This is a genomic window from Streptomyces sp. NPDC037410 (genome assembly GCF_055602235.1).
This window is the reverse complement of record NZ_JBVJWR010000017.1, coordinates 143,823-192,433: the sequence shown is the minus strand read 5'-3', so window position 1 is coordinate 192,433 and position 48,611 is coordinate 143,823. Positions and strand designations below refer to the sequence as shown.

General features: G+C 70.9%; 53 protein-coding genes and 9 pseudogenes (1 of these 62 only partly in view). 37 read left to right on the top strand and 25 right to left on the bottom strand.

What is annotated here, in order from left to right:
• Nucleotides 1-277: 277 nt before the first annotated feature.
• A pseudogene (locus tag ACZ7HT_RS26810) lies at nucleotides 278-625 on the bottom strand (helix-turn-helix domain-containing protein); the annotation flags it as partial.
• Here ACZ7HT_RS26810 and ACZ7HT_RS26805 point away from each other — a divergent pair.
• On the top strand, nucleotides 572-1,495 hold the full coding sequence (locus tag ACZ7HT_RS26805) for a zinc-dependent alcohol dehydrogenase (RefSeq protein ID WP_471170653.1): 924 nt from the start codon (nucleotides 572-574) through the stop codon (nucleotides 1,493-1,495). The pseudogene ACZ7HT_RS26810 and the gene ACZ7HT_RS26805 sit on opposite strands and share 54 nt — an antisense overlap.
• 422 nt (nucleotides 1,496-1,917) lie before the next feature.
• On the opposite strand, the gene ACZ7HT_RS26800 is transcribed toward ACZ7HT_RS26805, so the two are convergent.
• Nucleotides 1,918-2,601 carry a class I SAM-dependent methyltransferase gene (locus tag ACZ7HT_RS26800; protein WP_471170641.1) on the bottom strand — a complete coding sequence of 228 codons (684 nt, stop codon included), beginning with the start codon at nucleotides 2,599-2,601 and terminating at the stop codon, nucleotides 1,918-1,920.
• Between the two features lie 187 nt (nucleotides 2,602-2,788).
• On the opposite strand from ACZ7HT_RS26800, the gene ACZ7HT_RS26795 reads away from it, so the two are divergent.
• The 3 genes from ACZ7HT_RS26795 to ACZ7HT_RS26785 all read left to right on the top strand — a co-directional run bounded on the left by ACZ7HT_RS26795 (nucleotide 2,789) and on the right by ACZ7HT_RS26785 (nucleotide 5,787).
• Nucleotides 2,789-4,183: an MBL fold metallo-hydrolase gene (locus ACZ7HT_RS26795; RefSeq protein WP_471170651.1), complete on the top strand. Its 1,395-nt coding sequence runs from the start codon at nucleotides 2,789-2,791 to the stop codon at nucleotides 4,181-4,183.
• Nucleotides 4,184-4,294: 111 nt separating this feature from the next.
• Nucleotides 4,295-4,879, top strand: coding sequence for a rhodanese-like domain-containing protein (locus ACZ7HT_RS26790; protein ID WP_471170640.1), 585 nt, complete (start codon nucleotides 4,295-4,297; stop codon nucleotides 4,877-4,879).
• Nucleotides 4,876-5,787 carry a sulfite exporter TauE/SafE family protein gene (locus ACZ7HT_RS26785; protein WP_471170639.1) on the top strand — a complete coding sequence of 304 codons (912 nt, stop codon included), beginning with the start codon at nucleotides 4,876-4,878 and terminating at the stop codon, nucleotides 5,785-5,787. The genes ACZ7HT_RS26790 and ACZ7HT_RS26785 overlap by 4 nt, the downstream gene beginning before the upstream one ends.
• Nucleotides 5,788-5,816: 29 nt before the next feature.
• On the opposite strand, the gene ACZ7HT_RS26780 is transcribed toward ACZ7HT_RS26785, so the two are convergent.
• Nucleotides 5,817-6,251: a hypothetical protein gene (locus ACZ7HT_RS26780; RefSeq protein ID WP_471170637.1), complete on the bottom strand. Its 435-nt coding sequence runs from the start codon at nucleotides 6,249-6,251 to the stop codon at nucleotides 5,817-5,819.
• Nucleotides 6,252-6,334: 83 nt separating this feature from the next.
• On the opposite strand from ACZ7HT_RS26780, the gene ACZ7HT_RS26775 reads away from it, so the two are divergent.
• On the top strand, nucleotides 6,335-7,069 hold the full coding sequence (locus ACZ7HT_RS26775) for a helix-turn-helix transcriptional regulator (RefSeq protein WP_471170650.1): 735 nt from the start codon (nucleotides 6,335-6,337) through the stop codon (nucleotides 7,067-7,069).
• 30 nt (nucleotides 7,070-7,099) lie between these two features.
• Here ACZ7HT_RS26775 and ACZ7HT_RS26770 read toward each other — a convergent pair whose 3' ends face one another.
• The gene (locus ACZ7HT_RS26770) at nucleotides 7,100-7,780 is read right to left on the bottom strand and encodes a DUF4232 domain-containing protein (protein WP_471170635.1); all 681 of its coding nucleotides are present in this window, start codon (nucleotides 7,778-7,780) and stop codon (nucleotides 7,100-7,102) included.
• A gap of 446 nt (nucleotides 7,781-8,226) precedes the next feature.
• Here ACZ7HT_RS26770 and ACZ7HT_RS26765 point away from each other — a divergent pair, with 446 nt between their 5' ends.
• The 3 genes from ACZ7HT_RS26765 (at nucleotide 8,227) to ACZ7HT_RS26755 (ending at nucleotide 10,036) form a co-directional block, all read left to right on the top strand.
• Nucleotides 8,227-8,349, top strand: a complete 123-nt coding sequence (locus ACZ7HT_RS26765; protein WP_471170634.1) for a hypothetical protein — start codon at nucleotides 8,227-8,229, stop codon at nucleotides 8,347-8,349.
• Nucleotides 8,350-8,474: 125 nt separating this feature from the next.
• A complete protein-coding gene (locus ACZ7HT_RS26760; RefSeq protein WP_471170632.1) occupies nucleotides 8,475-9,080 on the top strand; it encodes a hypothetical protein in 606 nt (201 codons plus the stop codon).
• A gap of 275 nt (nucleotides 9,081-9,355) precedes the next feature.
• Nucleotides 9,356-10,036 (top strand): ISL3 family transposase, encoded by a 681-nt coding sequence (locus tag ACZ7HT_RS26755; RefSeq protein WP_471170630.1) that lies wholly within the window; start codon nucleotides 9,356-9,358, stop codon nucleotides 10,034-10,036.
• On the opposite strand, the gene ACZ7HT_RS26750 is transcribed toward ACZ7HT_RS26755, so the two are convergent.
• Entirely contained in the window at nucleotides 9,955-10,371 is a 417-nt protein-coding gene (locus tag ACZ7HT_RS26750) for a hypothetical protein (RefSeq protein ID WP_471170628.1), read from the bottom strand. The two genes, ACZ7HT_RS26755 and ACZ7HT_RS26750, sit on opposite strands and share 82 nt — an antisense overlap.
• A 410-nt stretch (nucleotides 10,372-10,781) precedes the next feature.
• Nucleotides 10,782-11,099: pseudogene (locus ACZ7HT_RS26745) on the bottom strand (hypothetical protein); the annotation flags it as partial.
• A gap of 247 nt (nucleotides 11,100-11,346) precedes the next feature.
• Here ACZ7HT_RS26745 and ACZ7HT_RS26740 point away from each other — a divergent pair.
• Nucleotides 11,347-11,454, top strand: a pseudogene (locus ACZ7HT_RS26740) (hypothetical protein); the annotation flags it as partial.
• A 221-nt stretch (nucleotides 11,455-11,675) separates the two neighbouring features.
• On the opposite strand, the pseudogene ACZ7HT_RS26735 reads toward ACZ7HT_RS26740, so the two are convergent.
• Nucleotides 11,676-11,823: pseudogene (locus ACZ7HT_RS26735) on the bottom strand (short-chain fatty acyl-CoA regulator family protein); the annotation flags it as partial.
• A gap of 262 nt (nucleotides 11,824-12,085) precedes the next feature.
• Between ACZ7HT_RS26735 and ACZ7HT_RS26730 the strand changes: the two are divergent.
• From ACZ7HT_RS26730 to ACZ7HT_RS26710, 5 genes and pseudogenes are all read left to right on the top strand, one after another.
• Nucleotides 12,086-12,973, top strand: a complete 888-nt coding sequence (locus ACZ7HT_RS26730; RefSeq protein ID WP_471170649.1) for a permease — start codon at nucleotides 12,086-12,088, stop codon at nucleotides 12,971-12,973.
• A complete protein-coding gene (locus tag ACZ7HT_RS26725; protein ID WP_471170626.1) occupies nucleotides 12,970-13,740 on the top strand; it encodes a TIGR03943 family putative permease subunit in 771 nt (256 codons plus the stop codon). The genes ACZ7HT_RS26730 and ACZ7HT_RS26725 overlap by 4 nt, the downstream gene beginning before the upstream one ends.
• Before the next feature lie 326 nt (nucleotides 13,741-14,066).
• Nucleotides 14,067-14,459, top strand: coding sequence for a hypothetical protein (locus tag ACZ7HT_RS26720; RefSeq protein ID WP_471170624.1), 393 nt, complete (start codon nucleotides 14,067-14,069; stop codon nucleotides 14,457-14,459).
• Between the two features lie 41 nt (nucleotides 14,460-14,500).
• A pseudogene (locus ACZ7HT_RS26715) lies at nucleotides 14,501-14,710 on the top strand (hypothetical protein); the annotation flags it as partial.
• Between the two features lie 158 nt (nucleotides 14,711-14,868).
• Nucleotides 14,869-15,150, top strand: a complete 282-nt coding sequence (locus tag ACZ7HT_RS26710) for a hypothetical protein (RefSeq protein ID WP_471170622.1) — start codon at nucleotides 14,869-14,871, stop codon at nucleotides 15,148-15,150.
• 77 nt (nucleotides 15,151-15,227) lie between these two features.
• On the opposite strand, the gene ACZ7HT_RS26705 is transcribed toward ACZ7HT_RS26710, so the two are convergent.
• A complete protein-coding gene (locus tag ACZ7HT_RS26705; RefSeq protein WP_471170620.1) occupies nucleotides 15,228-17,225 on the bottom strand; it encodes a putative Ig domain-containing protein in 1,998 nt (665 codons plus the stop codon).
• A 256-nt stretch (nucleotides 17,226-17,481) separates the two neighbouring features.
• Between ACZ7HT_RS26705 and ACZ7HT_RS26700 the strand changes: the two genes are divergently transcribed.
• Nucleotides 17,482-18,300 carry a TrmB family transcriptional regulator gene (locus ACZ7HT_RS26700; RefSeq protein WP_471170618.1) on the top strand — a complete coding sequence of 273 codons (819 nt, stop codon included), beginning with the start codon at nucleotides 17,482-17,484 and terminating at the stop codon, nucleotides 18,298-18,300.
• A gap of 18 nt (nucleotides 18,301-18,318) precedes the next feature.
• Nucleotides 18,319-18,426, top strand: a pseudogene (locus tag ACZ7HT_RS26695) (IS481 family transposase); the annotation flags it as partial.
• Between the two features lie 27 nt (nucleotides 18,427-18,453).
• On the opposite strand, the gene ACZ7HT_RS26690 reads toward ACZ7HT_RS26695, so the two are convergent.
• Nucleotides 18,454-19,512 carry an IS630 family transposase gene (locus ACZ7HT_RS26690; RefSeq protein ID WP_471170616.1) on the bottom strand — a complete coding sequence of 353 codons (1,059 nt, stop codon included), beginning with the start codon at nucleotides 19,510-19,512 and terminating at the stop codon, nucleotides 18,454-18,456.
• A gap of 123 nt (nucleotides 19,513-19,635) precedes the next feature.
• On the opposite strand from ACZ7HT_RS26690, the gene ACZ7HT_RS26685 reads away from it, so the two are divergent.
• Nucleotides 19,636-20,238: a plasmid pRiA4b ORF-3 family protein gene (locus ACZ7HT_RS26685; protein ID WP_471170614.1), complete on the top strand. Its 603-nt coding sequence runs from the start codon at nucleotides 19,636-19,638 to the stop codon at nucleotides 20,236-20,238.
• A gap of 260 nt (nucleotides 20,239-20,498) precedes the next feature.
• On the opposite strand, the gene rpsR is transcribed toward ACZ7HT_RS26685, so the two are convergent.
• The 4 genes from rpsR to rpmG are packed head-to-tail and all read right to left on the bottom strand — an operon-like array spanning nucleotide 20,499 to nucleotide 22,370.
• Nucleotides 20,499-20,735, bottom strand: a complete 237-nt coding sequence (gene rpsR, locus ACZ7HT_RS26680) for a 30S ribosomal protein S18 (protein ID WP_471170612.1) — start codon at nucleotides 20,733-20,735, stop codon at nucleotides 20,499-20,501.
• A gap of 43 nt (nucleotides 20,736-20,778) precedes the next feature.
• A complete protein-coding gene (locus ACZ7HT_RS26675) occupies nucleotides 20,779-21,930 on the bottom strand; it encodes a CobW family GTP-binding protein (protein WP_471170610.1) in 1,152 nt (383 codons plus the stop codon).
• Nucleotides 21,930-22,175, bottom strand: coding sequence for a type B 50S ribosomal protein L31 (locus tag ACZ7HT_RS26670; protein ID WP_471170609.1), 246 nt, complete (start codon nucleotides 22,173-22,175; stop codon nucleotides 21,930-21,932). Before ACZ7HT_RS26670 ends, ACZ7HT_RS26675 begins: the two co-directional genes overlap by 1 nt.
• Nucleotides 22,176-22,205: 30 nt before the next feature.
• Nucleotides 22,206-22,370, bottom strand: coding sequence for a 50S ribosomal protein L33 (rpmG, locus tag ACZ7HT_RS26665; RefSeq protein ID WP_471170607.1), 165 nt, complete (start codon nucleotides 22,368-22,370; stop codon nucleotides 22,206-22,208).
• Between the two features lie 67 nt (nucleotides 22,371-22,437).
• On the opposite strand from rpmG, the gene rpmB reads away from it, so the two are divergent.
• From rpmB to ACZ7HT_RS26645, 4 genes are all read left to right on the top strand, one after another.
• A complete protein-coding gene (rpmB, locus tag ACZ7HT_RS26660; RefSeq protein ID WP_471170606.1) occupies nucleotides 22,438-22,674 on the top strand; it encodes a 50S ribosomal protein L28 in 237 nt (78 codons plus the stop codon).
• Complete coding sequence (rpsN, locus tag ACZ7HT_RS26655; RefSeq protein ID WP_471170604.1) at nucleotides 22,674-22,979, top strand: 30S ribosomal protein S14; 306 nt, start codon at nucleotides 22,674-22,676, stop codon at nucleotides 22,977-22,979. Before rpmB ends, rpsN begins: the two co-directional genes overlap by 1 nt.
• Nucleotides 22,980-23,564: 585 nt before the next feature.
• Nucleotides 23,565-23,735, top strand: a complete 171-nt coding sequence (rpmF, locus tag ACZ7HT_RS26650) for a 50S ribosomal protein L32 (RefSeq protein WP_471170602.1) — start codon at nucleotides 23,565-23,567, stop codon at nucleotides 23,733-23,735.
• Between the two features lie 2 nt (nucleotides 23,736-23,737).
• Entirely contained in the window at nucleotides 23,738-24,898 is a 1,161-nt protein-coding gene (locus ACZ7HT_RS26645) for a GTP-binding protein (RefSeq protein ID WP_471170600.1), read from the top strand.
• Between the two features lie 264 nt (nucleotides 24,899-25,162).
• Here ACZ7HT_RS26645 and ACZ7HT_RS26640 read toward each other — a convergent pair whose 3' ends face one another.
• On the bottom strand, nucleotides 25,163-26,539 hold the full coding sequence (locus ACZ7HT_RS26640; protein ID WP_471170598.1) for a M64 family metallopeptidase: 1,377 nt from the start codon (nucleotides 26,537-26,539) through the stop codon (nucleotides 25,163-25,165).
• Between the two features lie 130 nt (nucleotides 26,540-26,669).
• On the opposite strand from ACZ7HT_RS26640, the gene ACZ7HT_RS26635 reads away from it, so the two are divergent.
• Both ACZ7HT_RS26635 and ACZ7HT_RS26630 read left to right on the top strand, forming a co-directional pair.
• A complete protein-coding gene (locus tag ACZ7HT_RS26635) occupies nucleotides 26,670-28,031 on the top strand; it encodes a helix-turn-helix domain-containing protein (RefSeq protein WP_471170596.1) in 1,362 nt (453 codons plus the stop codon).
• 126 nt (nucleotides 28,032-28,157) lie between these two features.
• Nucleotides 28,158-28,502: pseudogene (locus ACZ7HT_RS26630) on the top strand (integrase core domain-containing protein); the annotation flags it as partial.
• Here the strand turns inward: ACZ7HT_RS26630 and ACZ7HT_RS26625 are convergent.
• A complete protein-coding gene (locus ACZ7HT_RS26625) occupies nucleotides 28,499-28,972 on the bottom strand; it encodes a cupin domain-containing protein (RefSeq protein ID WP_471170594.1) in 474 nt (157 codons plus the stop codon). The pseudogene ACZ7HT_RS26630 and the gene ACZ7HT_RS26625 sit on opposite strands and share 4 nt — an antisense overlap.
• A 72-nt stretch (nucleotides 28,973-29,044) precedes the next feature.
• Here ACZ7HT_RS26625 and ACZ7HT_RS26620 point away from each other — a divergent pair, with 72 nt between their 5' ends.
• The 3 genes and pseudogenes from ACZ7HT_RS26620 (at nucleotide 29,045) to ACZ7HT_RS26610 (ending at nucleotide 30,180) form a co-directional block, all read left to right on the top strand.
• On the top strand, nucleotides 29,045-29,620 hold the full coding sequence (locus ACZ7HT_RS26620) for a TetR/AcrR family transcriptional regulator (RefSeq protein ID WP_471170592.1): 576 nt from the start codon (nucleotides 29,045-29,047) through the stop codon (nucleotides 29,618-29,620).
• 3 nt (nucleotides 29,621-29,623) lie between these two features.
• A pseudogene (locus ACZ7HT_RS26615) lies at nucleotides 29,624-29,836 on the top strand (transposase); the annotation flags it as partial.
• A gap of 23 nt (nucleotides 29,837-29,859) precedes the next feature.
• Nucleotides 29,860-30,180, top strand: coding sequence for a hypothetical protein (locus tag ACZ7HT_RS26610; protein ID WP_471170654.1), 321 nt, complete (start codon nucleotides 29,860-29,862; stop codon nucleotides 30,178-30,180).
• A gap of 97 nt (nucleotides 30,181-30,277) precedes the next feature.
• Here the strand turns inward: ACZ7HT_RS26610 and ACZ7HT_RS26605 are convergent, their stop codons facing one another.
• Nucleotides 30,278-30,775 carry a hypothetical protein gene (locus tag ACZ7HT_RS26605; RefSeq protein ID WP_471170591.1) on the bottom strand — a complete coding sequence of 166 codons (498 nt, stop codon included), beginning with the start codon at nucleotides 30,773-30,775 and terminating at the stop codon, nucleotides 30,278-30,280.
• A 344-nt stretch (nucleotides 30,776-31,119) separates the two neighbouring features.
• On the opposite strand from ACZ7HT_RS26605, the gene ACZ7HT_RS26600 reads away from it, so the two are divergent.
• The gene (locus tag ACZ7HT_RS26600) at nucleotides 31,120-31,878 is read left to right on the top strand and encodes an SCO4225 family membrane protein (protein WP_471170590.1); all 759 of its coding nucleotides are present in this window, start codon (nucleotides 31,120-31,122) and stop codon (nucleotides 31,876-31,878) included.
• Nucleotides 31,879-31,947: 69 nt separating this feature from the next.
• On the opposite strand, the gene ACZ7HT_RS26595 is transcribed toward ACZ7HT_RS26600, so the two are convergent.
• The 3 genes from ACZ7HT_RS26595 to ACZ7HT_RS26585 form a co-directional block, all read right to left on the bottom strand.
• Nucleotides 31,948-32,610 (bottom strand): hypothetical protein, encoded by a 663-nt coding sequence (locus ACZ7HT_RS26595; RefSeq protein WP_471170588.1) that lies wholly within the window; start codon nucleotides 32,608-32,610, stop codon nucleotides 31,948-31,950.
• 572 nt (nucleotides 32,611-33,182) lie between these two features.
• Complete coding sequence (locus tag ACZ7HT_RS26590; RefSeq protein WP_471170587.1) at nucleotides 33,183-33,635, bottom strand: hypothetical protein; 453 nt, start codon at nucleotides 33,633-33,635, stop codon at nucleotides 33,183-33,185.
• Nucleotides 33,636-33,798: 163 nt separating this feature from the next.
• Nucleotides 33,799-34,221 carry a hypothetical protein gene (locus ACZ7HT_RS26585; protein ID WP_471170586.1) on the bottom strand — a complete coding sequence of 141 codons (423 nt, stop codon included), beginning with the start codon at nucleotides 34,219-34,221 and terminating at the stop codon, nucleotides 33,799-33,801.
• A gap of 494 nt (nucleotides 34,222-34,715) precedes the next feature.
• Between ACZ7HT_RS26585 and ACZ7HT_RS26580 the strand changes: the two genes are divergently transcribed.
• Nucleotides 34,716-35,021, top strand: coding sequence for an ankyrin repeat domain-containing protein (locus tag ACZ7HT_RS26580; protein ID WP_471170584.1), 306 nt, complete (start codon nucleotides 34,716-34,718; stop codon nucleotides 35,019-35,021).
• A 15-nt stretch (nucleotides 35,022-35,036) separates the two neighbouring features.
• Here ACZ7HT_RS26580 and ACZ7HT_RS26575 read toward each other — a convergent pair.
• Nucleotides 35,037-35,168: pseudogene (locus tag ACZ7HT_RS26575) on the bottom strand (IS110 family transposase); the annotation flags it as partial.
• A 317-nt stretch (nucleotides 35,169-35,485) separates the two neighbouring features.
• Entirely contained in the window at nucleotides 35,486-36,262 is a 777-nt protein-coding gene (locus ACZ7HT_RS26570; protein WP_471170582.1) for an SDR family oxidoreductase, read from the bottom strand.
• A 197-nt stretch (nucleotides 36,263-36,459) separates the two neighbouring features.
• Between ACZ7HT_RS26570 and ACZ7HT_RS26565 the strand changes: the two genes are divergently transcribed.
• The 8 genes from ACZ7HT_RS26565 (at nucleotide 36,460) to ACZ7HT_RS26530 (ending at nucleotide 45,393) form a co-directional block, all read left to right on the top strand.
• Nucleotides 36,460-37,332 (top strand): helix-turn-helix transcriptional regulator, encoded by an 873-nt coding sequence (locus tag ACZ7HT_RS26565; protein WP_471170581.1) that lies wholly within the window; start codon nucleotides 36,460-36,462, stop codon nucleotides 37,330-37,332.
• Between the two features lie 157 nt (nucleotides 37,333-37,489).
• Entirely contained in the window at nucleotides 37,490-40,165 is a 2,676-nt protein-coding gene (lanL, locus tag ACZ7HT_RS26560; protein ID WP_471170580.1) for a class IV lanthionine synthetase LanL, read from the top strand.
• 104 nt (nucleotides 40,166-40,269) lie between these two features.
• On the top strand, nucleotides 40,270-40,425 hold the full coding sequence (locus ACZ7HT_RS26555) for a VenA family class IV lanthipeptide (protein WP_181924742.1): 156 nt from the start codon (nucleotides 40,270-40,272) through the stop codon (nucleotides 40,423-40,425).
• Nucleotides 40,426-40,547: 122 nt separating this feature from the next.
• Nucleotides 40,548-41,642: an ABC transporter ATP-binding protein gene (locus tag ACZ7HT_RS26550; protein ID WP_471170578.1), complete on the top strand. Its 1,095-nt coding sequence runs from the start codon at nucleotides 40,548-40,550 to the stop codon at nucleotides 41,640-41,642.
• Nucleotides 41,639-42,493, top strand: a complete 855-nt coding sequence (locus ACZ7HT_RS26545) for an ABC transporter permease (RefSeq protein ID WP_471170576.1) — start codon at nucleotides 41,639-41,641, stop codon at nucleotides 42,491-42,493. Before ACZ7HT_RS26550 ends, ACZ7HT_RS26545 begins: the two co-directional genes overlap by 4 nt.
• 92 nt (nucleotides 42,494-42,585) lie before the next feature.
• Nucleotides 42,586-43,626: a vWA domain-containing protein gene (locus tag ACZ7HT_RS26540; RefSeq protein WP_471170574.1), complete on the top strand. Its 1,041-nt coding sequence runs from the start codon at nucleotides 42,586-42,588 to the stop codon at nucleotides 43,624-43,626.
• A gap of 138 nt (nucleotides 43,627-43,764) precedes the next feature.
• Entirely contained in the window at nucleotides 43,765-44,679 is a 915-nt protein-coding gene (locus ACZ7HT_RS26535; RefSeq protein WP_471170572.1) for an NAD-dependent protein deacetylase, read from the top strand.
• 165 nt (nucleotides 44,680-44,844) lie between these two features.
• Complete coding sequence (locus ACZ7HT_RS26530) at nucleotides 44,845-45,393, top strand: GNAT family N-acetyltransferase (RefSeq protein ID WP_471170570.1); 549 nt, start codon at nucleotides 44,845-44,847, stop codon at nucleotides 45,391-45,393.
• An 18-nt stretch (nucleotides 45,394-45,411) separates the two neighbouring features.
• Here ACZ7HT_RS26530 and ACZ7HT_RS26525 read toward each other — a convergent pair whose 3' ends face one another.
• Nucleotides 45,412-46,233 (bottom strand): SDR family oxidoreductase, encoded by an 822-nt coding sequence (locus ACZ7HT_RS26525; protein WP_471170569.1) that lies wholly within the window; start codon nucleotides 46,231-46,233, stop codon nucleotides 45,412-45,414.
• 161 nt (nucleotides 46,234-46,394) lie between these two features.
• Here ACZ7HT_RS26525 and ACZ7HT_RS26520 point away from each other — a divergent pair, with 161 nt between their 5' ends.
• Nucleotides 46,395-46,931: a hypothetical protein gene (locus ACZ7HT_RS26520; protein ID WP_471170567.1), complete on the top strand. Its 537-nt coding sequence runs from the start codon at nucleotides 46,395-46,397 to the stop codon at nucleotides 46,929-46,931.
• Nucleotides 46,932-46,982: 51 nt separating this feature from the next.
• Here the strand turns inward: ACZ7HT_RS26520 and ACZ7HT_RS26515 are convergent, their stop codons facing one another.
• The 3 genes from ACZ7HT_RS26515 to ACZ7HT_RS26505 form a co-directional block, all read right to left on the bottom strand.
• The gene (locus ACZ7HT_RS26515) at nucleotides 46,983-47,792 is read right to left on the bottom strand and encodes an alpha/beta fold hydrolase (protein WP_471170566.1); all 810 of its coding nucleotides are present in this window, start codon (nucleotides 47,790-47,792) and stop codon (nucleotides 46,983-46,985) included.
• Between the two features lie 87 nt (nucleotides 47,793-47,879).
• Nucleotides 47,880-48,575: an HAD family hydrolase gene (locus ACZ7HT_RS26510; RefSeq protein WP_471170565.1), complete on the bottom strand. Its 696-nt coding sequence runs from the start codon at nucleotides 48,573-48,575 to the stop codon at nucleotides 47,880-47,882.
• Nucleotides 48,572-48,611, bottom strand: partial view of an ABC transporter ATP-binding protein gene (locus ACZ7HT_RS26505; protein WP_471170564.1) — the 3' end only. 1,046 nt of this gene lie beyond the right edge of the window; the window shows 40 of its 1,086 coding nt (coding positions 1,047-1,086); its start codon lies off the right edge, out of view; it ends in the stop codon at nucleotides 48,572-48,574. The genes ACZ7HT_RS26510 and ACZ7HT_RS26505 overlap by 4 nt, the downstream gene beginning before the upstream one ends.

Sequence of the window (48,611 nt, the reverse complement as noted above, 5' to 3'; positions counted from 1 at the left end):
GCAAAACCGACACCGCCACGTCCCGGAACAAGAAGTCGACGACCCCACGGCCTCGCCGCACAGGTTAAAGATCAAGCTAGGGCCTGTCTGACAATGCGCGTCGGATCAGGCCGGGTCGTCCGGTGCGTGCGATCGGCGTGCGGCCGGGACACCCTCGATGGGGGTCCCCCGCTCGAGCGAAGCCGAGAGTGGGGGAGGAGCTACTTGGGTGTTTCGGCCGTGCGGCGAGCGTGCGTGCCGGGCGGGCCGGACCCGACGGGAATTGTCAGACAGGCCCTAGCCCTGAGGGCCCTGCGTCGAAGACCGCCCGCACCAGGTTCCGCTCCACGTGCTTCCGTGCGCTGGGGTCGCCCAGCAGCACTGCCCATGCGGGAGTCCAGGACAGCAAGGTCCAGTCGGCACTGAACACACCCACGGGGAAATCCCCGAGGCGAGCCAGCATCCGTTGGACCCCCGCCGGCACATGCGTGGAGATCATTCCCTCCTGGGGAGGGAGGAGGCCGGCCAGCCGGTAGGCGTGATCGCGCTCCATGGGCTGCAGTTGCAGGGCCCGGGCCAGGCTCGCGACGACCTGTGCCGAAGGGCTCGTCGCACGTCCCTGCTCCAGCCGCACCACATCATCGACCCGCCGTTCGCCCTCGGCCACGAATGCGTCGCCCGCACCGACGTCGGCGACGACGACGTGACCGCCGTCGCTCCTGGCGACCTCGTGGTCGTGCCCTGGTCCATCAGCTGCGGCGCCTGCGACCACTGCCGCACGGGACTGACCGCCCACTGCACCTCGGTCCCGCACATGGCGAGGTACGGGGCTCCGATCGGCGGCAGTTGGGGCGGCCTCTTCTCCGACCTGGTCCGCGTCCCGTACGCCGACGCCGTGCTCGTCCCGCTGTCCGCCGGCCTCGACCCGGTCGCGATGGCCTCGGCGAGCGACAACTGGTCGCTGTCCTGGCGCCTGGTCGCCCCCCACCTCAAGACCCGGCCCGGTGCCCGGGTGCTGGTGGTCGCCCACGGCAGCATCGGCCTGTACGTCTGCGGCATCGCCCGCGCGCTCGGCGCCTCCGACGTCCTGTACGTCGACCCCGACCCCGAACACCGCAAGGTCGCCGAAGGCTTCGGCGCGCGTACCGCCGAGGCGATCGAACCGATCCGGCACGGCTTCGACCTCGCCGTCGAGGCGACCGGCCGCGTCGACCAGCTCACCCTCGCCGTCAGATCCCTCGCACCGGAGGGAGTCCGCGAGTCGGCCGGCAACCACTTCCGCCCCGGCGAACTGCCGCTGCTCGACATGTACCTCACCGGTGTCACCCTGCGCATCGCCCGCGACAACGTCCGCGCCCACATCCCCGACGCCCTCGCCCTGGCCGCCTCCGGCACCGTCGACCCCGCCCGCGTCGTCTCCCACGTCCTCGACTGGGAGCAACTTCCCGACGCCCTGCCCGAGAAGCACCTCAAGCCCGTCTTCGTCCGCGACACCACCCCGCCGGCCGCACGCTGACGACGCCACCGTCCGCACCGCGGCCTCCCCCGGGGGCGGAACACGAGGATTCGGGTACCTGGACCTGGGCCGGGCCGGCCCCGCAAGAAGCCGGACGGCCTCTCGGCCGACAGGGCATACGGCAACGGCCCCATCCGCTGGCCCGGGCGGTCGCCACTCGCTGCGACAAGCACGGCTTTGTCTTCCTCGGCACGGCCACCTCGGCGGCCGTCGCCATCCGGCTCCGGACATGAGCTCCTACGCGACCCAGCAGTGGACGCTCTGGCTCTGGTGCCGGGCGCTACTGACGAGAGCAGCCAGATCACCCAAGATCGTCCGCGATCGTCACGATGCTGCTCATCCGGGCACCATGCCCGACCTGCCCACAGCCATGATCGACCGGACAAGTCCCAGGTCCCGAGCCGGCAGACAGGCCTCGGCCCTCAGCGCAGTCGGCGCGCGCGGAGCACCAGGTCGTGGGTGTGGTGCGCGCCGGCTCCGCCCTCGGGGACCACGCGGGGCCGTTCCTCCTCGACGTCCACCGTCCAGTCGTCGCCGAGCAGGGCCGCGACCATCGAGGGCCAGACGTAGTCGGCCGGGTCGAAGCCGCTCTCGTCCGCCTGCCGGTTCTCCATCCCCGCGTGGTGGACGAGCAGCAGTGTGCCGCCGGGCGCGACGGCCGAGATCAGCGCACGTTCGGCGGCGGCGTCGGGGGTGCGCAGCAGTGCCGGGTACTGGGCGGAGACCAGGTCGAAGGAGGCCGGCGGGAGCGCGGCCTCCGTCAGGGTGGCGTGGACCCAGCGGACGGTGACGCCCGCGTCCCGCGCGTGCCCGGCCGCCCGCTCGAGGGCCACTCCCGACACCTCAAGGGCGGTGACGTCCCAGCCGCCGCGGGCGAGCCAGACGGCGTCCGCACCCTCGCCGCAGCCGACGTCGAGCACCCGGCCGGGGGTGAGTCCGGTGGTCTCGGCCACGAGCGCGCCGTTGGGCCGGCCGCTCCACAGCTGCTCCCGGTCGGCGTACAGGTCGTCCCACTTGGCCCGCACCGCGGGGTCTCCGACGTATCCGTCGGGGGGCGAGGGCGTACGGGTGGAGGCGGGCGTTCCCGCCGCGATGTTGTCGGTCACGCAGGCACCGTCGCCCACCGCGTCCGGGTCGCGCCACCGTTGTTGCCGGTCCGGCAAAGATCCTCCACACCCGGGGGGGATCCTCACTGCCCCAGGATTTAATACCCAGGGGGGTATTTGACTTCGCTGCGGGAGCACCCTTACGGTCGAGTACGTAAATACCCGTGGGGGTATCGAAGGGATGGCCGTGTTCTTCGCCCAGTACTACCTGGACTGCCTCTCCCAGGCGTCCTACATGATCGCCGACGAGCGCACCGGCCAGGCCGTGGTCGTCGACCCCCGCCGAGACGTCTCGGAGTACCTGGCCGACGCCGCCGCGCACGGCTTCACGGTCGTCGGCGTGATCAACACCCACTTCCACGCCGACTTCGTCGCCGGCCACCTGGAGATGGCGGACGAGACGGGCGCCTGGATCGGCTACGGCCGGCGCGCCGAGACCGAGTTCCCGATCCGCAAGCTCGCCGAGGGCGAGCGGATCTCCCTCGGCGACGTCACGCTGGAGATCCTGGAGACGCCGGGCCACACCCCCGAGTCGATCAGTGTCCTCGTGTACGAGCGGGCCGAGGACGAGGTGCCGTACGGCGTCCTGACCGGCGACGCGCTGTTCATCGGCGACGTCGGCCGCCCGGACCTGCTCGCCTCGGTGGGCGTGACCGCCGAGGAGCTCGGCGCGATGCTCCACGACAGCGTGCAGAACAAGCTGATGGGGCTGCCGGACGAGGTGCGGGTCCTCCCCGCGCACGGCGCCGGGTCGGCCTGCGGCAAGAACCTGTCGACGGAGAAGCAGTCGACGATCGGCGAGCAGCGGGCGACCAACTACGCCTGTGCGCCGATGGGCCGCGAGGAGTTCGTCGCGCTCGTGACCGCCGGCCAGTCGGCCGCCCCCGGCTACTTCGCGTACGACGCCGAGCTGAACCGCAAGGACCGCGCCCGCTACGACGCGTCGGCCCCTCGCCCGCTGGCGCTCGCCGAGTTCGGCGAGCTGCGGGCCGGCGGCGCGATCGTGGTGGACGCGCGCGACCCGCAGGAGTTCGCGGGCGGACATCTGCGCGGCGCGGTGAACGTCCCCGCCGACGGCCGCTTCGCCGAGCAGGCCGGCACCGTGCTCCCCCCGACCGCCGAGCTGGTCGTCATGGCTCCGCAGAACCGGGAGGAGGAGGTCGTCACCCGCCTCGCCCGGATCGGCTTCGACCGGGTTGTCGGCTACCTGCGCAACCCCGAGGACGCCCTGGAGGCGCTGGCCGACGAGGTCACCCCCGCGAGCCGGATCACCGTCGCGCACCTCCGTACGGCCCTCGCGGGCGAGCGGCCGCCGGTCGTCGTGGACGTGCGCGCCTGCGGCGAGCGCGCGGCGAACGGCTTCATCGCCTCCGCGCTCCACATCCCGCTCAGCGAACTCCCCCACCGTGCGGCCGAGCTGCCCGCCGACCGGCCCCTGGTCCTGCACTGCGCCGGTGGCCACCGGTCCTCCATCGCCGCGAGCCTGCTGCGGCAGCGCGGCTTCCAGGACGTCTCCGACATCCTCGGCGGATACGCCGCCTGGGCCCTGACGGAGCAGGCGGCCGAGCCCGCCGGCGCCTGAGCCTCACGCCCCCTCTCCCTCCCCCCTCCCCCTCCCCCCTCCCTCCGGGGCCCCTCACACCCTCTTGCATACCCCCCTGGGTATACAAAGACCGACTCGAAGTGGAATCCCATGAGCACCACCCCCGCTCCCGCCTCCTCCCTCACCCCCGCCGCACTGCACCGGCTCGTCCAGGAGGGGCGCGCCCCGCGCCTGCTCGACGTGCGGACGCCGGGTGAGTTCCGTACGGCGCACATCTCCGGCTCGTACAACGTGCCCCTGGACACCCTGCGCGAGCACCGCGCCGAGCTCCTGACCCACCTCGACGAGGACGTCGTCCTCGTCTGTCGTTCCGGACAGCGCGCCGGCCAGGCCGAGAAGGCCCTGGCCGAGGCCGGACTGCCGAACCTCCGCGTCCTGGAGGGCGGCATCGTCGCCTGGGAGGCGGCCGGCGCGCCCGTCAACCGTGGTCCGGAGCGGTGGGACATGGAGCGCCAGGTCCGGCTTGTGGCCGGTTCGATCGTCCTGGCCACCGGCCTGGTCGGGGTGTTCGTTCCGGGCGCCCACCTGATCGGCACCGCGATCGGCGCGGGCCTGACCTACGCGGCCGTCAGCAACTCCTGCGCCATGGGCGTCCTGCTGTCCAAGCTGCCGTACAACCGCGGGCCGCGGGCCGACATCCGCACGGTGATCACGGAGCTCCGGAGCGCTTCGTGACCGCCCTGGTCGTCGCGGCATCCCTGCTCGTCGGCCTCAGCCTCGGCGCCCTCGGGGGCGGCGGCTCGATCCTGACCGTGCCGATCCTGATCTACCTGGCCGGGCAGGACACCAAGGAGGCGATCACGACCTCGCTGTTCGTGGTCGGCGTGACCAGCCTCGCCGCGCTGGTCCCGCACGCCCGGGCCCGACGGGTCCGCTGGCGCACCGGGCTGCTCTTCGGCGGGTTCAGCATGGCCGGCGCGTACGGCGGGGGGCGGCTCGCCGCGTACGTCCCGGGTACGGCCCTGCTCGTAGCCTTCGCCCTGATGATGCTGGCCACCGCGGTCGCGATGCTCCGCAAGCCCCGGCGCGACCGGGAGCGGGCGCCGGGCACCCAGGCCGAGCCGCCCGTGAGGCAGATCGCGGCGGAGGGTCTCGCCGTCGGCGCGGTGACGGGCCTGGTCGGTTCGGGCGGCGGTTTCCTCGTCGTCCCGGCGCTCGCCCTGCTCGGCGGGCTGCCGATGGGCATGGCCGTCGGCACCTCGCTCCTCGTGATCGGCATGAACTCCTTCGCCGGGCTCGCCGGGCACCTCTCGGGCGTCAGGATCGACTGGGGTCTGGCCCTGACCGTGGCCGCGGCGGCGGTGATCGGCAGTCTCGTGGGAGGCCGTCTCGCGGGCCGCATACCGCAGGACGCCCTGCGCACGGCGTTCGGCTGGTTCGTGGTGGTCATGGGCGTCTTCGTGCTCTCGCAGCAGATCGACACCGCCGTGTGGGCCCACCCGGCCACATGGGCGGTCCTGGCGGCCGTACTGACCGGTGCGATCGCGCTCCGGTGGTGGACCTGGAGAAGCACCCATTCGCACTCGCCCTCGCGCTCGCCCGACCCGGGCCGCCCGACCCTGGACGGCGGCACGAGCGGGTGATGCCGTGCGGCATCACCCGCTGTCCCGTGTCAGTGCCGCTCGGCGTGGTACTTCTGCGCGAGCCGGGCGAGCGCGACGGCGCCGAGGAGCAGCCCGAAGTCGCGCAGTGCGATGTCGTAGTACCCCGGGATGGTCAGCAGGTCGACGATGATCCCGGCCAGCCAGCCGGCCACGAGCCAGCCGCCGAAGCGGGGGGCGAGCGCCACGGCGATACCGGCCACGATCTCGATCACGCCGACCACGTACATGGCCGTCTGGGCGCTGCCGGGGACGATGTCGTTGATCCACGGCGCGAGGTAGGTGGGCCAGTCCACGAGCAGGTTCGCGAACTTGTCGAGACCGAAGAGGATCGGCGCGACCGTGAACCCCGTACGGAGGATCACGAACGCCTGGTAACCGGGGTCGGCGAGCGCGGCTCGCCGCCGGGCGGTGGAGCTGCTGCTGGTGGTGGTGACGGAGGACATGACCCTCTCCTTCTATAGGCAAGTTTCATTTCCTATAGAAGACCTCCTTCGCTCTTTAGTCAATGGGAGTGGGTTTTACACTGGTGTTCGTGGACACCCCGAAGGAAGTACGCGAGCCGCACGCACGCGAGCCCGAGGCACGCGACCCCGACGTCTCCGCCGTCGCGGCACTCGACGAGCCGACCCGCAGGAGGCTGTACGACCACGTCGTGCGCGAGCCGGCCCCGGTGAGCCGGGACGAGGCCGCCGCCGCGCTCGGGCTCGCCCGCAAGACCGCCGCGTTCCACCTGGACCGGCTGGCCGACGAATCCCTGCTCGACGTCGTCTACGAGCGTCGCAGCGGACGCTCGGGGCCCGGTGCGGGACGCCCGGCGAAGCTCTACCGGCGCTCGGCGAAACAGGTCACCGTCAATCTTCCGGACCGCCGCTACGAGCTGGCGGGGCGGCTCCTCGCCCAGGCGGTGGAGGAGTCCGACGCGACGGGTGAGCCCGTACGGCGGGTGCTGCACCGCAAGGCCGAGGAGCTCGGCACGCAGCTGGGCGAGCAGAACCGGACCGACGTCTTCGAACTCCTGGAGCGGTACGGCTTCGAGCCGCACCGCGAGGACGCGGCGATCACCCTCGCCAACTGTCCCTTCCACGCGCTCGCCCAGGACCACACCGAGACGGTCTGCGGCATGAACCTGCACCTGCTGCGCGGTGTGCTCACGGGCATCGCGGAGACCGGGTTCGAGGCGTGCCTGGCCCCCGGCCCCGGGCGATGCTGCGTGCGGCTGCGGCCGGCCGCGGAGGAAACGCCGCAGCCGACCGCGGAGTAACCTCGGCGGCCGGCTGCGGAAGAACGACGACTACAGGGTGAGCGCGTCCTCGGCGTTGTCCATCCACGCGGTGACGGAGTTGTCCGGGGAGACGTTGAAACCGGGCGTCGAGGCCTTGAGCGGCACCTGCTCGAGGTCGGACTCGGTGTTCATGGTCATCGCGATCGAGGAGACCGTCTTGCTCGTGGCCCCCTTCAGGCCGCCCATGAGCCCCGCGTAGGCGGACTCGCCCGGGGCGAGCCGGATGGCGTCCTCGATGCCGGGGGCGGCGCCGTGCTCGTTCGCGTGCCCGTCCAGGCCGCCGAAGGTCACGATCGGGTGGTCGAGCACTCGGCACGGCTTGCCGGACTTGTTGGTGATCTTCAGCAGGTAGCTGCTGGTCGTGGCGTCGGCCAGACTCGCCGTGAACGTCACGTCGTACGTGCTGCACGGGAAGACGTCGTAGTCGGGATCGGTCGACGGCTTGGCCGTCTTGCCGGGCGCCGACGGCTTGACCGGCTTCGACGGCGTGCCGGGCGCCGACGGCTCCGCCGACTCGGCGGGCTTCGTGGGCGTCGGCTTCACCGGCGCGGACGGGGCGGTGGAGGCGGGGGGCGTCGCGCTCGGCGCACCGGCGCCGCCCGCGGCTCCGTCCTCGGAAGGCCCACAGGCGGTCAGGGCCAGCGCGGACACGGCGACCAGGACGGCGGCGGCTCTGCGAACGGAACTCATGGTGGTACTCCCCCCGATGGCAGCGCACGTGCTGCGCTGTGGTGGACACCAGCTTCGCGCGCGTGGTTCACGGTTCTGTGACGGAGTCTTTCCGAATTCACCACGGTTCGCCCCGGGGCCCTGCCCCCGCGGGGAAAACAGTTCGATCATCGATGCCCCCTCCCCCTAGGGACGGAGGCGTGGCAACGAAACTCAACCGAATCATCTCCACCGGGCCGTGGGTGGTCTTGGCCTCGGCCGTGGCGCGGCCGGAGAGGACTGCATGAGCCGCTGCTGCCGCGTCGATCGCGCGGGTGTTGCCGCGTCGGCGCCGTACGTCTCTATCCGGTTGGTCGACCTCGGTGACCGCGAGATCCTCGCTGAGCAGGTAGCGGGGGCCAGTGAGCCCTTTTCATCCTGAATAGCTGCAGGTCAGCAGGGTAACGGTCGGGCGGTCGCCGGAGACGGTGGCGTTCCTGCGGTCGACGGTGGAGGAGTTGAAGGCGAACGGCTTCCTCGCGGAGTCGCTGCGCCGCGCGGGCCAGGACCCGAACCTGGTGGCGGCGCCCTCAACCCATGTGACCCCCTGAACCGGATGGTCAACTTCCCTTATTTCCACTCATATTGACGCCTCCCGCACCTGATGGGACGCTCGTCGGCGGTATCGGCGCATTCGGCCGCCGGTGCCGCCGATGATCCCGAAGGAGAGGTTCCCGTGGTTTCTCCGGTCTTACCCGAAGGAACAGCATCCGAAGGAACAGCACCCCCCGCCAGACGGACCTTCCTCACCCGCTCGCTCGGCGTGGCCGCCGGTCTCGCCGGCGCCGTCGTGGCCGGCGGGGCGCTCGCCACCCCGGCCTCCGCCACCGCGTCCGGCACGTCCGGCATCCAGTCGACGCAGGACAACTGGCGCTTCTGCCAGAAGTGCTTCTCGATGTACTTCTGGGGCTACCCGACGGACGGCGTCTGCCCGGCGGGCGGAGCCCACTACGCCCAGGGGTTCAACTTCTGCCTCCCGCACGACATCGCGCCTTCGCCGACCCAGCAGGACAAGTGGCGCTTCTGCAACAAGTGCTTCGCGATGTTCTTCTGGGGCTACCCGGCCAACGGCGTGTGCGCGGCGGGCGGCGCACACTACGCCCAGGGGTTCAACTTCTGCCTCCCGCACGACATCGCGCCTTCGCCGACCCAGCAGGACAAGTGGCGCTTCTGCCAGAAGTGCTACTCCATGTACTACTGGGGCTACCCGACCGACGGCGCCTGCCCGGCGGGCGGAGCCCACTACGCCCAGGGCTACAACTTCGTGCTCACGCACTACTGATCCGGCCGCTCCGGCGGCGGTCCGTCGCCCGCCTCACGCTCCTCACGCTCCTCGGCGACGAACCGCCGCAGCGAACAGTGCGCCCCCACCCGGGCATCCAATATGGAGCCAGGGCACGGTCTCGGGAGCGGTGGCTGCGGGCGGTCGCGGTCGAGCTCGGAGGTCGGGCCGGCGGACGCCTGTGCCGCGCGATCAACGTACGGGCCGGACGCACCCGTCTGCTCGGACTGCTGGAGGCTCCGACGGTGCCGGCGAGGGCGCCACGGGTTCTCGGGGTGGACGAGTTCGCCTTCCGCAGGGGCAGGACCTACGGCACAGTGCTGGTGGACATCGAGGCCGGCCGCGTGGTGGACGCGCTGCCGGACCGCACCTCGGCGACCTTCGCCGCCTGGCTGCGCGAGCACCCGGGAGTAGAGGTCATCTGTCGGGACCGAGCCAGCGCCTACACCAAGGCGGTCAAGGAGGCCGCGCCGAACGCCATCGAGGTCGCGGAACGTTGGCATCTGCTGCAGAACCTGGCCACCGCAATCGAGAAGACCTGCCATCAGTACCGCTCCTGCGTGCGCAGACACACCGATCAGGAGGAACCGGCCCCCGAGCCCCCGGCGATCGATCTGCCCGCTCCCGAGCCGCCCCGGACCCCGATCGTCGAGGGCACCCGGGACCGCCACAGCGACGTCCACCGGCTGCTGGAGCAGGGGTGGACGATCAGCGCCATCGCACGGCCCATCACCCGGTGCCGTAGACCCTGCCGGACTCGTCCGGCAGGGTCTACGGGACGGGCACGCCCCGGTGGAAGGAGAACGCACGGCAACAACGGGAAACGGCCGGCTCCCTGCTCAGTCCGCTGCGGCCAGCGGGTGAGGCAGTCTGCTCAGTACAGCAGCGTACAGCCGTTGCGGGTGCAGAACTTCTCGGTCAGTGGGTTGACGTTCCCGTCGTACATTGCGATGTAGACCCCCTGGACGCCGCCGGGCAGCGCGATCTGCAGCGATCCACTGAAGGACTGGTTCGGCCCGCCCGCATACGCCCACGGGCTGCAGATGGCGCTGGTCGTCACGTTGCCGTTCTCTCCCCAGGCGCAGACCATGCGAGAGCCGCTCGCCGCGTGGACGACGCCGGACACGCTGGCGGAGTACCCGTCGGTGAAGTGGATCGTTCCGGAAGCGGTGCTGTTGCCGTAGATCAGGCTGAAGGGCCTGTCCACGCTGTTCACGGTGGCTTGCGCAGGGGCGGCGAAACCGATGGCCGCCATCACGGCCACAACCATCACCATCAGGGACTTGCGCACGACTCTTCCTCTCCGTCTGACGAGCATGGAGCGAACAGGAGCTTCCGCCATGCTAGTTGCGATGGCCGTGAACGCGTCAATATCGCCTCCGGGTGCGATGTTCCGCCTTCATGACAGGTTCCCAAGCCGGCGGTGCTGCCCGCGTCGGTGGCCCCGTCCACCCCTCCGCGCCCTTCGCTCCGCCGTCGAGGTACAGCAAGCCGTGGCGGATCTGCCGCCCTGCTGACGGTCCGGCAGATCCGCCGCCTGGCGCTCGCGCATGTTCAGGCGGTCGGCGCGGGCTTGGCCAGCGGGCGGGCACGTTCGTGCAGCTCGCGCGCGTGAGCGTTGCGCCGGTGCGGACGGATGGCGGCGAGCATCGCCCGGTAGCGGTCGTCGGCCCGGCCGGACTGGACGTGCGGGTAGTCGTCCAGGCGCTCGTCGACGGCCATGTACCCGGTCAGGTACAGGTGGTCGGCGGCCGCGGAGAGCATCGCCCGGCGGACCTCGTCGGAGGCGTCGGCCTTCAGGTACGGGGCGATGTTGTTGACCACGAAGGCAGCAGCCATCGGCCGGGCAGTCCGACCGCCGAACTGGTCGTCGAGCTCGCTGATCTGCTCGGTCAGCTGGATGACCGCGTCGACCTCGGCCATGCCGATCCGGGTGTGCGGGTCGGTCCTGATCCGCTCGAACCGCCCGAGGACGTCCTTGCCAAAGTGGCGGACGGTGACGCGGGCCTGCAGCTCGATGGTGCAGTCCTGCTCGTCGGCGCGGCGCTGATGCCGATCTCGAATTGTGGCTCTGCCCGGAGCTTCGTGAAATCCCAGGTCAGCAGCATGCATGCAGGATCGTTTCCCTGCGGGATCACCTGCGAGTGGTTCGCCGCTCGATCGAAGATTTCTGTTCCCCGGAGTCGATGTTGAACTGGAACGGCTGACCGCCGGCCCGGAGGTCGTGCTGGTGGAGGTGGCCGCGTGAGGCCCGCCAGCCCGTTGCCCGAGCTGCGGAAGCCGGGGAAGACGGAGGCACTCCTCCTACGGGCGAACGCCGGCCGAACGGCCGCTTGCCGGAAGGAGGCTGGCGATACGCCTGCGTGTGCGCCGCTTCTTCTGTGACCGCGCTCGGTGCCGACGGACGACCTTCGTCGAGCAGGTTCCCGGGCTGAGCGAGCGCCACGTGCGTTCCAGCGTCGGGCTGAAGCAGCCAAGAAGTCCCCGTCCGATTCGAGGATCGCACGGCCGCCATAAACGATGCCCGCAAGGAGAGGCAACGCCTTCCCCTGTGTCCCTGGACGCCGTCACCACGGAGGCGACCCTTCCCCAGGTTCAGGCCGGTGGATCTGCGATCCGGTACGGCATGAAGCTGCTGGTGTTCTGGTCGATGCGGAAGGGGTGGCCGAGGGGCGGGGCGGCGCGCTGGCGGGCAGTCGGGGCGTTCTCAGACGCGGCAGCCCATGCCGATCGGGGTGGCGGCCCCGCGCACCACCCCCGGTCGGACAGATGTCCGAAAGGCGTGCTGCCAAGGAGCGAGTGACCACGTGGCTATCGTGATGCCCTCCCGCAAGACCTCCGGAGCGGCCGTGAACGATGCAGAAGGACTCATGCAACGCCTGGCAACCGCCCCTTCTCCACCGTCCGAGGCCGGTCGCTCCCCCAAGCATCGTGCGCCCGTGTCAACGCTGCTCATCGGCACGGTCTCACTGCTGCTCGTCGCCGGGCTGGCCTGGTCGACGGGGATGGGCTCGTGGCTGCACCACCCCGCCTTCCGGGCCTGGCAGACGGTCTGCGTGGCGATCACCGTACAGGCCCTGCCGTTCCTCATCCTGGGGACGCTGATCTCGGGGGCGGTCAACGCGTTCGTACCCGCGCGCGCGTTCAGCAGAGCTCTTCCCCGGAACCCCGTGCTCGCGGTACCGGTGGCCAGCGTCGCGGGCATCGTGCTGCCCGGCTGCGAGTGCGCGTCCGTCCCCGTGGCGAGCAGTCTCATCCGGCGAGGAGTGGCACCCGCCGCGGCCTTCGCCTTCCTGCTGTCCGCGCCCGCCGTCAATCCGATCGTGCTCGTCGCGACCGCCGTTGCCTTCCCCCAGAGCCCGAAGATGGTCGCGGCACGGCTTATCGCGTCGCTGGCCACCTCAGCGGCCATGGGATGGCTGTGGCTGAAGGTCGGGCGGCCGGACTGGCTGCGCATGCCCACCCGACACCGTGGCCATGAGGACGGGCAGAGCCGCTGGGAGGAGTTCCGGCAGGGTTTTCAGCACGACTTCCTGCACGCGGGCGGATTCCTCGTCTTCGGAGCGATGGCGGCGGCCACTTTCAACGTCACCGTGCCGCGCTCCGTACTGGACACCTTCTCCGGATCGACCTGGCTGTCGGTGGTGTTCCTCGCCGTCCTGGCCATCGCGCTCGCCGTCTGCTCGGAGGCCGACGCCTTCGTCGCCGCGTCGCTGACGGGCTTCTCCCCCACCGCTCGACTCGCCTTCATGGTCATCGGCCCCATGGTCGACCTCAAACTCATCGCCCTGCAGGCCGGCACGTTCGGCCGCGCCTTCGCCCTGCGCTTCTCCGCCGCCACGGCCGTGGTGGCCGTTGTGTGCAGCGCCGTCACCGGGTGGTGGCTTCTGTGAACCGCGGCCGCCAGTCGATGCTCCTTCTCGTCGCCGGAATCGCGGTGCTGCGCATCTCGCTGTTCAGCGGCCTCTATCTGCGCTACGTCAAGGAAGGGCTCCAGCCGCTCCTCATCGTCTCCGGAGCCATCCTGGTCATTACGGGCCTGGTCGGCGGCCTGCGCGACGTGCTTCCCTCCGCCAGGTGGTCACGCTCGCGTCGTACGGCCCCATGTGCCACCACCGAAGACGATCACGGGCATGACCACGGGCACAGCCACGCCCACGGTCCACGCGTCGCCTGGCTCCTCGCGCTGCCCGTGCTGGCTCTGCTGCTCTTCCCGCCACCGGCTCTCGGCTCCTACAGCGCCGCACGCGACAACCCGGTGACCGTCGAAGAGATCTCCCGCTTCGACCCGCTCCCAGCTTCGGATCCGGTCCCCCTGTCCCTGACCGAGTTCATCACCCGCGCCCAACAGGACCGAAAGGAAAGCCTCAAGGGACGAACCGTGGTCATGGAGGGCTTCGTCACCCCCGGCCCGCACGGCACCTGGTCGCTGACCCGCCTGCTCATGTCGTGCTGTGCGGCCGACTCACAGTCCCTGAAGATCGCCGTGTACGGCACCGAGGCACCACCCGCGGACACCTGGGTGAGAGTGACGGGCACCTGGCACCCGTCCGGCACCCTTGGAACCCCCGGCGCGGCACTGGCCGTGGACGCTGCCACCCGCGAACGGATCCCCGAGCCTCCGGTCCCGTATCGGGACCGGGCGCCGAAAGCACCCTGATGCCATGCCCGGCGCGTACGGGCGCGGCCTGCTGCGCCCCGAAGGCTGACGGAAGACCGAACCGCCGGCCGTCCGTCCGGCCGACGGTGCCGTGCGGGAGGGCGTCTACAGCCACGCCCGGAACGCGGACACGACCGCGTGTTCCCCGGCGGATACGACGCGCGGCCGCCGCCACGGCGGCCGCCTGCTGTCTGATCCCGCCGAGCGCCTGCAGTTCACCCGACGACTCCGACGGCGCTCCACCGCGATCCACCCCGCGCGGCGCACAAGACATCAACGCCCGGCCGACGTCCGAGCTACGGGACGGCGGCGAACTCCGGGTCCCCGTGGACGCGTTGCCGACCAACTACAACCCGATCCAGGTCAACGGCGCCCGGGTGGTCACCTGGCAGCTCGCGGGGCCGATCCTGCCGCGCGCCTGCGACGACGGCGCCGACGGTCAACCCGCCCCGAACCGTTCCTACTTCGCGTCGGCCGACCTGACCTCGACCTCGCTGCAGCTCATCACGGCGGGGCCGTTCGCCGCCGAGCGGATCGACAGACCGGGAAGACGATCACGCTCCGGCGCAACCCGTCCTGGTGGGCGCACACGCCGCCCCTGGACCGGATCCTGCTGCGGGTGCTCGACCCGGCCGCACGCGCCGACGCTCGCCACCCAGGTCGACCCCGACTTCCAGCACGGACCCGAGGCCCCCCTGAAACCCCCACCCAGCGCATGAACAGAACCACAGAGCAGGACAGCCTTTCATTACGCTCGACCAGCCGCCCGCACGAAACGGGCCTGTGGTCCCAGGCCGGCCCCGTGGCCCGCTTCGAGCCCTCCGCCGCCCGTGACACCGACAGCCCGGCCGGCCAGGAGCTGGTCTTCATCGGCACGACTCGTGGCGCGGGCCCAGGAGAGCAGCTACCTCACCGGGATCCAGAACGGCACCCGGTCGATGGAACCTGGACCGTGCCGGCCGCGTCCTAGCGTCGATCGGGCTGCTCCGTACGGGAGGACGTCGGATGCGCGGGCATGTAGGTGTGGTTCTCACTGTCCTGCTGGTCACGGCCGGTTGTGGTGCGAAGAACACGGTGGATCAGGTGCCAGGGGCGGCAGGGGCGGGATCCTCGTCATCGGCCGGTTGCGTGAACAGCAGCGAGGTGGTCGTCACGACGGCCGACAACGGTCATCGGGTCTGCCTGGACCTGCACGGCACGGTCCGGGTGTCGCTGCCGGGATCCGCCGACACGCCGGTGATCGTGACGGGGAAGGCGCTTGCCGCCGTTCCGGATCACGTCTTCCGAGGCGAGTCGGCCGGTCAGGCGGTCCTCACGTCCGCGGTCCGGAACTGTCCCGCGTCGGCCGCGCCGGGCGCGATGAGCTGTACGGCGATCTCGCGCTGGCAGGTCACCGTGGTCGTCGGCTGAACCGCCCTGGGAGGCGCCCCGCGGACGGACGGGCCCGGACCGATGCCTTCGGTCCGGGCCCGTCGTTCACGGAGCGGTCAGCTGATGTCGAGCGCCGTGTCGTCGATCACGAACGAGGTCTGGAGGCTGGAGTCCTCGGTTCCGGTGAACTTGAGGGTCACCGTCTGTCCCGCGTACGAGGACAGGTCGAAGGTCTTCTGCACGTAGCCGGTGTTCTTGTCGAGGTTGGAGTACGAGGCCAGGGTCGTGGAGTTGGCCTGCACCGTCAGCTTGTCGTAGGCGGTGGCGGTGGTCGACTCCGCGGTGTCGATGTGCAGGTAGTAGCTGAGCGTGGCGTGGCAGCCCGCCGGGATGGTCACCGACTGGGAGAGCGAGTCGGTGTGCGTGGAGCCGTAGCCGTTCAGCCAGGCCTTCCAGGAGCCGGAGTGCGCCGCCTCCCCGCTGCCGCTGTCGACCACGCCCGCGGAGGCGGTCCAGGGACTGGCGCTGCCGGTCTCGAAGCCGGGGTTGCCGAGCAACTGGTTGGCGGTGCAGCCGCCGCCGACCGGGGTGACGGTCCAGGTGAACGATGTGGCGCCGCTCGCGTTGGTGGTGTCCTTGGCGGTCACCGTCACGTTATAGGTGCCGGCGGTGGTCGGCGTGCCGCTGATCAGGCCGGTGGAGGTGTTGATCGACAGACCGGGCGGGAGTCCGGTGGCGCTGTACGTGAGGGTCTGCCCGCTCGCCGAGTCGGTGGCCTGGATCTGCAGGGAGGCGGCCGTGTTGACGGTGGTGGACCGGCTGCCGGGGTTGGTCACCGTGACGGTGTTGCCTCCGGTGGAGCCGCCCGCGAAGGCTGCCGTGCCGTTGGGGGTGCCGAGACCGGTCGGGCCGTCGTAGCCGGACTTGGCGGTGCAGAGATAGCTGCTGCCGCAGGAGCCGTTGGCGCCGCTGGTCACATCGTTGAGCGAAGTGGTGTGGGCGTACGGGTAGGACGACGGGTAGGTGCCGGCGGCCGGGGTGCCCGCCAGGGCGTAGACGGAGGCGATGATCGGCGCCGAGGCGCTGGTGCCGCCATAGACGTTCCAGCCGCTGGCCTGGTAGCTGTCGTAGACGGCGAGGCCGGTGGCCGGGTCGGCTACGGCCGAGACGTCGGAGACGGTGCGCTTGGCGCAGCCGCTGTCACTCTGCCAGGAGGGCTTGGTGGTGTAGGCGGAGCAGCCGGAGCCCGCGCCGTTGCCGCCCGCGCTGGTGCCCCAGACCGATTCGGACCAGCCGCGGGTGGTGCCGCTCGCACGGGTCAGTGAGGTGCCCCCGACCGAGGTGACGTACTGGGAGGCCGCCGGGTACTCGACCCCGTAGCCGCTGTCGCCGGAGCTGACGGTGATCGCGACGCCCGGGTGGTTGAAGTAGGAGGCGTCGGAGCTGGGGTCGGTGGAGTCCTCGCCGCCGCCGTAGCTGTTGGACACGAATTTGGCGCCCATGGTCACGGCGCGGTTGACGGCGGCGCCCAGGTCCGCCATGGACGGCTGGTTCGCCTCGACGAGCAGGATGTGGCACTGCGGGCAGACCGCGCTGACCATGTCGACGTCGAGGGAGATCTCGCCGGCCCAACCTGAGTCGGCCGTCGGGTAGTTGGTGCCGCCGTTCTGGTCGACCTTCTTGAAGCAGCCGTTGGCGGTGGTGCAGGCCGGCAGACCGTACTGGGAGCGGTACGTCGCCAGGTCGGACTCGGCGTTCGGGTCGTCGTACGCGTCGATGATGGCGACCGTCGCACCGGCACCGGCGGAAGCCGAGAGGGCGTACGCGCCTTGCAGGTCAGCGGGTCCGTAGCCGGAGGGAAGCAGGTTCGGCGCGAGGCTGATGTGCTGCTGGACGTCGGTGCGGGCGAGCGCATGGCAGGCCATGTAGCCGGGCTTCGTCGGCTCCGAGCAGAGCCGCTGGGTGTGCGCGGCCGTGACGCCTGAGGCGCCGGTGGGGGCGGACGAGGCGACGGACGGGGAGGCGGCTGCCAGCATGCCGCCCGATATCAGGGCCACCGCGGAGAGTATGGCGGTGGCGCCGCTACGGGTCAGCCGTCTGGCTCGTTGGGACATGGTCGATTGCAATGAACGGCCCTCCATGGGGGGTTGACTCCCCGCGACGCGGAACAGTTGCAGCTTGACGCGTCCATGACATGTCAGACGGCGACGTCGACGCGGGATGGTGGGTGGCACGGGTTCACTGGTGCAATTGCCACCACGTGCAGTGGTGGCCACTGCAGAACGTAGTGACGAACGAGCCCAAGGGAATACCCTCTGAGGGCAAAGGATTTCTTTCGGTAAGTGATCTCCGGGTATACCTTGTGCTGCCATGGAGTTGGATGACAGCGCGGTCAACGACCTTGTCGCACTGGGGTTGTCCCGTTACGAGGCACGGGTCTACCTCACCTTGGTCAGGCGCGAGTCCTTCACAGCCGCGGAGGTGGCTCGCGCCGCAGACGTCCCCCGCCAGCGCGTGTACGACGTACTGGACGCGCTCGTCCGTCGACGCCTCACCATTCTGCGTCCCGGACGGGTGGCCACCTTCTCCGCCGTGGCCCCCGAGTTGGCTCTCACCAGCCTGATGAACCTTCAAAGGGAGTCACTGGCACGGCTGAACGAGGTGTCGACGGTGCTCGCCGCCGCCTTGACGCCGATCTGGTCCGATGGACAGACACACACCGACCCCTTGGACTACATCGAGGTACTGCGCGACCCCAAAGCGATCGCCGAACGCTTCGCGAGCATCCAGCGGCAGGCCACGCACGAACTCCTCAGCTTCTGCAAGCCGCCCTTCGTGGCGCCCGCGGCCAACAACGAGGGCATCAAGGCCGTCCGCAGACTACGCCGGGCCGGCGGCACCGCCCGCGCCGTCTACACCCACGACGGGCTCGACGACACGGATGTCCTGGAGAACGTGCGCCGGTTCGGCGAGGCGGGCGAGGAAGCCCGATTCGCACCGGCGCTCCCACTGAAGCTGGTCATCGCCGACGCCTCACAGGTCCTGTGCGACATGCCCGACCCCGTGGCCGGCAGCCGTGCCACCACCGCGCTCTACATCGAACACCCGGCACTGGCCGCCTGCTTGAGGCTGGCTTTCGAGACGATGTGGAACCGGGCCGAGGCCGTCTCCGACCCACGCCAGCCCTGAAGCGTGTTGCAGAAGGTCGCCCTGGCAGACTTCCTGCACACCTCCGATCACCACCGCTGCCACACCGCGCTGGACGGACACCCGCCCATCAGCCGTGTCAACAACGCTGCGGGTCAATACACCTAGTGCAGCTCCGCATTGGTCCTGCGAGGGTCAGGTGGCCTTGAGCGGGGTGCCGTCGTATGTCCAGCGGAACGGTCTGGCTCCGTCGTTGTAGGTGATGGTGAAGTTGCGGATCTTGTCGGCGAGGTCGTCTCGAGAGGTGAACTCGCCTCGGCGGAGGAGACGGCGGGCGAGGATCGAGAAGAAGATCTCGATCTGGTTCAGCCATGAGGCGTGCTTGGGCGTGTAGTGGACGGTGAACCGGGGATGGGCCGCCAGCCATGCCCGGGTGGCCTTCGCGACATGGGACGAGCCGTTGTCGAGAACGAGGTGGAGGGCAAGGGCGGGGTCGATGCTCCGGTCCAGCAGCCGCAGGAAGTCGACGAAGGCGGCGGAGTTGTTGCGGTCGATGTCCTCGACGAGGACCTGGCCGGTGTGCACGTCGAGGGCGGCGACGACGGAGGCGGTGCCGTGGCGGCGGTATTCGAACTCTCGCTGTTCGGGATGGCCTGGTGTTGCCGGCCGGGTGGGATGGCGTCGGGAGCGGGCCTGCATGGCGGTCTTCTCGTCCACGCTGAGGACCATCGATCCTTCGGGCCGGCTCAGGCAGAGGGCACACACTTCGGCGGCCCTGGTGTGGAAGTCGGGGTCGGCGGGGCGGGTGAGCCAGCCGCGGACCAGGTGTGGTTCGAGGTCCAGGCAGGCCAGGATCCTGCCGACCCGCGAGGGGGAGATCCCTTGTCCGGCAAGGGAGTCGGCGATGGACCTGTGGGTCCAGTGGCTGTCGGTGTCGGGCCTGGCGGAGGTCACCGTGGCCACGATGGCCAGGTGGACCTCGGGCCCGTAGCGGCGTGGGCGGCCGGGCCGCAAGCGGTCGTCCAACGCGGTCAGGCCCTCGTGGTGGAACCGCTTGCGCCAGCGCCGGACGGTGGCGACGTGCAACCCGTGGTGGCGGGCGATGACGGTGTTCGGGACACCCTCGGCCGCCGCCAGCGCGACCCGGGCTCGTTGGATGCCCCGGAGCGGAGCGGTGCGCGAGTGGGCCAACCGCTCCAAGGTCGCTCGCTCGTCCTCGTCCCAGACCACCGTGAACGGGCTGTGCACCGGCATCTCCCCACCCCTGGACTCGACATCGCGCCGGTCATTGTCACGCGGGCGAGTGGGCCGCCGGCCAACGCCCATGCGCTGGCCGGTGCCGCTGGCAGGATGACGGCCATGTCGAACACCAGGCGTGTGAAGCCGCCCACCCGTTCCCGAACTACCTCGGGTACGTCCGTCCACACCATCAAGGTCACCCTGGCCGGCTCCCGGCCTCCGATCTGGCGCCGCCTGCAGGTGCCGTCGGCCACCGATCTGCGGCGGCTGCACGATCTGATCCAGGCTGCGTTCGGGTGGGAGGAGTACCACATGTGGGTCTTCGAGACCGGGCGGGAGCGGTACGGGGTCAGCGACCGGGACCTGGGGATTCGTAGCGCGGCAGCGATGCGGCTCGACCAAGTCGCCCCCGGCAATGGCGTGCGGTTCGGCTACACCTACGACTTCGGCGACAACTGGGAGCACGACATCCTCGTCGAGGCCGTCAATGATGCCGAACCCGGTATCGCCTACCCGCGCTGCCTTACCGGCCGGCGCGCAGGCCCGCCCGAAGACTGCGGCGGGATCTGGGGATACGAGGATCTCGTCGAGATCCTCGCCGACCCCGGCCACGAAGAACACGAAGAACGCCTCGAATGGCTCGGCCTCGACTCGGCCGACCAGTTCGACCCCGCCGCATTCGACTCGGCAGAGATCAACACCGCTCTGGCCGACTACACGACCGTACTGGTTCCAGACTGAAACCCGGCCTACCCCGAACGATCGCCCCGGCCACCTCCGGGGCGATCAAGACCCTCGCAGGACCAATGCGGCGCTGCACTAGAGGGTGCCGTCAGCCGGCCGACTGTCGGACCGCACGCACCCCGTCCTCGTACTCGCCGTCGAGTCGGCCGACGTCTGGCGGGTGGCGGGCATCGGGGCTGTACTCGTCGCTGTCGACCTGGCTCTGCGCTCCGATCGCCCCCCCGGGCAGCGGGGCTCTCCAGTGGATCTGGCTGCCGTCAGCGGCTGGAGTACGGCAGCAGGGCCATCTCGCGGGCGTTCTTGACGGCGGTGGCGAGGGCCCGCTGCTGCTGGGCGGTCACGCGGGTGACGCGCCTGCTGCGGATCTTGCCGCGGTCGGAGATGAACTTCCGCAGCAGGTCGGTGTCCTTGTAGTCGATGTACGTGATCCCGGCGGCGTCGAGCGGGTTGGGGCGGGGCTTGGCAGGCTTGCAGGGGTCGGGGCGTCGGGCCATGAGGCGTCTCCTTGCGTGAACGGTTCGGTTTACGGGGCGGTGGTCAGGCGGCGTCGAGGAGGGAGTCGAAGGCGGCGGGCAGGTCCTTCCATGCCTCGCGCCCGGACGCGTACTCGGCGTCCGTCAGGAGGCAGGAGTCGAGGAGTCGTTCGAGGCCGTCCCGGTCGAGGCCGGGTGAGGTGAAGACGAGGTACTGGCAGCAGTCGCCGTGGTCCGGGTCCCAGTCGAGGGCAGCGGCCGCGCGACGCACGGGCGGGACCATCTCCCAGGCGGCGTCGGGCAGTGACGCCAGCCAGGGGCCGGCACTCTCCACGCACAGCGCTCCGCCGGCGGCGTCCCAGGCGAGCAGGGTGTCGGGGCGGTCGGCCAGCCAGAACCGGCCCCGGCTGCGGGCGGCCGCACAACACAGGTCCTCAAGGGCCTCGTAGAGCCGCTCCGGATGGAACGGCCGCCGGCGGTGCCAGACGAACGTGCTGACACCGGATTCCTCGGCGTCTTGGGGCAGCAGCGCGCACGCGGGGTGCTGGGCCGCCGCGGCGGCCTCGACGTCGAAGCCGGCGAGGGCGGCCCGGGCGAGTTCGACGGAGGCCGCCGGGATGCGACGTGCGGTGGGGTTCAGCTGGGCGAGGAGGGCGCGGTCCTCGTCGTCGGCCTCGTCGCTGTCGACAAGGGCAAGGACAGGCGCGTACTCCAGCTGGCGGGCCCAGGTGTCGCTTACCGTCCGCTGGTCGGTGGGGGCGGCGGCGAGGCCCGCTTCGGCCAGGTCGTCGCCATTGCCGAGGTAGGGCAGGACGAGCGCGGGGTCCACGGCGGTGATCACACTCGTCACGACGAGGCGGTCGCCGCCGTGTGCGGCGATGACCTCGGCCATCGCCTTCGGCTCCACGGAGTCCCACAGTTCCACGACGGCGAGCCGGGTCAACCCGCTGTCCGCCAGACGCTCCAGTTCCGGGACGAGGTCCTCGCGGAGGGCGCAGCAGGCGCAGTCGTTGACCAGGGGCGTCTCGCCTTGGGCGAGGGTGCCGGAGGCGTCGCGGATCTGGCGGATCACGGTGCCGTCCGGCGCCCCGGCGAGGTCGTGGTGCAGGGCCACGCTGCCCGGCACCGTGTTCATGAGGCGTTCGACGACCTCTTTGCGGGCGTCGGAGTGGAGTCCGGCGACGATCGCGACGGGGAGCTGGTGATCGTGGTGCATCAGCGGGCTCCATAGCGGCGCTCGAAGCGTTCGACGCGGCCGGCGGTGTCGAGGACGCGCTGTGTGCCGGTGTAGAAGGGGTGGCTCGCGGAGGAGATCTCCACGTCGACGACGGGGTAGGTGGTGCCGTCCTCCCAGTCGATCGTCTTGTCGGAGCTCATCGTCGAGCGGGTGAGGAAAGCGGTACCGGAGGCGGTGTCGCGGAAGACGACGGGTCCGTAGGCGGGGTGGATTCCGGGCTTCATGGCAGGACCTTTCGGGTGGTCGTGGTGGGGTCAGCGCTCTTCGCGGAAGTCGACGTGCCGGCCGGCGACGGTGTCGTACTTGCGCAGCACGAGGCGGTCGGGGTCGTTGCGACGGTTCTTGCGGGTGACGTAGGTGAAGCCGGTGCCGGCGGTGGAGCGGAGCTTGATGACCGGGCGGATCTCGTTGCGTGCCATGAGGCTAGTATATGACAACGGTTTTCATTACCGATAACTGGCCCCAACGAGAGAGGCAGCACCACCCATGTCCGCCCACTGCCAACTGACCGGCGCCAAGCCGGGATTCGGCAACTCCATCTCCCACTCGCACCGGCGCACCTCCCGCCGCTTCGACCCGAACATCCAGCACAAGCGCTACTGGCTGCCCAGCGAGGGTCGCCACGTCCGCCTCACCCTGAGCACCAAGGCGATCAAGACGGTGGACACGATCGGCATCGAGGCCGCCGTGGCCCGCATCCGCGCACGGGGAGGAAAGGTCTGATGGCGAAGAAGAGCAAGATCGCGCAGAACGAGAAGCGCAAGGAGATCGTCGAGCGGTACGCCGCCCGGCGGGCAGGGCTCAAGGAGATCATCAGGCGCCCGTCCTCCACCGCGACCGAACGGGACGCCGCCCTCGCGGAGCTCCGCCGCCAACCGCGTGACGCGAGCGCCACCCGCGTACGCAACCGCGACAGCGTCGACGGCCGCCCCCGCGGCTACCTGCGCAAGTTCGGCCTCTCCCGAGTCCGCACGCGACAGCAGGCACACGCCGGGTTCCTGCCCGGCCTGACCAAGTCGTCCTGGTAGCAGCCGAGACACCGTATCCGTACGCGTGCGGCACCTCAACGGCACACAGGAGGCCGGAAGGGGCCGCACGCGTACGCACTGGAACCCGGACGTTCACAGCGGCCCGCCCCACACACACGCTCCGGTAACCAGACCCGACCCGACGTCCGAAACCCTGCATCGCACCACCTCGGCCCGATCCCGACGCGGACCCCGGGGGGAACGTCTCCTCCGCGGCGACCGGCGACCCGACCGTGGCGCAGCAGGATCGACGGCCACGCCTGTCAGGCCGTCTCCGCCCAGCGCCGGACCCTCGCCTGCCGTTTCTGGCACGACTGGCACGGCGAGCGGCGCAACGAGATCAGGTTCACCGGCGCGGGCCTCGACGTCGACCACATCAAGGAGGCGCTGGACGGGGCGCTGCTCACCGATGCCGAACTGTCGCTCGGCCGGGCGGGGCTGGATCGCCTGGACCGACCCTCTCCTCAGCCACATAGAGGAGCACTGACACCCACCCCCCCCGGACGGACCGAGGCCAAATTAATAATGGGTCCCATTTTCATATAGCGTCTCGGCGTACCACCCACGAGACCGAGGAGTCCTCCCATGGCCGTTCCCAAGCGGAAGATGTCCCGCAGCAACACCCGCCACCGCCGCGCCCAGTGGAAGGCGACAACAGCGCAGCTCGTCCCCGTGACCGTGGACGGCTCGGTCCACCTCGTGCCCCAGCGTCTGGTGAAGGCGTACGAGCGCGGCCTCATCCACCCCGAGGGCTGATCGTGACGTCGTACGACCGCTTGCCGGTGACCGTTCTCTCCGGCTTCCTCGGCGCGGGGAAGACCACCCTGCTCAACCACGTACTCGGCAACCGCGAGGGCCTGCGGGTCGCCGTGATCGTCAACGACATGAGCGAGGTCAACATCGACGCCGCGCTCGTGCGCGGTGGCGAGGCGGCCCTGTCCCGCACCGAGGAGCGGCTGGTCGAGATGACCAACGGGTGCATCTGCTGCACCCTGCGCGACGACCTGCTGGAGGAGGTCGACCGGCTCGCACGCGAAGGCCGCTTCGACCACCTCCTGATCGAGTCCAGCGGCATCTCCGAACCCATGCCGGTCGCGGCCACGTTCTCCTTCCCCCGGGACGACGGGGCGACCCTCGGTGACCTCGCCCGTCTCGACACGATGGTGACCGTCGTGGACGCCGCCGGCTTCCTGCCGGAGCTCGACGGCGGCGACGAACTCGTCGCGCGCGGCCTCGCCCCGTACGAGGACGACGAGCGCACGGTGAGCGACCTCCTCATGGACCAGGTCGAGTTCGCGGACGTCATCGTCCTCAACAAGCTGGACCTGGTCGGCCCCGAGGAGGCCCGCCGGCTCCGGGCCACGCTCTCCCGGCTCAACCCCGAGGCCCGGATCGTCCCCGCCGTCCGCGGCCAGGTGCCCCTGGAACAGGTCCTGGGCACGGGCCTGTTCGACGTCGAACGCGCCCAGCAGGCGCCCGGCTGGGTGAAGGAGCTCAACGGCGACCACGTGCCCGAGACCGAGGAGTACGGGATCTCGTCCCTGGTCTTCCGCTCCGGCCTGCCCTTCCACCCGCGCCGGCTGTGGACCTTCGTCACCAAGGGGCTCGACAGCGGCACGTTCGGGCGGATCCTGCGCTCCAAGGGATTCTTCCGGCTCGCCAGCCGACCCCGGGTGACCGGCCTGTGGTCGCAGGCGGGCGCGGTAGCCCGGTTCGAACCCTCGGGCGCCCGCGGCCCGGAGACCACCCAGGGCCAGGAACTGGTCTTCATCGGCACCGGTCTGCGCACCGAAGCCCTGCGCGCGGCCCTCAACTCCTGCCTCATGGCCCCGGGCGAGCCGGTCCCCGCCGACGACGACTTCCCCGCCTGGGAGACGTACGGAATCGAGGACGCCTGCGAGCACGAACACGCGGCCTGACATCCCAGGCCGGAAGGATCCGGGCCGGACGGTGGCCGCAGCCACGGCACCGTCCGGCCCGGTCCTGTTCCCACGCGGTTCGACGCCACTCGCACTCCGGCACGGGTGCCGACTGACGTGCACGCTCATCGGCAGGCGGCCGTCACGAGCGGCGGAGCCGGCTTCAGGGATATCAGCGGTCAGCCCGGTGGGCGGGTCGACCGGCGCCGCAGTCGTTGCAGTTGCCGGGCAACGGCCGGCCGACCACAAGCCCGATAGCGGTCGTCAGTGGCGCACCGTCCAGGACTGCCGGTCCTTGAGGGTCGCGGCGATCTCCGGGTCGCGCACGGCATCCGTGTGGTCGGTGACGACGACGGTGAGGCGGTGGCTGCGGACGTCCCGCGAGTCCAGGTGGAGCGCGGCGACGGGCACGGCGGTCCGGCCCGCCCGAGCGGCCAGCGGCTCGCCGTCGACGTACCACCGGATGTCGGGCTGCCGCTCGCCCACCAGCCGCGGCACCGCGACGCGCGCCGTGTCGAGCTGGCGCAGGGTGCGTTCGGTGGGGGTGACGGGGGTCGCGAGGGAGGCGTGGCGGTAGAAGCCGGCGATCATCGCTTCGCGGCCGGGGAGGCTGAAGGGCTTGCCGAGCACCCGCATGATCGAGGCGTCGGTCGGCCGGTCGAGGCCCGCCACGTAGTAGCCGCCGCCCTCGTACGCACCGACCGTGCCGCCGTCCGGAGAGGTCTCGCCGAGCCAGCGGTACCACTTGGTCCGCCGAGCGGCCATGGCGTCGGCGCTCAGGGTGGAGATGTTGGATTCGTCCGGCTCCTCGCCGGTGTACTGCTCGTAGCCGGGGTAGCCGGAGTAGAAGTACTCGTCGGCGAGCTTGCCGAGGGAGTGGCCGGTCTCGTGGATGGCGACCTGGCCGGACCTGTCGTTACGGGCGGCGGCGGTGGAGATGCCTTCGTAACCGAGCGTCTTGCTGGGCGTGTTGTAGCCGGCGCCGCCGTACTTGGTGCTGTTGGCGAGGACGATGACGAGATCCGCCTCGGGGGCCTTGGCGACGTACGAGTCGACCTTCTGCTCGTCGACGCAGAGCAGCCGCTCGACGTCCTCACACCAGAAGTACGAGCCGAGTGCGGTGTCCTTGACGATGTCGCGGCCCGGGTCGCCGGAGACGCCCGAGTCGTTCGAGACGGCGTCGACGGTCCAGACGTTGAAGAGGTTCTGATAGGTGGTGTACGGCTCGACGGCAGCCGCCTCGGCCCACTTCTGCATGGCGTCGGCGTGGAACTGTGCCTGTTCGGAGGCGGTGTAGCCGTCACCGACGATGACCACGTCGAGGCGGTCGGCGGTGGGGCCGTTGCCGATGACCTGGGTGACGTCCCCGTCGGCCCGGGTCTCGGCCGCGGAGAGCGGGGCGGAGGCACGGGCCCCGGGGCCGCCCTTGGCGGACGGCACCCAGGTGTAGCCGGAGCCGGCCTCGTGGTGGCCGTCTTCCCCGCTGGCGGCGTGTTCGTGGCCGGGTATCTCGACCTTGACCCGACCGGTCGTCTCCGGGCCGGGGCCCGCGGAAGCGGAGCCGGGGGCGACGGCGAGGACGGTCATGACGGCGGCGGCCACCGTGGCCGCCGCCATGGATATGCGTATGGACGGGCGCAACAGTCTCTCCCCGGAACAAGCGACTTAAGTATGTGTATCAACGCGCTTAACAAGACGCTTAACTTAGGGCCCTCCGTCAGTGCCGCACAATGCCCTTGCAGAGGGGAAACCGCAGGGAGAGGACCGCACCATGGACGAATCGGCTGTCATCGGGCAGCGCGTGCAGCGCCTGCGTACTGGACGAGGCCTGACGCAGCGGCAACTGGCCGAGCCCGCGTACACGGCCTCGTACATCTCCACACTGGAGGCCGGCAAGGTCCGTCCCTCCGAGACCGCCCTGCGCTTCCTGGCCGAGCGGCTCGGCACGACGTACGAGGAACTGGCCACCGGCCGTCCCGCCCGCCTCGCCACCGAGTTGCGCCTGGCCCTTACCGACGCCCGCCGTCTGCTCGCCACCGGCACCCTCGGCGAGGCGGCCGCCCGCTACCGGGAACTGCTCGCCGAGGCCGAGGAGCTCGACTTGGCGTCCGAGCGGGTCGAAGCACTCACCGGGCTCGGCGAATGCGCCCTGGAGAGTGGTGAACTGACCGCCGCCCGCGAGCACTTCGAGGCGGCGGAGCGGACCCTCGCCGCGGCCGGTGAGCCGCTCCCCCGCCGGGTCCGCGCCCTGCGCGGCCGGGCCGTCACACACCTTCTCGCCGGTGAACTGCGGTACGCCTGTTACGTCCTGGAGACCGCCATCGACGAACTGAACGCCCAGGGCCTGCACGATCCGGATGCCCTCGTACTGCTGTACGCCTCCTCCATCGGCCCGTACATGGACATGGGAGCGCACGCCCGCGCCGCCCAAGCCGCCGAACTCGCCCTGGCTCTGGCCCCGCAGGTCTCCGACCCGGCCCTCGTCGCCGGCATGCATCGCAGCGTGGCACGCACTCTGCTCGCCGAGGGGCGGATCGCCGAAGCCGACGCCTCACTCGCCAAGGCTCAGGACCTCTACCAGCAACTGCAGACCCGTACGGAGCTGGCCCACTGCCACTGGATGCGCGGCTATGTGCACGCCCAGAACGGCGACCTGGGCGACGCCGAGCGCGAGCTGCGCACCGCCCGCGAGATGCTCGCCGCCCGCAGCGCCGCCCTCTACACCGCACAGGTCGAGGTCGAACTGGCCGATGTGCTGCGCCGCCGGGGAAAGCGCGAGGAGGCGGTTGCCCTGCTGTCCCGGTTGCTGGAGCTCGGTACGGACCTCGGTGACGGACGCGGCGCGGTCCACGCCGCGGGCGCCCACCGGCTGCTGGGGCTGATCGCCGAGGAGGAGGGCGCGGACGAGCGCGCCGAGGAGCACTACGTCATGGCACTCGCCCTGCTGGAGCGCAGCGGGGCGGCGGGCGATCTGGCCGATCTGTGCCGGCTGCTGGGCGATCTGCTGCGGCGTACGGGCCGTACGGAGGCCGCGCTCGACGCGTACCGCACCGGCCTCGGCCACCGAGCGGCGCCGGGCACCACCACCCTGGGCCCCGCGCCCACGGCACCGCCCTTCCGCGACTCCTGGTGAACCGGTGAACACGGCCACGCTTCGCGCTCCTGACCTCCCGCGGATCCGGGCTCAGCCGGCCGTGTCGGGCGTCACGATGTCGGGGAGCTCGGCCTCGAACAGCTCGTCGACCGTACGTGAGGGCCGCGGAGCGAGATGCTGTTCGCAGCCCACGGCATCACCGTCGCACGCGTCCTGACCGACATCGGAGCCTGCAACACATCGAAGCCGTTCACCCAGAACCTCACCTCAGCCGCCATCGCCCGGAAGAAGATCCGGCCCAACCGTCCGCAGACCAACGGCAAGGCCGAACGCTTCAACCGCACCCTCCTCGACGAGTGGGCCTACCTGGGGCCCTCCACCTCGAACACCGAGCGGACCGAAGCCCTGACAGACTTCCTCCACACCTGCAGCCACGACCTCTGCCACACCGCACTCGACGGACACCCGCCCATCAACCGCGTCAACAACGTTGCAGGTCAATACGCCTAGGCGGGGGCGGCGGGCTCCTCGTAGGTGATCTGGTGCGGGGCGGCGATCCGGTTCAGCGCCGTGGCGTCGAGGCGGCTCCGGCGGCCGGCTCCGGACACGTGCTCGGACAGGTCCTCCAGGTAGCACTCCCAGCCGCCGGGCGAGGAAATCTGGAGGACACGGGGCGGCGGGGTGCTCACGGGACGCAGGGCGTGCGGGACGCCGTGCGGCAGCAGGACGAACTGGCCGGCCGTCACCGTGTGGTCCGTGTCGCCGAGTTCCACGCCGAGGGACCCTGACAGCACGTAGATGCACTCGTCGGCCACGTGGTGGACGTGGCGCGGGATCTCCCGGGCGACGACCACCTCCATGAAGGAGAAACGGCCCTCAGTGTCCTCCGTCCTCGCCTTCACGGTCGTCGCAGGGGGCAGCGGTACGCGAGTGGGTCGGGAAGCGCCGGGGTCGAGCAGGATGAATCGGTCTTCGGACATGAGTATCCTTCCCTCAACGACTGCGGAATCGGAATCCGATTCCGTTTAAAGGTGAGCAGAGGAAACAGCGGCATGTCAAGACCCTCCCGGACCGACGCGGAGCGAAATCGCCTGCGCGTGCTGAACGTTGCGCACGAACTGTTCGCCGAGCGCGGCGACGAGGTACAGATGGCGGAGGTCGCCCGGGCCGCCGGGGTCGGCGTCGGAACCGTCTACCGGCACTTCCCGACCCGACAGGCCCTCGTCGGGGCCGTCGCCGAGCAGCGATTCGCGAAGGTCCTCTCGTTCCTGGAGGAGGAATGTCCGGCGCGGCCCGACGCGTGCGGGGCGGTGGAGGCGCTTCTGACGCGCGTGGGCGAGATGCACGAGGAGGGGCGCGCGGTCTCGGGCGTGATCGAGGCGTCGTTCGGCGGCATGGCCCCGCGGGGCGAGGTCGGTGAGGCACTGCTCGCGATGGGTGCGCGGCTGGTCGAGCGGGGGCGATCGGACGGCACGCTGCGCGCCGACGTGACCGTCGCGGACCTGTATATGAGCGTGGGTGCCGTAGCGATGCTCAGCCACAATGAGATCGGAGACTGGCGCCGGTTCGCGGAGATCGCCCTGGACGGTCTGCGACGGCCCCACCGCGCGCTGGCACACCGGCAGTGACCGGTGGGACTGAACGCCGAGCGGGCGCCGCGGGCCCTGGGCGTCGACGAGTTCGCGTTCCGCAGAGGCCGCACCAACGGGACCATCCTCGTCGACGTCGAGACCGGCCGCGTGGTGGACGTGCTCCCGGACCGCACCTCGGAGACCTACTCCGCCTGGCTGCGCGAACACCTCGGCGCGGAGATCATCTGCCGGGACCGCGCCGGCGCCTACACCCGGGCGATCGAGGTGGTGGACAGGTGGCACCCGCTCCAGAACCTCTCGGCCTCGCCACCTCCCGTCGAGCGCACCCGCACCGCTACGCGGACGTCCACCGGGTGCTGGACCGGAAGTGGACGATCAGCGCCATCGCCCGCCACCTCGACCTGGACCGCAAGACCGTACGCCGCTCCAAGACCACGCCGCCGGACGAACTCCTCGCCTCCACGAAGGACTTCGGCATCCACAAGGCCAGGCTCCTGCAACCGTTCAAGCCCTACCTGAACAGCCGGCAGCGTCCAGGAAGTCGAGAAGCCGCTCGACGTCAGGATCGCCTGCCTGGACATCGCCCGGGCCCATGACCTGGCGCGATGCTTCCGCGTATGGCCGGGCCTCGTTCCGGCTCCTGAGGATCGCATCCATACCCGGACCTGAGCGGGTTCGCCCTTCGACCAGCCGTCAGGCCTGGCAGCTGATCTGCCGAGACAGCCCCTCGAAGAACTCCTGAAGACCGGATGCAGCAAGGTCGAACTGATCGAGCCACGAGGCGGTGGTCGACCTCCAGATCCGCCCGGAGCCGGCCAGTGCGAACAGATGGCCGCCCCCGTCGCTGGCGAATACCAGAGCAGGCTCTTCCCCGTCGATCTGGACGGCCCCGTACTCGCGGAAGTGGTCCGCGACCAGCGGGGCCGGGTGGACGAAGTAGCCGTTCTCCACATCGGGCAAGGAGACCTCGTCGATCACCCAGTACATCGTGGTCAGATCCGAGGGAATCGGCGTCAGCTCCACGAGCGCGTCGGTGGCCTGATGGCTCTCCTCCGAAGCGAGCACGACCACGTTACTGCCCGGCTCGAAGCCAAACCGCGCCTGGAACGACGCCATCAGCTTCGCGAGCGCCGCATCCGCCTGCACGCACCAGCCGCGAAGCCACTCGGCATCAAGCCGATCGTCAGCCACGGTCAGTCTCTTTCGTCTCCGCCGCGACCCGCCCACGCGAGTCCGGAAGAACCTACAGGAGCGTTCACGCAGATCCGGTCAGAGCCTTGAACCCACCCGGCGCGCGCAGGTTCCCCGGATCTGCTCACCTTGATTCCCCGTTCATGGCGTTCTGACCTGCGGACGGTGCCAGGCCGACGAACGGGATTCGCGGACCTGCTGAGACGCGACCACCACAGAGTGAGGGTCTCGCGCAGACGCGTGAGGATGATGCGGCCCTGCCGGTGAGTACCCGTACTCATGCCGGAGCGCGACCCGCGGTCCACCGTGGAGATCACCAACGGACCGACCCGAGGAAACAACCGATGCCGACTGCGTCCCGCCCCCGCCGTGTTTCGCGCCTGCGCCGACTTCTTGCGCTTGCTTCGGGCAACTGGCTCGCCCGGGGCTATCTGGCGGTATTCGCCGTTTCCTTCACGGTCATGTTCCTCTTCCCGGAGAGCGCCTTCGCCGGGAGCCCTCTGCTGCTGACGGCGCCCCTCTCCTTCCTGTGCATGTTCCTCCCTCTCGACCCCGGCGCCGGGGTCGAGGGGGCGGCCGACGTGACGGCGGTCGCGGTCTTCGCCGTATGGCTCCTCCTGTGCGCCCTGGTGAACGCTGCCGTGCTCGGCGCACTCGCCACGAGGGCCGTGACCGCCACACCGACCGGCGCACGTGAGCCCCTCCCGAACGCCGCGGACCCGGCCGAGCAGAAGAGAAGGGACATGACCGGCCCTGCGCGCCCCCGCCCGCAGGGGGTTCGGGCCTTGCTGGCGCCCGCGGTGGACAACTGGCTCGCGCGTGGATACCTCGCCGTGGTCGCGGTGGCGCTGGGGTTCTTCCTGTGCGCCGCGTTCGTACTGCCGGACCCCGGGTTCGCCGGGATCTGGCCGCTCATGGCCACGGCGCCGTTCAGCATCCTCGCGATGGCGGTGTCGGCGCCCGTTGAGTACTACTCCTCGATCGCCTGGCTGAGCCCGTTGATCTTCTCCATCGGGGTGGCCCTGTCCGGGCTGTTCAACGCCGTGCTGCTCGGCCTGCTCGCACGCAGGCTGCGGTCGCGGGATCCGCGCCCGGCCGTCTGAGGCAAGCGCCGGATCAGCCGACCGGGCCCAAGGCGTACCGACCGAGCAGTACAGAATGGCACTGCCTCTCTACCGCTCCGGGGTGCCGTCCTCACCATCAATCTCGTAGATCCGCTCTTGAAGCCGTTCACCGGCCCACTCCAGCCCGACGCCCAGGTCAAACCAGTGCCGATCCTTCCGCGTTGCGGGCCGTGAGAGGTTCACCGCCGCCCAGGAGAACACTCCCACGAGGACGGAACGCCCGTGCTGTTTTGTCCGCACGGACAACGCAAACGGCGCGGCGAGTGCCGCGCGGGTCACCAGGATGACCTGTTCATCCTCAGAACGTGGACGCCCACCCGTGAGAAACCGAGGCGCTTCAAGGATCTTCACCCACTCGACCACCGCGTCTGCCACCTGGGCGCGCAGGGACTCCTCGATGCCTTCCCGGACGGCCATCGCGGGATCGTCGCCAAGCCAGCCAAGCCAGTGATCAGGATCGGTGAGCTTGCTGAAGTCGTCCTGTGGCACCCCGTGACGGGGATTCTGCTGGTACTCACCTGTCAGTTTCCCGCTGCCATCCACCACCCACGCGCCGCGGATGGCCTCGGGAGGTACGTAGCCGTTCGGGTCGTCGACATACCTCGGGTTGATCTCGGCGACGCTGCCACCGGGATTCTCAGCAGCAGCGGCCAGTAGCGCCGGCTCGTTCGGTACGCCCCTACGTCGGCTTCGTGAACCAAAAAGCCCCACGTTCCCACCCCCACCCTTGCCCGCCTCGTCGACCCCGATTGTGCCGCAGCGGTCAGGACCGCATGAGGAGGGTGTTGCGGCGACGGGTGGGTGGGGGCCTCAGCGAGCAGGTGTGGAGAGTTCCTGAGCACCGGGTGGGCCCTGGTCCGCGCCGCGGACGGATGCGACTTCGCCCGCCTGGTCTGGAAGGTCCGCGACCAGTGCCGTCTCGGGCTCGTCACGAAGATCCGGGTCACCGGACCGTGGCAGCACCACAGATATGGCACCCGCACGGTCCGGTTCGCCCTGCATGGCCGCGGCGGATACGACTGGAACATGACGCCGCGGTCCGAGGACGGCAGGGCGTTCTTCCCGGCTGTCGCCGAGGCTATGGGGGTGGTGGCGCTCCCCGCCGAGCACCACCGGTGCGAGCACGTGCAGGCAAGGAACCCCGACTCTCCCTGTCGGCGCAGCGGCTCGATCCTCCTCCGCATGGAGCTCTCCGCCGAAAATGCACCTCAGCCCCTGTTGGGCCCAACGGACCCAACAGGGGCTGAAAGGCTGCCTCCAGCGTCATGAGCCCGCAGGCGGGGTCAGATGAGGCCCGCGGCGGCGTTGTCGTCCCAGCCGTCCTCGCGCTGCATGGAGCCGAGCATCGAGCGGGAGTGCCGGGCCCAGCCGCCCTGATCGGCAAGGCTAATGGAGTCGCGGCCCGTGCGGCGGCGAAGGAGGCCAAGCCGATGCGCAGGGAATGCCCGGTCCAGGCGCTCGGGACCCCGGCGCAGGCGGAGATGCGCTTGATGGCACGAGTGAGGAAGTCGGGGCCCATGCCGCCGGTGACGTGGCCCCAGCGGTCGATGCTGACGAAGGCGGGCGCCAGTGGGTCGGCCCACCGCTCGCCGTGTCCCGTGCTGCTCGCGGACCAGGGCCTCGAACTCCTCGCGGTGGTCCATCAGCCACGCCACGTAGAACAGGCCCTGCGACAGGACACCCGGGTCGGTCGCCCGCGCGTGCGGGCGGCGGACGGCGGGTTCGCCGTCGTACACGCAGGCCAGGATGCCCTTGCGTTCCCGGTTGGATTTCCCCCGCCGGCCAACAGGGTGCGGAAGGTGCGGCGGGAGCGTTGTGCGGCGCTGGCGGTCGCCTCGCGCAGATGCCCGAGCGCATCACGTCTTCTGAGCCGGGTGGCACGCCGCAGCCGAGCGTAGGCTACTCGACGTCCGTCACCAGTTGCGCGCGGACCGTCTCGAAGAGTTCTTGTTGTTTGGCGAGGTGATCGCCGGTCGCCGTCGTGTCGACGAGGAGCTGGTAGACGCGGCCCGCGTCACCCGCCACGAAGACCTCAACACGTTTGCGGGCGGTGGTCTGGCCCTGCCAGTGGTAGTCGAGCTCCAGCCAGACCGCATCCTTCCCGCCCTGCCGGGTGGTGTGGGTCGTGGCGCGAAGATCAGCCATGGAGGACTCGGCTTCCTTGCGGTACCAGGCGAGCTGGCCGTCGGCCGCAGCCTGGGCGGTCGGGCCGTATGAGGTATCGCGCTTCACGACGATCTCGTACGTGCCGCCGCGCGAGGCCCAGAAGCTCTGGATCGCGGTCTTCTTGGTTCGCGTCCATCCGTGTGGAACGGCGAACACCGCTGTAAGCTCAGCGTCCCTAACCCGGTGCCACCCCTGAGGGAGGGCAGGAAGGGAAGGGCCAGGCAGGCTGAAGGAGCCTCAGCGGTGGCGGTCGGGGTCGGGGAATCGGAGCCGGTGCGCGGGCGCGCCGTCGAGGCGCCGTGGAAGGACGGCACCCCGAAGATGCCGAGCAAGATGCCGACCACCGCCGCTATCGCCGAGATCAGGGCAGCAATCTCACCCAGCCGCCGTGTGGGAGCGCCCCCTTGCCCCGGATCCACCGCCACTCGATCCCCCTTGCCATCACCACGGTTGGCTCCGTTGTCATTGAACGGGATTGCAGCGCTGCTGCAAAGACCGGTCGACGCGCCGGCCGGACTGGAGCGCGAACCCACTCCACCGGCTTCACGTCCCGACCCACCGTAGTGGCGGACGTTCGCTCGGGGGAGCGCCCCCATCTCCTTCGTCAAGCGGTCGTGATGACGACGGGCATGACGGATGGGGATCAGCGCTTGGAACGTGAGAGCCGCCAGGACTGGACGCAGCTGCACTTCGCAGCGGATGAGCAGGATGCCGCAGCTGTCGCCTCTCTCCTGGCGGCGGGTGTGGAGGTGGACGCGCCCGAAGGGCAGGGCAATACGCCCTTGTGGCGTGCCGTGTTCACGTACCGAGGCGATGGCGCGGTGTTGTCGCTGCTGGTCAAGGCCGGTGCCGATCCAGACAGGGACAACTTTCACGGTGTGAGCCCCCGGCGTCTTGCCGGCCGGCGTATCGGTTCAGATGTCGCGGAGCATCTCGGGGAGCTTCCTTCCTCGTAGTGCAATTTCTGCAGGTCAGGATGGCTTGGCGGGCTGGGGTTCGTAGAAGGTTCCACCGCGGAGCATCGCGAAGAGGACGTCGGCCCGGCGTCTGGCGAGGCAGAGCCGGGCCTGGGTGTGGTGCTTGCCCTGGGCGATCTTCTTGTCACTTCCTGCCGGGATGGCCCAACCCGGCAGAGGCAGACCGCCGTCAATCTCAGACCATTGCTCCAGACTCAGCATGCGCCGCTCATCGCCGGATCGACCGGGCCCGGGCCCTGGTGCGTCGAAATGCCAGTTCGAATCTGGTCCGCCGAGCTCGATCGTCGGTGGTCCCAAGGCAGGACGCGACGCAATGACGCATGACCCGGGTCCTCAAGTGTGCCGGCGTGTGATGTGAGCGGCATCGACAGGGTCCGGGGGCAGGCTACGCCTCCGGACCCGCTCCTTTCCTGGATCAGGCGGCCCGGATCAGGCGGCCCCGATCAGGCGGCCTGGGCCGTGGGCATGAGGGTGACCTGCTGGAGGTTGGCCCGCGGCGGGAGGCTCGCGACGAAGCCGACGGTCCGCGCGACGTCCTCGGGCGTGAGCCACTCCATGGTCCCCTTCGATTCCTCCAGCCAGGCCAGGGCGCCCTCGTCGGTGACGTGGCTCTGCAGTTCCGTCCCGACGATGCCCGGCTCGACGGCCGACACCCGGACGTTCTTCGCACCCAGTTCGGCCCGCAGGTGCCGGGAGAGGTGGGTGACGTACGCCTTGGTCGCGGAGTAGACGGCGAAGTTCGGGAAGATGTTCTGTGCCGCGATCGACGAGGTGTTGATCAGGTCCGCGACACCACGGGAGGCGGCCGCCTCGACCAGCTGCGGGGTGAACGCGCCGATCACGTGCATCAGGCCGGTGATGTTGAGGTCGATCTGCCGCTGCCACTGCTCGGTGGCCAGCTCCTCGACGGGTGCCGGCAGCATGACCCCCGCATTGTTGAACAGCAGGTCGGCGCCGCCGAGTTCGGACGCGACCCGCTCCGCGGCCGCCCGCACGGCCGTCCGGTCGGTCACGTCGGCCGTTAGCGCCAGGGCCACACCGCCGTCCTTCTCGATACGGGCGACGAGCTCCAGCAGGCGGTCCTCCCGCCGGGCCAGGACGGCAACGCGGGCGCCGAGACCGGCAAGGTGCTCCGCCGTGGCCCCGCCGATGCCGCTGGAGGCGCCGGTGACCACCGCGACGCGGCCGGACAGGGGACGGACGGAGGTGTGCGTGCTCATGGGAGATGCCTTTCGAAGCGGGGTGGAGGGATGCGGGGCTGCGGTCCTCGCCGTCGGCCCCTGAACAAGAACACCACCCCGGGACCCCGCGTATGAGGTCGGAATGAGCCCTGACCAGGCAGGTATCCCCGAGGCAGGTACCGGCAGTACTACCCGGGGGCGGGGTGGGGCCCGCGCGCCCACGTCACACTGGGGAGATGAATGACCGTGGTCGCGAGCTCGCCGATTTCCTGCGCACCCGCCGTGCCCGGGTGACCCCCGACCAGGCGGGGCTGCCCGAGGACGGTCGCGCACGCCGCGTGCCCGGCCTGCGCCGTGACGAGGTCGCCAGGCTCGCCGGGGTCAGTACGGAGTACTACACCCGCCTCGAACAGGGCCGGGCGCAGAATCCCTCCCCCGAAGTCGTCGAGTCCCTCACCGGCGCACTGCGGTTGGACCCCTCCGAGCGAGAGCACCTCACGGATCTGCTGGCCAGGCCCGCACCGTCCCGCCGTGCCCCGGCCGCACCCCAGCGTGTGCGGCCCGGACTGCATCTGATGCTGCAGACGCTCGACCACGTGCCCGCGTTCATCCTGGGCAGGCGCACCGACGTCCTGGCGTCCAACCGTCTGGCCCGCGAGGTCCTCACCGACTTCGAGGCCCTCCCGGCGCCGCACCGCAATCTCGCCCGCTACTACCTCCTCGACCCCGAGGCCCGCGCACGTGTGGGCGACTGGGAGCGCGTGGCCGCCGAAACCGTCGCCATCCTCCGCCTGGAAGCCGGACGCAGCACGCACGACCGGCGGCTCGCCGACCTGGTCGGCGAACTCACGGTGAAGTCCGCGGAGTTCGCCACGTGGTGGAACGACCACCGGGTGCTGCGACGGACGCACGGCGCCAAGCACTACCACCACCCGGTCGCCGGAGAGCTCCACTTCTCCTACGAGTCCTTCCAGGTCCCCGGCGACACCGAGCAGACCCTGTGCGTGTACAACGTCGAGCCCGGCTCCCCCACCGCCGAATCGCTCCGGCTCCTCGCCGACTGGACCACTCCCCAGCCGGCGGATACTTCGCATCTGCAAACCCGATGATCGATCGTGCGCCTCCCACTGCGCCGGGCGCGCCTCTTTCCGGTGTTACAGCGCTGTGCGCTCGCTGGATGAAGTGAATCCAGGTGCGTGTGTGTTGGTCCGCTTATGTCACCGGGCACCTTCCCCTCGGCGGTTCTCACCGTGAGAGGGACACGCAATGACGAGCCACACGACCGAAGTCGATCTGGAGAACCTTCTCCGTCAGGCGCTGCACGCCATGGGCACGGATGCGCGCTGGGCGGTCGAGGCGGACGAGATGTGGTGCAAGGTCGCGCCCACGTCCCGGACGCGGCGCACGCAGGGGTGGAAGCTGCACGTCTCGGCCACGTCCGCCTCCGCGCCCGCGGTCCTCAGCAGGGCGCTGCGCGTGCTGCTGAGGGAGCAGTCGGGGTTCAAGTTCGCCCGTTCGCTCGAGCAGGTCGGTGCGCTCAACTCGCGGGCGACGCCGCGGGGCAGCTCGGGCAAGTTCATCACCGTCTATCCGCGCTCCGACGCCGAGGCGGCCGGGCTCGCCCAGGAGCTGCACGCGGCCACGGCGGGGCTGGCCGGACCGCGGATCCTGTCCGACCAGCCCTATGCCGTGCGCAGCCTGGTGCACTACCGGTACGGGTCCTTCGTCGGACGGCGGCGGCTGTCGGAGGACGGTCTGCTGGTGTGGTTCATCGAGGACCCCGACGGCAACCCCGTGGAGGACAAGCGCACCGGGCGCTACTCCCCGCCGTCCTGGGCCGTCTGTCCGTTCCCCGCCACGGTGCCGGTGGCGCCGCGCGGCGGGGATGCGACGAGTCGGCCGGTGGTGCTCGGCGGGCGCTTCGCGGTACGGGAGGCGATCCGGCAGACGAACAAGGGCGGCGTGTACCGGGGCAGCGATGCCCGTACGGGTGCGGGCGTGGTGATCAAGGAGGCCCGGCCGCACGTGGAGGGCGATGCCTCCGGCGGCGACGTCCGGGACTGGCTCCGCGGCGAGGCCCGGATCCTGGAGAGGCTCGCGGGTACGGGGCTGGCTCCGGAAGCGGTGGCGTTGTTCGAGCACGGCGGTCACCTGTTCCTGGCCCAGGACGAGGTGCCGGGCGTGACGCTGCGCACCTGGGTGGCGGAGCACTTCCGCGACGTGGGTGGCGAGCAGTACCGCGCCGACGCGCCGGCACAGGTCGCGCGCCTGGTGGACCTGGTGGCCGCGGCGCACGCCCGCGGTCTGGTCCTGCGGGACTTCACGCCGGCCAATGTGATGGTCCGCCCGGACGGTGAACTGAGGCTGATCGATCTGGAGCTCGCGGTCCACGAGGACGAGGCCGCTCTGCCGAGCCGTGTGGGGACGCCCGGTTTCAGTGCGCCCGAGCGCCTGGCCGACGCGCCCGTCCACCCTTCGGCCGACTATTACAGCCTCGGCGCCACCGCGTGCTTCGTCCTGGCCGGGAAGGTCCCGAACCTCCTGTCCGAGGAGCCCGCCGGTACGCCGGCCGAGGAGCGGCTCGCCGCATGGCTCACGGCCTGTACCCGGCCGCTTCGGCTGCCGGACGGTGTGGTGGACATGATCCTTGGGCTGATGCGGGACGATCCCGCCGAGCGGTGGGATCCGGCCAGGGCACGCGAGGCGCTGCGGCAGCCGGATGGGGATGCGCGGCCCCGGAGCATGGCCGAGCCCTCCGTACGGACCGTGTCTTCCTCCGTCGCCGCGGTGGACGACGTGGTGGCCGGGCTCGTGGAGCACCTCGTCGAGTCGATGACTCCGGGAGACGACCGACTGTGGCCCGTGTCCACGCAGGCCGGGGAGAGCGCCCCCTGCACCGTGCAGCAGGGCGCGGCCGGTGTCCTGGCCGTCCTGACGAGGTACTTCGAGGTCACCGGCGATCCGCGCCTGCCGGCGCTGCTCTCCACGGCGGGGCACTGGATCGCGGACCGCACCGACATCCGGTCCCCGCGCCCCGGTCTCCACTTCGGCGGCCTCGGCACCGCCTGGGCGCTGTACGACGCCGGACGCGCCGTCGACGACCGGCGGCTCGTCGACCATGCCGTGGAACTGGCCCTGGCACCCCCGCTGGTGACGCCGCATCACGACATCACGCACGGCACGGCGGGCAGCGGGCTCGCCGCCCTCCACCTGTGGCAGCGCACCGGGGACACGCGTTTCGCCGACCTCGCCGTCGACGCGGCCGACCGGCTGACCGCCGCCGTCCAGCGCGAGCCGTCCGGAGTGGGCTGGGCGGTCCCCGCGGAGGCGGATTCCCCGGAGGGCGGCAAACGCTACCTCGGCTTCGCCCACGGGACGTCCGGCATCGGGTGCTTCCTCCTCGCCGCCGCGGACCTCTCGAAGCGGCCCGAGCACAGGGAACTGGCCCTGGAGGTCGGCGAGTTCCTCGTCGCCGACGCCGTTCGCACGGGTGAAGCCGCACAGTGGCCCGCCCAGTCCGGTGACGTGCCCACGGCCGCGTACTGGTGCCACGGCGCGGCGGGCATCGGCACCTTCCTCGTCCGGCTGTGGCAGGCCACCGGGGACGACAGGTTCGGCGACCTCGCCCGCGGCGGCGCGCACGCCGTCGTGGAACGCGCCTCCCGCTCCGCGCTCACCCAGTGCCACGGCATCGCGGGCAACGGCGACTTCCTCCTCGACCTGGCCGAGGCCACGGGAGACGCCGTCCACCGGGACATGGCCGGGGAACTGGCCGGCCTCCTCCTGGCCGAGCGGGCCCATCGCCGGGGCCATGTGGTCTTCCCCAACGAGTACGGGGACGTGTCGACCAGCTGGAGCGACGGTTCCGCCGGGATCCTCGCCTTCCTCCTGCGGCTCCGTCACGCCGGCCCCCGGCACTGGATGGTCGCTCGGCAGGGCTGAGCGGCCGGAAGTGCCCCCCGCAGACTCCCGGCGCCGGATGGTCCGGATACCGGGTCGAGCGGCAGAAGAGTGCTGCCGCCACCTCACAGAAGAAGGAGAATCCCATGGAGAACCAGGACCTCGAACTGCTGGCCCGCCTCCACGCCCTTCCGGAGACCGACCCGGTGGGCGCCGACGGCGCGGCGTTCGCCGCGACGTGCGAGTGCATCGGCCTGCTGACGCTCCTCAACACGGTCTGCATCGGCATCAGCTGCGCCTAGGTCTGGCACACCATCCGGCCGGCGGCTGTCCCGGGCAGCCGCCGGCCGGAATCACGACCGGAACGCGGGGCCGGCCACGCCTCCCTGATGGCCGGCCGACCCGTAGACGAGGACGGCACTCCATGCAACGACACGCCGGTGAAGACGATCTCGCCCCGGCAGCCCTCAGGACGGCCGCCCTCGCGCGTACGCCTGCCCCGGACGACCCGCCCGAGCCCGTGTGCGCCATCAGCACGCGCGGTCTGGTCAAGAGCTATCCGGGACCGGAGGGCACGACCACCCACGCCGTGAGCGGCCTGGACCTGGACGTGCGGCAAGGCGAGGCGTTCGCCTTCCTCGGCCCCAACGGCGCGGGGAAGTCCACCACCATCGCCCTGCTGTGCGCGCTGGCCCGCCCCACCTCCGGTCGGGCCACGGTGGCAGGCGCCGACGTCCTCACCCAGCCCCATCTCGTACGGCGGCGCGTCGGGATGCTCTTCCAGCACAGCGCGGTGGACCCGGATCTGACGGCCGAGCAGAACCTCCACATCCACGCACGGCTCTACGGCCTGCCCCGCCGTGACGCCCGCCTGCGCACCGCCGAGGTCCTGGAGACGGCCGGCCTCGCCGACCGGCGCCGCTCCCCCGTTCGGACACTGTCCGGCGGCATGCGGCGCCGCCTTGAGATCGCCCGCCAGCTGCTGCACGCACCCGGTGTGCTGTTCCTCGACGAGCCGACCACCGGGCTCGACCCCCACGCCAGGGCCGAGGTCTGGGAGCATCTGCGTGCGCTGCGCGAACGGCACGGCAGCACCCTCTTCGTCACCACCCACTATCTGGAGGAGGCGGAGAACTGCGACCGGCTCGCCATCATCGACCGTGGACGGCTGGTGGCCCAGGGCACGCCCCTCGCGCTCAAGGCGGGGATCGGGGACGACCTGGTCGTGCTGCGTACCGACGACGACGTCGCGGCCGAGGGGGTCGTACGACGCCTGGCGCCGCCGGACCGCGCCGTCGGCGTCGACACGGACGGCGTCTCCCTGCGGCTGCCGGGCGGCAGCGCCTGGATTCCCCGCCTGTGCGCGGCGCTCGAGGCGCTCGGCATCGCGGTGAACGCCGCCTCGGCGACCCCGCCGACACTCGACGACGTGTTCTTCCACCACACCGGGCGCAGCATCGGCGCCGCACAGCCCGTCCGGGCGGCCGCGGCCGCGACGCGGACCGGAGGCGGCCGATGACCGCGCTCCCCTGGACGTCGGCGGAGGCCGCCGACGGCGGACGGGCCACCCGGCTGCGGCGCGAACTGCGTGCCGTCCACGCCCTGGTCCACCGCGATCTGCTGCGCCTCGCCGGTCAGCGCACCCACACGGCGATGATGCTGATCCACCCCGTGCTCTACCTCCTGATCCTCGGAGGCGGGCTTGCCGCCCTCATCCCCCAGTCGTCCCTGGGCGTCGGCTACCGGGCCTATCTCTTCCCCGGCATGCTGATGATGACCGTGCAGGCGCCCGCCGTCATGGTCGGCATCCGGCTGATCACCGACCGGCAGAGCGGCTACCTGCGCGAGCTCCTGATGGCCCCGGTCCACCGCTCCACCCTGCTCCTGGGCAGCTGCGCCGGCGGCACCCTGACGGCCACCGTGCAGGGCGCGGTCCTGCTCGGTCTCGCCGGCGTGGCGGGGCTGCCCTACGACCCGCTCCTCCTGGTCCTGCTGCTCGCCGGGATGGTCCTGGCGTCCTTCGCCATCACGGCCCTGGCCCTGGCCCTGGCGGTGACCCTGCGCAGGCCCGAGACGTTCCACACGCTGATGGGTCTGGTGATGATGCCGCTGCTGTTCCTCTCCGGCGCCTTCTTCCCGCTCACGGCCCTGCCCGCCTGGACCCGCCTCCTGTCCGACGTCAACCCCCTGGCGTACGCGGTCGACCTGCTCCGCCGCACCGTCGCCCTGCGGGTGCCGGACCAGGCGGCCGCCGCCGGTATCGAATGGGCCGGCCGGCAGCCGCCCCTGCCGCTCGAAGCGGGCCTCCTCCTGACCGGCGGCGCACTCGCCCTGCTGTGGGCGGCACACCGTTTCAGCCGCCCCGAGTGACGGCCCTCCCGCGTCCCCTCCGGGAGCCGTGACCGATTGTCAGTGGTGGGTGAGACGGTGGGAACACCAGACGGAAAGAGGGGGAAACTGTCGTGTCCGGAGCTCAGAACTACATCAACCACGTCGCCCTTGTCCTGGACGCCAGTTCGTCCATGTCGCACCTCAGCCGCAAGGTCGTGGAGGTCGCGGACCAGCAGATCGCCTATCTCGCCCGCCGCTCGGGAGAGCTCGACCAGGAGACCCGCGTCACGGTGTACGTGTTCGCCGACAAGGTGGAGTGCGTCATCTACGACAAGGACGTGCTGCGGATGCCCTCGCTGAAGCAGCTGTACCGGGCCGGTGGCATGACGGCCCTCCTCGCGGCCTCGCTGAAGTCGCAGCGGGAGCTGGCGCAGACCGCCCAGCTGTACGGTGACCACAGCTTCCTGACGTTCGTCCTGACCGACGGCCAGGAGAACGCCAGTCACCGCTGCCCCGACGCCCCTTCCGGCAAGCCGCGCGACCTGGTGCAGGCCGTGGCCGAGATGATCGCGGCCCAGGAGGACAACTGGACCCTCGCGGTCCTCGTGCCGGACCAGATGGGCAAGCGCGAGGCGATGAACTGCGGCTTCCCGAAGGAGAACATCGCGATCTGGGACGCCACGAGCACCCAGGGCCTGGAGGAGGCCGGTGAGGTCATCCGCGAGGCGACCGAGAAGTTCATGGTGGGCCGCACCAAGGGCATCCGTGGATCGCGGGCGGTGTTCTCCTCGGGCGCGGAAGCGGTCAACAAGGACACGATCAAGGCGGCCGGGCTCACGCCGGTGAACCCGTCGGAGTACCAGCTGCTCCCGGTCTCCCGTGACGTGGCGATCCGGGAGTGGGTCGTCGAGTCCGGGCACACGTACCGGACGGGCTGCGCCTTCTACCAGCTGAGCAAGCCGGAGAAGATCCAGGCGCGGAAGCAGATCGCGGTCCTGGAGAAGAAGTCGGACCGGGTGTACACGGGGCCCCAGGCCCGGGCCCTGCTCGGCCTGCCGGACGTGGAGACGCGGGTCAGGCCCGACCAGAACGACGAGTTCACCATCTTCGTGCAGAGCACCAGCGTCAACCGGAAGCTCGTCTCCCAGACGCGGCTGCTCCTCATGAACTGACGTGTCGTCCGGCGTCGAGGCTCGCCGCGGGACCGGTGACACGGCGGTCGCACACCGTCACGCCGCCCTGCTGCCCGACCGCTCGGCCGCTCGGCCGCCGGAGCGCGTACCGGTCGTCGCTTCCGTACCCTGGGGCGCATGCGCATGCGCCCCACCTTGAGCTGGACGCCGGACGAGGACCTGCCCCCGGGTACGACGGACCTGGGGCCGGTCGCCGACGCGCTGGGGGCCGGCGGTGTGCTGGTGCTCAGCGGCGCCGGGATCTCCACGGAGTCCGGCATCCCCGATTACCGGGGCGAGGGCGGAAGCCTCAGCCGGCACACCCCGATGACCTTCCAGGACTTCACCGGCAGCGCGCAGGCCCGGCGGCGGTACTGGGCGCGCAGCCATCTCGGCTGGCGCACCTTCGGTCGCGCCCTGCCCAACGCCGGGCACCAGGCCGTCGCCGCCTTCGCGCGGCACGGCCTGCTCTCGGGCGTGATCACCCAGAACGTCGACGGTCTGCACCAGGCCGCCGGCAGCGGAGGGGTCGTGGAGCTGCACGGCAGCCTGGCGCGGGTCGTCTGCCTGTCCTGCGGCACGTACAGTCCGCGCCGGGAGCTCGCGGCCCGCCTTGAGGAGGCCAACGCGGGTTTCGAGCCGGTGGCGGCCGGGATCAACCCGGACGGTGACGCCGACCTCACCGACGAGCAGGTCGGCGACTTCCGTGTGGTGCCGTGCGCGAACTGCGGCGGCGTCCTCAAGCCCGATGTCGTGTTCTTCGGCGAAGCCGTCCCGGCCCAGCGCGTCGAGCGCTGCCGCGCCCTGGTCCGCGAGGCGGCCTCGCTGCTGGTGCTCGGCTCCTCGCTCACGGTGATGTCGGGACTCCGGTTCGTCCGCCAGGCGGCCGGGGCCGGGACCCCGGTCCTGATCATCAACCGGGACCCGACCCGCGGCGACCGCCACGCCCTCTCCCGTATCGCCCTCCCCCTCGGAGCGGCCCTGACCAGCCTCACCGAACGGCTCGGCATCCCCGCCGACATCCCGACCGGAGCTCGGACAGGGCGCGACTGAGGTAACGGTGCCGTGTCGGTCACCGGTGCTGAGGCCAGTGCACGAGAAACGTCACGGCCGCGGATCCGGCGGCGCCCGCGGCACCGATCGCAGAAGGTCTGCTCCCGCACCTTCCGGAGGAAGGGGGCCCCGGGCGCAGAGTGACCCGTGCCCTAACGTGGGGGCATGCCCACGACGACGCCACGGGTCGCGCTGCACCCGCTCACACACTCCGACGAGGACGAGTTCTGCACGCTCGTACGGGCCAGCTCCGCGCTGCACCGTCCGTGGATGCAACTGCCCGCGAGCGCGGCGGAGTTCCAGGAGTGGATGCACCGCTTCGACGACGGCAGCAATCTGGGCTTCCTGATACGCGTGCGGGAGACCGGCGAGGCCGCCGGCATGGTCAACATCAACTCGGTCATCCGGGGCCGGTACCAGGGCGCGTCCCTCGGCTACGCGGCCTTCGCCCCGTCCGCCGGGTCCGGCTACATGACCGAGGGGCTCGCCCTGACCCTGCGGTACGCCTTCACCGAACTGCGGCTCCACCGTCTGGAGGCCTGCATCCAGCCGGGGAACAAGCCGTCCCTGGCCCTGGTCCAGCGGCTCGGCTTCCGCTTCGAGGGGGTCTCCCCCGCCTATCTCTACATCGACGGGGACTGGCGCGACCACGAGCGCTGGGCCGTCAACGCCCCACAGCCCTGGACACCCGATCCGTCCCTCCCCGAGGTCTGAGCCGAGGGCGCCCTGGCATCACCCGGCGAGGAACTCCCGGACCCCCCTGAGGCGAGTGGCAAGGCGGCACCGGCTCGCACGGCCGTCGAGGACGATACGGAGGCCGCCGGGCAGGTCGGTCTCGGCGCGGCGGCCGGTCGCGAGGCGTGACGCGTCGAGGCCGTCCCGCCGCGCGATGAGCGTGCCGAGTTCATGCCGGGTGACGGCCTCCGGGCCCGCCAGGTGGAAGACGCCGCTCGCGTCGGACCGGGTGAGTTCCCAGAGCGCGGCGGCCAGGTCCCGTACGTGGACGGGGCAGCGGACGTCGTCGGTGAACAGGGCTCCACGACGCGTGCCCGCCACCAGGTCGCGGACCCTGCGTTCGTGCTCGGACCGGCCGTCGCCGACGATCAGCGAGGTCCGTGCGACGACCGCGTCCGCGCACAGCAGCCGTACGGCGGTCTCCGCCGTCGCCTTCGCCGCCCCGTACGGGCTGACCGGGTCCGGCTCGCAGGTCTCGTCGTACGGGTCGGAGCGGCCCGCGAACACGGCGTCGGTGGAGACGTGCACCAGCCGGATGCCACGTTCGGCCGCGATCCGGGCCAGCCGGACGCCGCCCTCGGCGGTGATCGCCCAGTCGGCCCCGCCGCTGCTCGCGTTGATCACGGCGCGGGGGTCCGTCGCGTCCAGGAGTTCCCGCAGCCGGGCGGGATCACGCAGGTCCAGGCGATGCCACGGCACCCCGGGTGCCTCACCCGGGCGTGTGTGGAAGGTGGCGGCCGTGTCCCGGCCCGCCGCTCGCCCCTGGCGTACGAGTTCGGTGCCGAGATGTCCGCTGCCGCCGACGATCAGTACCGTCATGCCGCATCACGCTAAGCCCACGGCACGGCGAGCGGTACGGACTTCCGGCCGATGTCACCCCTCAGGGGCCTTCCTCGGGATGTGCCGGACCCCGGCCAGGTCAGCGGTTTAGTGTACGGGCTTACCCATGCCGTCCGCCGCGGTCACACGAGGAGGATCCCGTGCCATCGCCCTGCGACCCCCACTACGCCCCCGCCGGTGATGTGAGTGCGGCGATGATGCTGGTCGACCCCCGCCTCAAAGCCATCTACGACGGCAGAACCGAGATCGATCCCGAACGGCGCAGACTGGACGAACAGTTCACCGCCTCCCTCGGACCCACGGGGGCCCAGGACCTGCTGGACGGCGTGTGCACGATCATCTTCATGTACATGAAGTGGCTGCGGTCGGCCTGCGAGGAGCACGACAAGGACGTGGTCGAGTACGTCGTGCCCAACCTGGTGACCACGACGCTCCGGATGACGAACAGCATCCGGCCCGGCGCCGTCCCCACCATGGCCGGCCTGGCCATCGCGGCGGGCACCGGCCTCAGCCCGAGCCTGTGGCGTCAGCAGTACGGGGAGTGGACCCGGGACGAGATGAACGCCCTGGAGGCCACCGCGTTCCTCCTGGCGGAGGTCATCAACCGGATCACCGACGACGAGGACTTCGCCACCCGCCTGGTCACCGACGCCCTGACGAGCGCGGACCGGCAGTGACACCGCGGTCGATCCGGCCGGCGCGGACCCGGTACCGGCCCTCGGCCGTCCTCACGTACGGTCGGCCATGAAGGCCGTCACGTCCCGCAGTACGCGCTCCGGGGCCTCCCAGTACGGGACATGGCCCACGCCCTCGTAGACCAGGAGGCGGGAGTCGGGGATCGTGTCGAGGATCGTCTGCTGGTCCTCGCGGGTCAGGACGGGGTCCTGGTCGCCCCAGACGACCAGGGTGGGCACCAGGATCCCCGAGAGGGTGGCCCGGAGGTCGGTCTCCAGGAGTCCGCGCAGGGACTCGCGCCAGACGTGGGCCGGGGCCTTGAGGTTCTCGTCGGCGACGGTCTTCAGGAAGCCGCGTGCCACGGGGGTCGCGGTCAGGCCGTCGCCGAGGTCCGTGGCCAGTGCGGGATCCACGGGGTCCCGCAACTCCCGTGCGGTCTCCCAGAACGCGGCGACCTGCGGCTTGTCGGCGAGTGTGGCCGGCACGCCGAGCAGGACGAGGCCGGCCACGCGGTCCGGTCGCCGTCCCGCGACGATGCGGGCCTGCACCCCGCCGCTCGATCCGCCGACCAGCACGGCCCGCTCGATGCCCACGCTGTCCAGGAACGCGACCAGGTCCTCGGCGAAGTCCTCCGGCAGGTAGCCGTCGGGCGGCTTGTCGGCGTCGCCGTGGCCCCGCTGGGTGGGGGCGTACGCGTGCAGGCCGGGAGGCAGGCTGCGCAGCAGCGGCTCGAACGTCCACCAGGAGTCCAGATAGCCGTGCACCAGGACGAGCGGTATGCCCCCTGGACTGCCGGCCTCCGCGTACGGGAGCGTCGGGCGCCCCTCCCCCAGGACGGCGCTGTGCACGGCGACGGTGGCCATCGGCGGCCCTCCTCACCTCTCCTTCCTCCAGGATAGGAAGGAGAGGTGAGGGGGGACAGTCGGGGGCTCCCGCCGCGCGCCTTCGGATCAGCCGCCGTGCCCCTGCGGCGCCGCGCTTCTGGCTGCCGCCCCGTCGCGGACGTGGCGGCGCAGGCTGTCGAGGGTCACGTCCTCGAGGCTGTCCGCGAAGATCCGGCCGGGGCCCTGCGGCACCGGCAGGAGGGAGGGGACGACGAGGACGGCGCAGCCGGCGGCGTCGGCCGAGGCCGCTCCGTCCGGGGAGTCCTCGACGGCCACGCACGCCTCCGCGGGGACGCCGAGCCGCTGGGCGGCCGCGCGGTACGGGTCGGGGTGCGGCTTGGTCCGTACGGTGTCGTCGGCGGACAGCGTGAGCGCGAAGGGGACGTGCGCGAGCGCGCCGCCGACGACCGAGTCGACCACGGACCGGGGCGAGGCGCTGACCAGCGCGAACGGCAGGCCGGCCCGGTGCAGTTCGGCGAGGAGGCGGTCCGCTCCCGGGCGCATCGGGGCGCCCTCGTCGACGCGCTTCTGGAAGGCGGTGGTCAGTGCGGTCGCGACACCGTCCGGGTCGCTCGCGCCGGTGGTGCGTACGAGGTGGGCGGCGGTGTCCTCGACGGCGCGTCCGACGACCTCGGGCGCGTCGGTCTCGGTGAGCCGGTGTCCGAGCCCGGCGGCGATCTCCTCCACGACCTGCCACCACAGGACTTCGGTGTCGACGAGGGTGCCGTCCATGTCGAAGAGGACGGCGGCGAGTCCGCTCACTTCTCCGTCCTCGGGACGACGAGGGCGGGGTGCGGG

What these genes read in the sequence shown, in the direction of transcription:
- ACZ7HT_RS26790 (WP_471170640.1), top strand. Translation starts at nt 4,295, where the DNA reads ATGAGCACCACCCCCGCTCCCGCCTCCTCCCTCACCCCCGCCGCACTG.
- ACZ7HT_RS26780 (WP_471170637.1), bottom strand. Translation starts at nt 6,251, where the DNA reads ATGTCCTCCGTCACCACCACCAGCAGCAGCTCCACCGCCCGGCGGCGA.
- ACZ7HT_RS26770 (WP_471170635.1), bottom strand. Translation starts at nt 7,780, where the DNA reads ATGAGTTCCGTTCGCAGAGCCGCCGCCGTCCTGGTCGCCGTGTCCGCG.
- ACZ7HT_RS26730 (WP_471170649.1), top strand. Translation starts at nt 12,086, where the DNA reads ATGGGCTCGTGGCTGCACCACCCCGCCTTCCGGGCCTGGCAGACGGTC.
- ACZ7HT_RS26705 (WP_471170620.1), bottom strand. Translation starts at nt 17,225, where the DNA reads ATGTCCCAACGAGCCAGACGGCTGACCCGTAGCGGCGCCACCGCCATA.
- ACZ7HT_RS26700 (WP_471170618.1), top strand. Translation starts at nt 17,482, where the DNA reads ATGGAGTTGGATGACAGCGCGGTCAACGACCTTGTCGCACTGGGGTTG.
- ACZ7HT_RS26690 (WP_471170616.1), bottom strand. Translation starts at nt 19,512, where the DNA reads ATGCCGGTGCACAGCCCGTTCACGGTGGTCTGGGACGAGGACGAGCGA.
- rpsR (WP_471170612.1), bottom strand. Translation starts at nt 20,735, where the DNA reads ATGGCCCGACGCCCCGACCCCTGCAAGCCTGCCAAGCCCCGCCCCAAC.
- ACZ7HT_RS26675 (WP_471170610.1), bottom strand. Translation starts at nt 21,930, where the DNA reads ATGCACCACGATCACCAGCTCCCCGTCGCGATCGTCGCCGGACTCCAC.
- ACZ7HT_RS26670 (WP_471170609.1), bottom strand. Translation starts at nt 22,175, where the DNA reads ATGAAGCCCGGAATCCACCCCGCCTACGGACCCGTCGTCTTCCGCGAC.
- rpmG (WP_471170607.1), bottom strand. Translation starts at nt 22,370, where the DNA reads ATGGCACGCAACGAGATCCGCCCGGTCATCAAGCTCCGCTCCACCGCC.
- rpmB (WP_471170606.1), top strand. Translation starts at nt 22,438, where the DNA reads ATGTCCGCCCACTGCCAACTGACCGGCGCCAAGCCGGGATTCGGCAAC.
- rpsN (WP_471170604.1), top strand. Translation starts at nt 22,674, where the DNA reads ATGGCGAAGAAGAGCAAGATCGCGCAGAACGAGAAGCGCAAGGAGATC.
- rpmF (WP_471170602.1), top strand. Translation starts at nt 23,565, where the DNA reads ATGGCCGTTCCCAAGCGGAAGATGTCCCGCAGCAACACCCGCCACCGC.
- ACZ7HT_RS26635 (WP_471170596.1), top strand. Translation starts at nt 26,670, where the DNA reads ATGGACGAATCGGCTGTCATCGGGCAGCGCGTGCAGCGCCTGCGTACT.
- ACZ7HT_RS26625 (WP_471170594.1), bottom strand. Translation starts at nt 28,972, where the DNA reads ATGTCCGAAGACCGATTCATCCTGCTCGACCCCGGCGCTTCCCGACCC.
- ACZ7HT_RS26620 (WP_471170592.1), top strand. Translation starts at nt 29,045, where the DNA reads ATGTCAAGACCCTCCCGGACCGACGCGGAGCGAAATCGCCTGCGCGTG.
- ACZ7HT_RS26600 (WP_471170590.1), top strand. Translation starts at nt 31,120, where the DNA reads ATGCCGACTGCGTCCCGCCCCCGCCGTGTTTCGCGCCTGCGCCGACTT.
- ACZ7HT_RS26570 (WP_471170582.1), bottom strand. Translation starts at nt 36,262, where the DNA reads ATGAGCACGCACACCTCCGTCCGTCCCCTGTCCGGCCGCGTCGCGGTG.
- ACZ7HT_RS26565 (WP_471170581.1), top strand. Translation starts at nt 36,460, where the DNA reads ATGAATGACCGTGGTCGCGAGCTCGCCGATTTCCTGCGCACCCGCCGT.
- lanL (WP_471170580.1), top strand. Translation starts at nt 37,490, where the DNA reads ATGACGAGCCACACGACCGAAGTCGATCTGGAGAACCTTCTCCGTCAG.
- ACZ7HT_RS26555 (WP_181924742.1), top strand. Translation starts at nt 40,270, where the DNA reads ATGGAGAACCAGGACCTCGAACTGCTGGCCCGCCTCCACGCCCTTCCG.
- ACZ7HT_RS26550 (WP_471170578.1), top strand. Translation starts at nt 40,548, where the DNA reads ATGCAACGACACGCCGGTGAAGACGATCTCGCCCCGGCAGCCCTCAGG.
- ACZ7HT_RS26545 (WP_471170576.1), top strand. Translation starts at nt 41,639, where the DNA reads ATGACCGCGCTCCCCTGGACGTCGGCGGAGGCCGCCGACGGCGGACGG.
- ACZ7HT_RS26535 (WP_471170572.1), top strand. Translation starts at nt 43,765, where the DNA reads ATGCGCATGCGCCCCACCTTGAGCTGGACGCCGGACGAGGACCTGCCC.
- ACZ7HT_RS26530 (WP_471170570.1), top strand. Translation starts at nt 44,845, where the DNA reads ATGCCCACGACGACGCCACGGGTCGCGCTGCACCCGCTCACACACTCC.
- ACZ7HT_RS26525 (WP_471170569.1), bottom strand. Translation starts at nt 46,233, where the DNA reads ATGACGGTACTGATCGTCGGCGGCAGCGGACATCTCGGCACCGAACTC.
- ACZ7HT_RS26515 (WP_471170566.1), bottom strand. Translation starts at nt 47,792, where the DNA reads ATGGCCACCGTCGCCGTGCACAGCGCCGTCCTGGGGGAGGGGCGCCCG.